Consider the following 57,671-nt stretch of genomic DNA (forward strand, 5'->3'; position numbering starts at 1 on the left):
ACGGCCTGAACATCGTCAATATCCGACGGAAAGGTGGTTTTGTAAAGCAGATTGGGTACCACCCGCAAAGCGGGTGGTTGTCTCGGCGCGGCTACGCGCGCGCCAGGCTGAAGCCATTAAACGAAAAGCCGCCGCCGACCCTTCGGTCGACGGCGGCTCGAAACGCCGTGGTTCGGCCCAGGGCGAAAGCGCCCGAAAGCCTACTCGTTCAAGAAGTCGATCGCGTACTGCGTGTACAGCATGGCGCCCTTCACCAACGTGCTTTCGTCGACGCGGTAGTAGCAGCTATGCTGCGCATGCACCGCATCGATATGCGGGTTGCGGCATCCCAGGAACACGAACGCGCCGGGAACGCGCGCCAGGTATTCGGAGAAATCCTCGCCCGCCAGGGTGCCTTCGTAATCGCACAAGGCATCATCGCCGAACAGCTTCTTCACGCTGGCCTGCGCCCTGTACGCGCTTTCCTCGTCGTTGGCAAGGCCCGCGTTGCCGGCCTCATAAGTCAGCTTGGCCGTGGCGCCGAACGCGCCGGCGGAGCGGTCGATCAAGTGCTTCAGGCGATCGGGCATGGCGGCGCGCGTCTTCTCGCTCCACGTCCTGACCGTGCCGGTCAGATAGGCCGAACCGGCCATGATGTTGCGCGCTTCGCCGCCGTGGACCTCGCCCACCGTGACGACCAGCGGCTCGAACGGAGAAATATCGCGGCTGACCAAAACCTGAAGGGCGACGACCAGCTCTGCGGCAACCACGACGGCATCGACGCCCTTGTGAGGCATGGAACCGTGGGCGCTCTGGCCGTCGATATCGACGCGGAACCAGTCGGTATGGGCCATGCGCTGGCCCGGCTCGGCCGAAATCTTGCCCGCCTCGATTTCGCTCCAGATATGCATGCCGAACACGCCGTCGACGCCGTCGAGGGCGCCGGCGCGGATCATCATGCGCGAGCCGATGGAAATTTCTTCGGCGGGCTGGAAGATGATACGCACCTCGCCGTGGATCTGGTCGCGCATCTGCATGAGAATGCGCGCCGATCCGAGCATCATCGCAATGTGGCAATCGTGACCGCACGCGTGCATGACGCCGCTGTTCTCGGATTCATACGGCAAGCCGGTTCGCTCGAGCACGGGCAGCGCGTCGATATCGGCGCGCAGGGCGATGCGGCGTTTGGGGTTGCCCTCGGCGTCGTACGCGTCGTCGGCCGTTCCCTTGATCGTAGCGATAACGCCCGTCTTCGCCACGCGCTCGTACGGAATGCCCATACGTGCAAGACGGGCACAGATGGTGCCCGCCGTGCTGACCTCTTTGCCTGACAGCTCAGGATGCGCGTGGAAATAACGTCGGTCGGCGACGATCGTGTCCTCCGTCGCGGCCGCTATCTCCTTGATGCGCTCGGTGACCTGCTCTTCGATTGCCATGATGCCCGCTCCTTAGCAGCACGAATCGTTTCGAAACAAGCAATCCGCGCCTTCGCTCGTAGTTTTTCGCCTCCACCCTATCACATACGTCTCGACGGAAAATCGATTCGGCGCGAATCACGGGCGAATAGCGCATATAAGCAGCGGAAATGCACCATACTTCGCATAAATGGGGCGCCTTGACGCATGGCCGCCCGTCGCAAGGCACCCGAAGGCGCCCGCGGCTAGGCCCTTCGGGCGCAGACTCGCCTCGCTCCATTTCAAAGCTAGAGAACAAGCGTGAGCTGGGCGCTTTCTTCAACGGGCTTTTCCTTATGCTCGCTGAGCAAAACAAGCCGATCTTCGTATTGCTTCTCGGTCATCTGGATAACCGTCACTTCGCCCGCTTCGGGCAAGTGCTCCCTGAGACGCGCAATGTGCATCGCGGAAGATTCGCGCGTTATCAGGAGCCTCGAGTACACCGAGAACTGCTCCATGTGGTAGCCGTCATGGATAAGAAACTTCCTGAACTCCGCATAAGACTTCCGCTCTTTCTTGTTCCCCGTAGGCAGATCGAACAACACCATCAAACGCATGACCCTCATTCCTCCTCCTGTCCTATTCGACCGTTACCATTTCAAGCCCCTCGAGTCGCGGCAGGAGAAGCTTGCTCGGATCCTTCTCCAAGACAGCCGTCCTCAGGGAAGACAAAACAACCTCGATGCATTGCTGGCATCCGCAATGCTTTCCGTCTATCAGCATCACATGCTCGAAAACACGGGCGAGCAACGCCTTATCGGATGATTCCAAGGGATCTTCGAGGCCGTAGCTCATAACGATAAGATCGACAAGCGGGCGAAACGGCTCTATCAGATCGTCCACTAAGTTGAATGCGTTATAGACGCTGTGGTGATGAATGCCCTGGGAAGCAAGCCACCCGCCGCCCACGACAGCGCGGCCTATTCCCGCGCGCAAAACGCCATACCCGTAATCGAGGGCGGCGCTCTGTGCGCTGGCCCTTCTGGTTCCATCCTTGATCAGGCGCTTGAAATACACCGCGGCAGCAGCGCCTTCCCTGTTGTTCTTATCGCCCGACTGAACCGAAGCGGCGTATTCATCAAGAGGGCTCGAATCGATGCCCATCTCTCTCAAAACAGCGGCCTGATTCTCTATTTTCGATTGAACGATTCTTTTCCAAAGCTGCTTTTTCATCGGCACGCTCATCATGAGCTGGTCTTCCACGATTTTTGCATGGCGCGAATGAGCGCCAAGCGGAAGAAGAAGGCCGTTCGGCATGTGATTGCGCCCGCAAATCATCACGCCGATTCCCGCCTCGTTCAGGCTCGACATGCACGATACCGTGAGGGTGCTGAGATGCGACTCCACGATGACGACCCAGATGTCTTCAAGAGGAATAGCCAGGCTTTTATCGTCCGTTTCGATCTGGAGCAATCCGTTCCGGACGCATAAATGCGCCTTACTCTGAATAAGGATAGTCCTCTGAGCCATTTTTCACGCACCTTCCCTGTGAATGCGCTACAATAAGGCAATGTCAAACGTCTCACCTTGGGGAAAAGTGCGAGACTCCAGACAAGGGGAACCTACAACGGTAGGTTCACCCGTAGGGTTACCCCCGCGTCATCTTCGGAAGGCGCGGGGCGAACTCTTTTCTGGGCAAAATAGCAGCCGTAAATTCTTACGCCATTCTTCCATGACTCCATAAAGCTAACACATTATGAGGGTATTTTTCACCCCTCATCTGGGTGTTTTTTGGCCCAATGACAGCTGGAATAGCAAAATAAAATCGAATAAAACACTCTCACATGCAGTCGTTTTCGGTTGGATTTTATTTGAGAGAAAATGCAAATCCCCTGATGACAGGGGATTTTTTCGATACATATTGTATCAGCTTGGGGAAAAGTGCGAGCTCAAGACGCTGTGGCAATGTTGAGTGATGCTGATATGATTGTATCAGCTTGGGGAAAAGTGCGAGCTCAAGACCCAAGATTTGTCGTCAAACTCGCGCGTTTCATTGTATCAGCTTGGGGAAAAGTGCGAGCTCAAGACTACTATCGTCGTCGAGAAGGCGTCGTGGTTATTGTATCAGCTTGGGGAAAAGTGCGAGCTCAAGACCGGCGTTCTGCGTGGTTTCGATGGCTTCGTATTGTATCAGCTTGGGGAAAAGTGCGAGCTCAAGACTAGTACGGATCGCGTCTATCTCGGTGCCGTGATTGTATCAGCTTGGGGAAAAGTGCGAGCTCAAGACACTATGACTTTACTTGTATACGTCGAGCGGATTGTATCAGCTTGGGGAAAAGTGCGAGCTCAAGACTTGCCCGAATCGTCAAAGATGGCCGAGATCAATTGTATCAGCTTGGGGAAAAGTGCGAGCTCAAGACTAGGCGGTTTGGGCAGAAAGATATGCACCGATTGTATCAGCTTGGGGAAAAGTGCGAGCTCAAGACCAAAGACGCATTGATGCCGCGCGAGGTGCAATTGTATCAGCTTGGGGAAAAGTGCGAGCTCAAGACCTACACGAAGCCGCGAGTGTTGCCGATAGGATTGTATCAGCTTGGGGAAAAGTACGAGCTCAAGACACGGCCTATTACGACTACGCCGTGGGCAACATTGTATCAGCTTGGGGAAAAGTGCGAGCTCAAGACTATCCAGTACGCGGGCTATATGTGTCTCTCATTGTATCAGCTTGGGGAAAAGTGCGAGCTCAAGACTGCGCAGCCTGAACTCTTTCAGCGTTTGCAATTGTATCAGCTTGGGGAAAAGTGCGAGCCCAAGACTCGAAGCCGACTGCCAGCAGGTGCGCGGCGATTGTATCAGCTTGGGGAAAAGTGCGAGCTCAAGACTTCCGATGCGTGCTGCTTCATCAGCGCAGCATTGTATCAGCTTGGGGAAAAGTGCGAGCTCAAGACGAAGACGAGTCTGTCGTCGGCGTCGCATGCATTGTATCAGCTTGGGGAAAAGTGCGAGCTCAAGACAAACGTGATGGGGATTACGCGGCGCCTAGCATTGTATCAGCTTGGGGAAAAGTGCGAGCTCAAGACCTGTGGGGATTCGTAGACGGGCGCGTCCTGATTGTATCAGCTTGGGGAAAAGTGCGAGCTCAAGACACGAAATAGCCTTCGGCGTCGCGCAACGGCATTGTATCAGCTTGGGGAAAAGTGCGAGCTCAAGACGTACTCGATGGCAACCAGTATCAAGAACCACACGGAAGCTTATTGGAATCAAAGCAATTCGGACCTCGTAAAACCAAGACGAGGCCCGAATCGATTAGGCTAACCGACAATGCCCCCACGAACCACCTTGGGAGCATCCTTGCCCGTAAGACTTCCAATGGTCGGCGCAGATATCGACTCACGCGTCATTGGGTCAACGAACTTCCATGCAACACCACCCATGTCAAAACCAGAAAGGCACCCAACCATCTCTTTCACCCTGACAACATCACCAAGATACAACTCAACCGGACGCTGGAGCAAAAGCCGTTCGGGAACAGGCGCCCACGCCGAACGGCCGCAGTGGGCCTTTGCGATTCGCGGCACATACGTGCCATCCTTAAGAGCGGGAATATCAGACTTGTACACCGGGTCGGCATACCAGCCGCCAACGACCTTCCCCTTCTTTTTAATCTCTGGATCGTGCCACAAACGCAGGCACAGCATCTCGCTCACCTTAATGACCGATTTTCCATCATCGGACACTACGGCATTGCCCATGACCTTATCTTTGTCGACGCCCTTCTTTCGGCCAAGGTCCTGCCCTTTTTCGTTCCGACCGACATACGAATACACTGTCTGCTCGAAAAGCTCACCGCTGCCTTTACGAGGCACATAGCGCGTGGGTACCACGAAATCGCGACGTGCGCGGACATCGTCGGCGAAGCTTTCCCAGGGCATGCTCTCACGCAACGCCTCCATACGGGCATCTCTGCGCTCCTCCGACGTCATATTACGCGTGATGCTCCAGTGCGTTCCCTTCATAACCTTTGCCGTCTTGATGACAAGGCCCCTGCTGCACGCGGCAATAACGCAGGCGTCCGTAGCATGATGACGGTCGTCCGAACGGTCCTTCTCCCCCGTTGCTCCGAAGTTCAGCCCCCATCGGCGACGCAACCATGCCGTAGCGCGACCCGTCGTGGGAACAACGTGAACCTTCATGCCGTCATCGGGGAACAACAGGCAATCGGACAGATAGGCGCAGACTTCGCGCGACATATAAGCCGTGTCGGTCACGTTTCGCTGGAGGAATTCGACTTCCTTCGATTCCAAATCCTGCTCGAGCAAGAATTCTTTCTTGCGGTGCTTAAGATGCTGGTTCGCCTGAACTCGAAGTTTGAACTCGTCCCACGACGGAGCACCAGGCTGGCCCGAATTCATCCATTCATACGGAGTCTGCTCGCGTTTCTGCTGATTGCTTTCCGAAAGCACGAGCACCTTGTTATTACGCGAATTCTCTCCCGTTCGCGAAAACGGAAGAATATGGTCGATCTGCGTATAGGTGTCATCGCTCAAAAGGCGTTGGACGTGGATACGCTCGCCCGTATACAAATCGGAGTTTTCCTGCTCCTCCCACAAGCGGTACTTCTCTATCTGCTTTCCGCTCACCTCATCGGGGCTGCAGGAAAGAATGTCCGCGGCCTGAACGGCTATGCGCTCGCGCTCTTTCTCGTTTTTCTTATTGGCCTTGGCAATTTCTTCTTTCGCACGCTTAGGCAACCGAAGCTCGCGGTCAAGTTCGACGTGGATTTCGTTCGGAACGCCCCATTTGCCGCATATGGCATTTACGACCTTGCGCATTTGCGACATAGCACGAATGACGACAGGATTGTTATTCGTACGACCCGCCGCGCTTACCCAGGCCTCATAGGGAATCAGCTTCTCGGAACGCTCGAGCTGTGGGCCGCCAAGACGCAACGCATCCAACCCACATGCCGCCTCGGCATCGGTCAGATTGAGCACTTCGGGTTCTTTGAGACAAGCAAGCAGCAAGTCGAGCGCCTTTTTCGAGCGGCTTCCATATCCATTCAGCACTTTAGACGAATACGGCAGCGCGCAAAGCGCCTGCTTTTCATCATCGCTAAGAGGAAGCTGGCTGAGGCAGTTCTCCAAGCTCGACGCAGATGATGCATACGCGGCGGCCTCCATAACGGCATCCGCCAAATCGATATCGTCCCTCAACCTTGCGAGAAGCTGCGGATTGGATTCCCGCAACGTCGAATACAAGGCGCGCCAACCGCTGGGTTTGAACACCTCACGGGTCTTTTCGTCATCGGCAGGAACGCCCTTGAAATAATCGCGCGAACTCAAGTCGAGCTTTTTGCGCAAGGCACCGAACTTCACAACGCGGGTCTTCGCATTCGGATCGGCCGTAAACAATATGCGAATGCATTCGTCTCGTTCGGCCGCCGTAAGACGGCGCACGCCGCCGTCGCCGAGCACGATGGTTATATTTCCCAAAGCGCCATACGCGGAAACAAGCTCGCTCGTAAGCGTGCAACGTGCCGCGCGCTTCTCTTGCGGAAAGTAAACGCATGACCCCACCAGGCCGTACGTACGCCTATCGAAATCGTCGCGCGGCCGTTCCCAATTGCATATGTCGATGTATTCGCGCTCGAAATCTTCAGAGGCAACCTTGGAACCGAACGAGCGCTGTGCTTCGAACAGAATACGGGTTTCTTCGATAAGCTGCTCGTGCTTGACGCACATCTCGTAATTGCCCCCGCGATTCCTGCTCGTGGGACGCGACGCGAGCCATTCGCCTGCGGTTCTGAATTTTCCTGCTGCGATTTCTTTTTCATTCGCGCTGATCGCAGCAAGCACCTTGCCGTCATCGCTCGATTTATCCTGAGCGCCTTCGCCGTGCGGAATGTAGCCACGACGCTTGCACAGAGAATAGAGGGCCATGGCCCACTCCCTGTTCGTGAGCATGCGATTCAGGCCATCGACACGAAGCTTGAGGGGCTGTTTATCCCCTTTGACCGTATGAAGATATTCTTTATCGGCATCATCTGGAACGACGCCGTATTTCTTAAAGCACTCGAAGCAATGCTTGAGTCGATCCTGCGTTCGGTCGATATTGCGCCGCGTCGAACGGAAGCCGCGACGAATAGCGGCCAAGCTCTGCTTCGTTTTAGGATGCAACGGGGCATCGAACAAGCGAACGCCCATTTCCAAGATCTCATGATTGTTGATATCGAGCAACGCGAAGCCGCAACTCGCAATGCCTGGGTCCATTCCCAAAACCAGATATCGAGGACGACCGAGCCGACCGACCGCCTCTGTTTTAACCTCGACCATAGTACGCTCCTTCCCATTTCATACAGAGTATCACCTCAGACGGAAAGACGTGGCGGCGTTGGGGGTTTCCCTGTTATGGGACAGGGAAAACGGGAGAAGCGGCGCCGGGAAACCGCCTGCGCAACGAAAAGAAGGCGGCCCGAAGGCCGCCTTCTTCATGAAAGCGATGTATGCGCTTTATTCCTCGTCTTCGCCTTCGGACTCGGACTCTTCCGAAGTCTCGCCGAAGCCGAGGTCGCCCAGGCCGCCGAGCAGAGCGTCGAGCTCGCTCAGATCGCGGTGATAGCTGCGGGGAGGCAGGGCCTCGCCGAGCATCTCCTCACCTTCGGTGTTGAAGGTGGCCGGAGCGTCGCCGCCGATGAGGATGGTGTCATCGGGGCTGAACACCATGTCGAGCAGCTGGCTCATGTCGTCGCTCGAAGCGGCCAGATCGTCCTCGAGCAGGTAGCCGAGCTCGTGCTCGTTGAGGCCGGCCTTGAGCTCCTCGAGCGCCTTGGCGCCGATGCCCTCGATGCGCAGCAGCTCGTCTTCGGTGTAACCGACCAGGTCGGAAACCGTCTCGATGCCCGCCTCGCTGAACTTGTTGGCCCAGCGCTGAGACACGCCCAGGTCGTCGTAGAGGTACAGACGTGCATCCTCGTCGGAGAGCTGCTGGGCGCGGCCGCCGCGGAAGCTGCTGCCGCCGAAGTAGCTGGAGTAGCCGTTCATGTAGTTCTCATCGAGCGACCAATCCTGCGGCTGAGGCAGCAGGTCCTCGATTTCGCGCAGCTCGGACGGAGCGTAATCGGGCAGCTGGTCCTCGATTTCGCCGCCGACGGACTGACCCTTGTAAGTCAGACCCACCTGGTGGTAGCGAGCGAGGCCCGTACCGGCAGGAATCGGCTTGCCGATGATGACGTTCTCCTTCAGGCCGGACAAAACGTCGGTCTTGCCCTCGATGGCTGCGTCCGTGAGAACCTTGGTGGTCTCCTGGAACGAAGCGGCCGACAGGAACGAGTCGGTGGCGAGAGACGCCTTGGTGATGCCCAGCAGCAGAGGCTGGCCCACCGGCGGCTGCTTGCCTTCGGCGATGAGCTCGTCGGCGATGCGCTCGAACTCGTGGCGGTTGACCTGGCGGCCGGGCAGAAGCTCGGAATCGCCGGCGTCCATGACCACTTCCTTGCGCAGCATCTGACGCGCGATGACCTCGATGTGCTTGTCGTTGATGTCGACGCCCTGGGACACGTACACGTCCTGGACCTCGGCCACGATGTAGCGCAGCGTGGTGTTGGGGTCGGTCAGGCGCAGCAGGTCGTGCGGGTTCACGGAACCCTTGGTGAGCTGCTGGCCGGGCTTGACCTGGCAACCGTCGAAGATGCCGGGCAGAAGCTGGGCGCGCGCGGAAACCACGTACTCGCGGAAGTTGCCTTCCTGGTCATGGACCGTGAGGGTCTTCGTGGTCTTGTCGGAAGACACCTGCAGCGTGCCGCCGATTTCGGCGAGGACGGCGAGGCCCTTAGGCTTGCGCGCCTCGAACAACTCGGTGACACGGGGCAGACCGTGCGTGATGTCGTCGCCCGCAACGCCGCCAGCGTGGAACGTACGCATCGTCAGCTGCGTGCCGGGCTCGCCGATCGACTGGGCGGCGATGACGCCGACAGCCGTGCCGATGTTGACCGGGCGGCCGGTGGCGAGGTCCCAACCGTAGCACTTCTGGCAGACGCCGTGCTCGGCGTGGCAGGTCATGACCGTGCGGATGACCACCTCGTCGATGCCCGCGGCCTCGAGAGCCTTGAGGTCGTCCATCGAGGACAGGTAGTCGCCCTCTTTGAAGTCGCCCGTGTCGGCAACCAGGCAGCGGCCGATCAGGTTCTCGTCGAGCTCGCCCTTCTCGTTGTGCAGCGGATAGGACACGCCCTCGGTGGTGCCGCAGTCGATTTCGCGGACGATGACGTCCTGCGCGACGTCGACCAGACGACGGGTCAGGTAACCCGAGTCGGCGGTACGAAGCGCGGTGTCGGTCATGCCCTTACGGGTGCCGTGCGTGGAGATGAAGTACTCCAGAACCGACAGGCCCTCGCGGAAGTTCGACTTAACGGGGCGGTCGATCGTGCCGCCCTTCGTATTGCCCATGAGGCCTCGCATGCCGGCGAGCTGACGAATCTGCTTGATGTTACCTCGTGCGCCGGAGAACGCCATCATGTAGATGGGGTTGAACTTGTCGAAGTTATCGGCCATGGCGTCGCCGACCTTGTCGGCCGTCTCGTTCCAGATGTCGATAACCTGCTTATGACGCTCCTCGGGGCTCATGAGGCCCATCTCGTAGTCTTCGTCGATCGCGGCGACCTTGTCGTCGGCGGCGGCGAGCAGCTCGGCCTTGTTCGGCGGAACCGTCGCGTCGAAGACGGACACGGTGATGCCTGCGCGCGTGGCATAGTGGAAGCCGGCGTCCTTCAGACCGTCCAGGATGCCGGGCATCTCGGACAGGCTGTAGCGGTTGCAGCAATCCTCGATCAGGCGGCCGATTTCCTTCTTGTTCATCTCGTAGTTGATGAACGGATGGTCCTCGGGCAGCACGGCATTGAACGTGATGCGGCCGACGCTGGTCTCGATACGCTCGCCTGCCTTGTGGTCCTCGAACACGCCGTAGGCCGTGGCCACCTGCATGTCGCGGTTCAGGCGGACGCTGATCCTGGCCTGCAGGTCAAGATCGGCGCGGGCGTCGTAGGCGTTCAGGGCGTCGTCGAAGTCGACGAAGACGCGGCCTTCGCCCGGGAAGCCGTCGCGCACGGCGGTCAGGTAGTACAGACCGATGATCATATCCTGGGTAGGAATGGTCAGCGGACGACCGTGAGCAGGGCTCTTGATGTTATTGGAGGACAGCATGAGCACGCGGGCCTCGGCCTGAGCCTCGTTGCCCAGCGGCACATGGACTGCCATCTGGTCGCCGTCGAAGTCGGCGTTGAACGCGGTGCAGACCAGCGGATGCAGCTTGATGGCCTTGCCCTCGACCAGCACCGGCTCGAACGCCTGGATGCCCAGACGATGCAGGGTAGGTGCGCGGTTGAGCAGCACGGGGTGGTCGACGATGACCTCTTCGAGGACATCCCACACGTAGCTGGCACCGCGGTCGACGGCGCGCTTGGCTGCCTTGATGTTGGCGGCGTACTCGAGCTCGACCAGGCGCTTCATGACGAAGGGCTTGAACAGCTCCAGAGCCATCTGCTGAGGCAGGCCGCACTGATGCAGCTTCAGGTTCGGGCCGACGACGATAACCGAACGGCCGGAGTAGTCGACGCGCTTGCCGAGCAGGTTCTGGCGGAAGCGGCCCTGCTTGCCCTTGAGCATGTCGGAGAGCGACTTCAGCGGACGGTTGCCGGGGCCCGTGACGGGACGGCCGCGACGGCCGTTGTCGAACAGGGAGTCCACGGCCTCCTGCAGCATGCGCTTCTCGTTGTTCACGATGATCTCGGGAGCACCGAGGTCGAGCAGGCGCTTCAGGCGGTTATTACGGTTGATGACGCGACGGTACAGGTCGTTGAGGTCGGACGTGGCGAAACGGCCGCCGTCGAGCTGGACCATAGGACGCAGGTCCGGCGGAATGACCGGAATGACGTCCAAGATCATGTCGCACGGGCTGTTGTCGGACTTCAGGAACGCGTCGACGACCTTCAGGCGCTTGATGGCCTTGGCACGCTTCTGGCCCTTGCCGGTCTCGATGGTCTCCTTCAGCTCTTCGGCCACCTTCTCCAGGTCCATGGCCTCGAGCAGGTCGCGGATAGCCTCGGCGCCCATGCCGCCCTGGAAGTAGTCGCTGTAGTTCAGACGCATCTCGCGATACAGGGCCTCGTCGGGCACGAGCTGCTTCGGCACGATCTTCAGGAACGTGTCGAATGCCTCGGTGCGCAGGGCCTTGCGCTCGCTGAACTCCTCGTAGATGTCGGCGATTTCCTCGTCGACCTCCTCGGGGCTCATGCGCTCGTCTTCGTCGATTTCGTCGATGAACTCGTCGTCCTCGGGCACGTATTCGGTGGAAAGGCGACGCGTGGCCTCGACGAGGCGGTCGCGCTCGGCGTCCAGCTCTTCGAGGTCGGCGGCCAGCTCGTCGCGCAGCTCTTCCACGTCTTCCTCGCGGGCCTCTTCATCGACCCAGGTCACGATGGAAGATGCGAAGTACAGCACCTTCTCGAGCTCCTTCGGCGCGATGTCGAGCAGATAGCCCAGACGCGACGGAGAGCCTTTGAAGTACCAGATGTGGCTGACGGGAGCGGCGAGCTCGATGTGGCCCATGCGCTCGCGGCGAACCTTGCTGCGGGTCACTTCGACGCCGCAGCGCTCGCAGACGATGCCCTTGAAGCGCACGCGCTTGTACTTGCCGCAGGCGCACTCCCAGTCTTTGGTGGGGCCGAAGATCTTCTCGCAGAACAAGCCGTCCTTTTCGGGCTTGAGCGTGCGGTAGTTGATGGTCTCGGCCTTTTTCACCTCGCCATGAGACCAACCGCGGATATCCTCGGCGCTGGCGAGGGAAATACGCAGGGCGTCGAAATTGTTAACGTCGAATTCGCTCATTTATCGCTCTTCTCCTTCGCCGGTTTCGGTAACGGTAGCGCTATCGGCGCCGATCAGGCTTTCAACATCGGCATTCGAGCCGCCCAGCAGGTCGTCGTCCATGAGGGAACGAAGGTCTGCGGCGATGTCTTTGAGGGCATCGCCTTCGGCGGGCTCGGACTTCTCGGCATCGCCGTCGAGCAGGGTGCGCGCACGGTTGGCGCTGTTCCTGGTCTCGGCGTCGGCGGCGTCGAAGTCGATGGTGTGCTGGTCCTGCGCCACCATTTCCACGTTCAGGCCGAGGGACTTCATTTCCTTCATGAGAACCTTGAAGGACTCGGGGACCTCGGCGTCGTCGATGTTGTCGCCCTTGACGATCGCCTCGTACGCCTTGACGCGGCCGGCGGTGTCGTCGGACTTGACGGTCAGAATCTCCTGCAGCACGTTGGAAGCGCCGTACGCGTACAGCGCCCAAACTTCCATCTCGCCGAAACGCTGGCCGCCGAACTGGGCCTTGCCGCCGAGAGGCTGCTGGGTGATCAGGCTGTAAGGACCGGTCGAACGGGCATGGATCTTGTCGTCGACCATGTGGCCCAGCTTCAGGATGTACGGGAAACCGACCGTGATCTGCTCGCGGAAGGGCTCGCCGGTGCGGCCGTCGTAGAGCGTGGTCTTGCCGGTGACGGACAGCTGCGGGACGAACTCGTCGCGCGCCATGTCGCCGTACTTCGCATGATTGAGGTTGATAAGGTTGGCGTTGGCCTTCTGGATGACGTCGACGATCTCAGGCTCGGTCGCGCCGTCGAAGACGGGGGTCGCGACGTAGGTCGGGCCTTCGACGGCCTCGGTCGTGCCTTCGACATCGGAGAAGCCCCACTTGGCAGCCCAGCCGAGATGGCACTCGAGCAGCTGGCCGACGTTCATACGGGAAGGAACGCCCAGGGGGTTCAGCATGACGTCGATCGGCGTGCCGTCAGCCAGGTACGGCATGTCCTCGACAGGCAGAACGCGGGAGATAACGCCCTTGTTGCCGTGACGACCGGACAGCTTGTCGCCCTGCTGGACCTTACGCTTCTGAGCGATGTAGACGCGAACGAGCTCGTTGACGCCCGGAGCCAGTTCGTCGCCGGCCTCGCGGCTGAAACGATAGATGCCCACGACGCGGCCGCCCGCACCATGGGGAACCTTCAGGGAGGTGTCGCGGACCTCGCGGGCCTTCTCGCCGAAGATGGCGCGCAGCAGGCGCTCCTCGGCGGTCAGCTCGGTCTCGCCCTTCGGCGTGACCTTGCCGACGAGAACGTCGCCGGGGAACACTTCGGCGCCCACGCGGATGATGCCGTCGGCGTCGAGGTCGGAGATCATGTCCTCGGAGATATTGGGGATCTCGCGGGTGATTTCCTCAGGACCGAGCTTGGTGTCGCGCGCGTCGATTTCGTATTCGGAGATGTGGATAGACGTGAGCAGGTCCTCGGCCACAACGCGCTCGGACACGATGATAGCGTCCTCGTAGTTGAAGCCTTCCCAGGTCATGTAGGCAACCATGAGGTTCTGGCCCAGAGCCAGCTCGGCATGGTCGCAGCTGGGGCCGTCGGCCAGGACGTCGCCTGCGGCCACCTCGTCGCCCTTGCGAACGATCGGCTTGTGGTTGATGCAGCCGGACTGGTTGGAGCGCTGGAACTTGGGAACCAGGTACTCGTCGAATTCGCCCTCGTCGTTGCGGATGATGACGGTGGAGCCGTCCACGTAGTCGACGACGCCCGGGTTCTGAGCCACGAGGACTTCGCCGGAGTCGACCGCGATGCGGTGCTCGATGCCGGTGCCGACCAGCGGGGCATGGGGCTGCAGCAGGGGCACTGCCTGACGCTGCATGTTGGAGCCCATGAGCGCGCGGTTAGCGTCGTCGTGCTCGAGGAACGGAATGAGCGACGTTGCGACAGAGGTCATCTGACGCGGGGAAACGTCCATGTAATTCACTTTTTCGGGGGCCACCACGTCGGGCTCGCCGAAGACGCCTGCGGCGTCGCGCGTACGGCACAGAACCCTTTCGGCGGGAACGAACTCGCCGTCGACGAAGCTGCCGAACACGCGCGTCTCGGGGTCGAAGGACTCGTTCGCCTGAGCGATCGCGAAGTTCTCTTCCTCATCGGCGGTCAGGTAGTCGACCTCGTCGGTCACCTTGCCGTCGACGACGCGACGGTACGGCGTCTCGATGAAGCCGTAGCTGTTGATGCGGGCGTAGGTTGCCAGCGAGCCGATCAGGCCGATGTTCGGGCCTTCAGGGGTCTCGATCGGGCACATGCGGCCGTAGTGGGAGTTATGGACGTCTCGGACTTCGAAGCCTGCGCGCTCGCGCGACAGACCGCCCGGGCCGAGGGCCGACAGACGACGCTTGTGCGTGATGCCTGCGGCGGGGTTGGCCTGGTCCATGAACTGGGACAGCTGCGAGGAGCCGAAGAACTCCTTGATGGCCGCCACGATCGGGCGGATGTTGACGAGCGACTGCGGCGTGATTTCGTCGGGCTCCTGCATGCTCATGCGCTCGCGGACGACGCGCTCCATGCGGGACAGGCCGATGCGGAACTGATTCTGAATCAGCTCGCCGACCGTGCGGATGCGACGGTTGCCGAAGTGGTCGATATCATCGACGGCGAAGCCCTCTTCGCCCTCGTGCAGCGCGACGATGTAGCGCATGGTCGCGATGATGTCTTCCTCGGTCAGCGTGGAGGAATCGAAATCGGAAGGGAAGCCCAGCTTCTTGTTGGCCTTGTAGCGACCCACCTTCGCCAGGTCGTAGCGCTGCGGGTTGAAGAACAGGCCGTCGAGCAGCGTGCGCGCAGAGTCGATCGTGGGCGGCTCGCCGGGGCGGAAGCGCTTGTAGAGCTCGATCAGGGCCTCGTCCTTGGTGGTGGCGGGGTCGCGGTCGAGGGTGCGCAGGACCATTTCGGAGCTGCCGAGCACGTCGACGATTTCCTCGCGGGTCTCGGCGATGCCGAGCGCGCGCAGAAGCAGCGTGGCCGGCTGCTTACGCTTGCGGTCGATTCGCACGGAAAGGATGTCGCGCTTGTCGGTCTCGAACTCGAGCCAGGCGCCGCGGGAAGGAATGACCTTCGCGCCGAAGATGGTTTTATCGGAGGTCTTGTCGCGCTCGGAGCTGAAGTACACGCCCGGGGAGCGGACCAGCTGGGAGACGACGACGCGCTCGGTGCCGTTGATGATGAACGTGCCGCGCGGGGTCATGAGCGGGAAATCGCCCATGAAGACTTCCTGCTCCTTGATTTCGCCGGTCTCGCGGTTGATGAAGCGAATGTTGGCGAACAAGGGAGCCTGGTAGGAAACGTCCTTCTCTTTGCACTCGTCGACGGTGTATTTCGGGTCGCCGAATTTATGCGCGCCGAGCTCGACGCACATGTCCTTCGTTGCGTTCTCGATGGGGCACACGTCGTTGAATGCTTCGGTGATTCCTTCATCCATGAACCACTTGAAGCTATCCGTCTGGATGGCGATCAGGTTGGGCACATCCATGACGTCGGGAATCTTCGCAAAGCTGCGACGTTCCCTATAAAGGCTGGTGGGAGCGCTGTTTTCTGCTTTGGCCACAGGTCTTCCTTCCGTTAGGGAAATAGACGATATGAGCGTAAATACGCAAACGAATAATTTAATCACGTTGAAAAATTAAGTCAAGACTTTTTTTCACGAAGTATGGATGTTTTGTGCTTTTAAGAAAAAGCATCACGCTGCTGAACAGGCAAAACGGCAAGTAGGTTTCTAAAAGAAAGTAACTTTCATTATATGGAGACACCGTGAGGGCGCGCCGTACGGAAGCATTTCGGCGGCGAGCGAAACGGCATGGAGCCGCAAACGCACGCGAAGCCGCGGCGCATGGGCGCGAAGCCGCGAAGACCGCTCCGGACGAACGTCAGGCATGAAAAGCCCCTTGCGCCGAAAGGCGGAAGGGGCCTCGAGAAAACGAGCGGGACAAGCAGAGAAGGCTTAAGGGAAGCAAGCCGAGAGAGGAAGGCCTGCCCCGCCTTATGGGGCGGGCGCGTCGAAAAGACGAAGCGCCCTCGAATATGGCAAGGTGCCGACAGTCGCACACAGCCGCGGCGCCGTATGAAACGGCCGCCGCGACGTGCACTTTGGGTGTCGGAACCGGAGGCATCTCCTTACGGGCGGTCGCCTTGCCCGCATAACCTCCGATACATGCATAGTAGTTTCTGCAGATATGAAAGTAAAATGAGTGTATCTTATATTTAATTAAAATTTTCTTATACCCTCGTGTGTTTTGTGTGTGTCGAAAATCAACAGCACGCAGCGATGCGCTGAATACCGTGCGGAAGGAGGCGCCGTGGCGAACCAGAAATACGAAGCATTCGTCACCGTCGCCAAGACGGGCAGCTTCAAAAAGACCGCCGAAATCCTCGGCTACACCCAGGCGGGCGTCAGCTACATGATGAGCTCGCTCGAGCAGGAAATGGGAACGGCCCTGTTCACGCGTGGCCATTCGGGAGCGCGCCTGACCGCCGACGGGCGCAACCTGCTGCCCTGGATCCAAGACGTCTGCGCAAGCGAGCACGCGCTTCAGATGCGCCTGGACGAGCTTCGGCACGTCGGCGGCGGCAGCCTGCGCGTGGCGGCGTTCGCCAGCATCGCCGTGCAGTGGCTGCCGGGCATCATGGACGTGTTCCTGCACGATCGCCCCAACATCGAATACGAGCTGGTGATCTATGAAAGCCAGGACGAAATGGAAGCCGCCACCTGGCGCGGCGAATTCGACTGCTGCTTCGTGATTTTGCCCGCCACGCTCGACTTCTTCACCATTCCCCTGGCGCGCGACCCGCTCTATGTGGTGCTGCCGCCCGAACACCCCCTGGCCGACGCCCCGTTCTTCCCGAAAGAGTCGCTGGCTTCCGAACCTTATATAAAGGTACGAAGCAGCGACGACTTGACCGAGTTCGACTCGGTGTTCGCCCAGCACGACGTCGAGCCGCACGTGCGCTACGTGATGGACAACGACTACGCCGTGATGGGCATGGTGAACAAGGGGTTCGGATTCAGCCTGTTCCCCCAGCTCGTTTTGGAAAGCGCGCCGTTCGAGCTGGCGCGCGTGAAGCCCGAGGTGCCCACCTATCGCGAACTGGCCATAGCCGTGCGCTCGTACAGCAGGGCGTCCATGGCCACCAAGGCGTTCATCGAATGCGTGCGCAAATGGGTGGCCGAAGAATGGACGCCCGCGCAATAAGGCGATCGGCGGCGCCCCGTCGATCAGCAGCGAGGCACCGAACCCGTTCCGCACGAAAAACAGCCGGGGCGAGCGACCTTACACGGGAATGCGCAGCGTGAAGACCGTGCGGCCCGCCACGCTCGTCGCAGTTAAGTCGCCTCCGTGCGCACGGGCGATTTCGCGCGCGATGGCCAGGCCAAGGCCCGCGCCGCCCCCTTCGGTCGAACGGGCGCCGTCTTCGCGATAGAACTTCTCGAAGATCGACTGCAAGTGCTCGGGGCCGATTTCGCGGCCCTGGTTCTCGACATCGACCACGAGGGCGCGGCACGTCGCATCCCGCTCCTCTTTTCCAACCGCACCGGGCGCATCTTCGCAGCGGGCGCGAACCGTCACGGTCGATTCCTTATCGGCATAGGCCACGGCGTTTTTAAGCAGGTTATTCAGCACGCGCGACACTTTCTCGGCGTCGGCGAAGCACTCGATCGGATCGTCGGCGCATACCTCGATATCGATCGAGCGGGCCTTAGCCGCCGGATAGAATTCGTCGGCGACCTGACGGCACAGAAGCGCCGCGTCGAAACGTTCGCGCTCGATGGGAATGGAACCCAGGTTGTAGCGCGTGATTTCGAAGAACTCCTCCATCATGGATTCCAGGCGATACGACCTATCGAGCGCCACCTGGGCATAGCGAGCGCGTTGGGCCTCGGGCATATCGGGCGCCTCGGCAAGCAAGGTGAGATAGCCCACGATCGAGGTGAGAGGCGTGCGGATATCGTGGGCAAGATACGCCACCAGCTCGTTCTTACGCTGCTCGGCCGCCAGCGCCGCACGTTCGGCGTCGTCGCGCCCGCGTCGCAAGTCGGCAAGCGCGCGGGCCGTGGGCTCCAACTCGCGCGGCAGGCCGGGTTCTTCGTCGCGCTTCGTGAACAGCGCCTCCATAGCATCGAACAGGCTGGCGAAACAGCGGGTCAGCCATGCGAGGGCGAACGCGAGCACGGCAATGACGCCCGCCAGATACAAGACGACCGACATAGAAAGGCGCAGGCTGCGCACGAAGTCATAGAAACCAAGATCGCGATATTCCATATGCCCGTCGGCGTAATACATTTCATTCCAAAGCTGCCGCGCCTGCTCGGTCGTCCAAGGGGATTCGACGCGCACCGCCGACGGATCGGTCCCGAGCGCGGCGCACGCCTCTTCGAACAGCGCCTGCTTGGACGCCTCGTCGCGATCGGCCAGAATGCCCGCGACCACCGCGTCTTCAGAGGGCATGGCCGAGCGATATTCGTGCATGGAGCCGTCCGCCGCGGCGTCGAGATTCTGCAAAGCTCCGTCGGAAACCCCGTCTTTGCCAGACGCATCAGATGCGTCGGAAGCGGACTCCTGCCCGGTTGCAGCGCCTTGGTCTGCCATGGCGCCATCGCCCGACGTCGCGGCATCCGACGAATCAACGCCGGAAGACTTCGCGCCGCCTGTCGCGGCACCGAGCGCATCGGAAACGCCGCGCGCGTCATCGGAAGCGCGGTCGTATGCGGTCTTGTCATCGGCCAGCAAGGCGGCATAGCAGGAAATCATCGTAACCCGCGTCTTTTCAAGCGACGCCTCGAACCATACCGTATCGTCCAGATCCGCCTCCTGGGCGCTCAGCGTACGCCACGGGCATGCCGACGAAATGGCATCGGCGAGGCGCGGTGCGACGAACGCATCCACGGCCACAGCCCATACGCCGAACAAAGCCGTCCACGCCAACAGCCCCGCAACCATCCTGCGAGCGAAGCCGCGTCGCAGCGCGCGAAGCTGCTCGCCGCGATATCCATGTTGCTTCTCCATGCGAGTACCCCCCCCCGATTCGGTCGAAACAGAAACGCGCGCGGGCGAAGCCGGCGGCGCACGCCTATTCGGCGTTCATGCGATAGCCGACGCCCCACACCGTTGCGATGAATTCGGTCGACGTATCGATCGCCGCAAGCTTCTTGCGAAGATGACGCACATGCACCATAACCGTGTTGGAAGCCGCCGCATCGGGACGTTCGTTCCAAACGCATTCGAACAGTTCGGCCGCCGAACGGGGCGAGCCGCCCGCTTCCATAAGCGCCCGAAGAAGGGCGAACTCTTTCGGCGTGAGCGAAAGCGGCTCGCCATGAAGCGAAGCCTCGTGCGTGCGGGGGTCGAGTTCCACGCCACGCATGCGCAGCGTGCCGTCGGCGGCCGCGGCGGGCATCGAGGCGCGGCGTAGACACGCCCTGACGCGCATGGCGAGCTCGCGCGGGCGAAACGGCTTGGTCACGTAATCATCGGCTCCCACGGCGAAGCCGAGCACCGAGTCCACCTCTTCGTCTTTCGCGGACAGGAATATCAGCGGCACGTTCGAAAACGTCCTGATGCGGCGGGCCAGTTCATATCCGTCCATCCCGGGCATCATGATGTCCAGAATGGCCAAGTCGGCCGCGTTGCGCCGCATGGCATCGAGGGCGGAAAGCGGGTCGTAGCACACCGTGCAGACGAACCCTTCGCGCCCCATCAAACTTACAACCATGTCCGCGATTTCGCGTTCGTCATCGCACACCAGGACGCGACGACGGGGCGCATCGCCCGACGCGGCGATGCCCTGCCTCGAATGCTCCATGCCATCGCTCCTTCCCCATGCAAAACCCGCGCAAAGCCGCGCTGCACCTGAACTGCCGCGGCCTTGGATGCACGGCATGCGAAACCCCCGCTTATAAGCGAAGCGGCGGACAGGCCCGCGCTTTTCGAAATCCTATCATCGCCGATCCGTGCAAAACGGGCGTTTCGGAGCGCTTTAAGGAAAGCTTAAGAAACGCATCCGTTCCGTAGCCGCGCCTTGCAAGACCGTTAAGACCCGCCGTCCATACCATGCAAGCACGACGAAAACAGCGCGACAGCCGCACCTGGTCGGCGCCGCCACGAAAGGAGCAGCCATGCATGACGATGCCTCGTTCGCATCACACGTACCGCACGCCGCCCGCGTGCGATGCAGCAAAAACCGCCAGTCCGCGGCGTACACCCCGCGCCCGCTTCGCATCAAACGACATCACCCGGGATGGACGGCCGTCGCCGTGTTCGCCGTGGTTGCGGCGATCGCCTCATGCGGCGTGTTCGCCGCGCTGCACACGGCATCGGAAGATGCGCGCCATGCGCTGAGCGCCGGCGCCGGCCAACCGACCATCAGCACGCCGAAAAGCGAATGGAAGCGCGACGAGATCCCCTACCTCTACCAAACCGACCCCGCATGGGCGGCGGCGCCCTATGCCGGCACCGACGTGCTCACGGCAGGATGCGGCCCCGCCTGCATGACCATGGTGTACGTAGGCCTGACGGGAAAGACCGACTACGACCCTGCTTCGATGGCCGCCTTCTCCGAAGCGAACGGCTTCGTCGACTCGGGCATGACCGCGTGGCTTTTCATGACGCAAGGCGCCGCCATGCTGGGACTGCACGGCGAAGAGCTGCCCGCCGACGAAAACGTGCTTACGGCAGCCCTGCGCGAAGGGCGGCCCGTCATTGCATCGGTACGCCCGGGGGATTTCACCACCGTGGGACACTTCATCGTAATCGCAGGGATCGACGACGCGGGCGACCTCATCATCCGCGATCCAAACAGCCCCGAGCACAGCGCGCAGACATGGAACGCGCAGCGCATCCTGAGCCAATGCGCGAACCTGTGGGCCTTCGGCGCGCGCTAGAAACCGGGCCGACAGAGCAACGGGCGCGAACACGCGGCGCATCGAAGCAACGAGAATCCGGAATAAGATGCGACGAGGCGCTTCGCCCACCTGCTTCGCATGCGCCGAAGACGGCGTGACGGCATTGCCGCGCAACCGCTGAAAGACGATCGGCCGATGCGGGTTCGAAGCATGCGCCGCGCAACGAAAACGCCCGCCCTAAACACAGAAAGGCCCCTCGCAAGAGGGGCCTTTCTGAAAAAGCGCTGCTTCGAAACGAAGGCTACTTCAAAGGCTCGAAGGAATCGCCGCCGGCGTCGATAGCCTCTTCGAAGTACTCCTTGACGGGCTGAGGGCCGACGTCCTTCAGGTCGTCGCTGCCGATGTGCCAGCATTCCGTCTTGGGCATGCCTTCGATGTTGTCGGCGACGAACACGGGGTCTTTTCCGGCCTTCTTCTGGGCCGTGTAGTCATCGAGGGCCTTGAACGCCCACTTGCCCAGAAGCAGGATGGCGATCAGGTTGACGATAGCCATGAAGCCCATGGTGATGTCGGCCAGGTTCCAAGCCAGGTCGAAGCTGTTCAGGCAGCCGAAGAAGATGGCGACCAGAACGGTGATGCGGAAGACCGTCAGAACAACCGGGCTGTTCTTGATGAAGCGCATGTTGCTTTCGGCATAGAAGTAGTTGCCGATCAAGCTGGAGAACGCGAACGCGAAGATCGCGAAGGTCACGAAGTGAATGCCCATCTCGCCCACGGCGGAGTTGACAGCCATCTGCACGAGAGGCATGCCGTTGAGCTCGCCGAAAGTGCCGCCGGACTGGACGTAGAAGATCAAGACCATGAACGCGGAGCAGGTGCAGACGACCAGCGTGTCGATGTAGACGGACAGCGTCTGGACCAGACCCTGCTTAACGGGGTGCGAAACGCTTGCGGTAGCAGCGGCGTTCGGAGCGGAACCCATGCCGGCCTCGTTGGAGAACAGGCCGCGCTTGATGCCCAGAACCACGACAGAGCCCGCGAAGCCGCCGAAGATCGACTGGAAGTCGAAGGCGGAAGCGGCGATGACGCCGAAGACCTCGGGGAGCTTGTCCAGGTTGGTCAGGGTGATGAAGATGCCCAGGCCGATGTAGGCAAGAGCCATGACGGGCACCACGATGGAGGTGATGATGCTGATGCGCTTGGAGCCGCCGAAGATGACGAACGCGGTCATCACGACGAGCACGATGCCCAGAGCCATGGCGGCGCCATTGGTGGCGTAATCAGGAATATAGTACTCCAGGGCGCTTGCCATATTGAATGCCTGCAAGCCGTTGAAGCCGTAGGCATAGCAGATGATCAGCAGGATAGCGAACAGAACGCCGAGCCAGCGCTTGCCGAGGGCCTGCTCGATGTAGTACGCAGGACCGCCGCGGAATTCGCCTTCCTTGCCGCGCACCTTCCAGATCTGCGCGAGCGTGGATTCGATGAACGCGGACGCGGCGCCGACCAGAGCCATAAGCCACATCCAGAACACGGCGCCCGGGCCGCCCGTGGCGACTGCGGTGGCGATGCCCGCGATGTTGCCCGTACCGACGCGAGAAGCGGTAGAAACCATCAACGCCTGGAACGACGAGATCGACCTCTTGCCTTCTACGTGCCTTTTCTCCGTGAGCTGGGTGAACATATCCTTGATGTAGCGGATTTGCACGCCCTTCGTGCGAACGGTGAAATAAATCGCGCAGAAGATAAGCAGGAACACCAGGATGTAGGTATACATGAACCCGCTGATCTCTCCGGTAACCGAGACGAGGGTATCCATCAGGTCTCCGTTCATGCAGAGCCCCCTTTCTTTTGTTTTCGTTGGTTTTCAGGTACCAGGTTGCAAATTTTATCAGATATCCACATTTGCTCCACCAGAATAAAGCACCCAATTCGTCTGACCGCCCGACGGCGCCTACGAGCGGTAAACGGAACCGATTGCGCAAAACCGTAGAAAAACGAAGCCCTCGTCCCTAACGAAAAGCGCCCCGCAAAGCGGGGCGCTTCGGCTCGGGCGCGTACACCCGAAGCTATTCGGTTGAAGAAAGCGGACGCATCGCGCAGACCGCATGGCGAAGAAGCTATTTCTCATCTTCCTCGGACGCATCGACGCTGACCCAGAACTCGACCTGGCCGATACGACGCGCATCCATCGAACGGACCACGAAGCGCACGCTGACGTTTTCTTCGGTATACACCGTCTCATCGCCCGCATCGGGAATACGGTCGAACGATTCGAGCAGCAGGCCGCCGAGGGTTTCGTACTCGGTGAAGCCGTCGGGATCAAGGCCTACGGTTTCGGCGAAATCGTCGATAGCACAGGCGCCGGTGGTGAGGTAGTGGCCCTCGGAGACCTTCGTCAGAGTCTCGTTGTTGCTGTGCACGTACTCGTCATCGTAATCGCCGATGATCTCTTCGAAGATATCGCCCATCGTGACCACGCCGGACGTGCCGCCGTGCTCATCGACCACGATCGCGATCTTGGTCTTTTCCTTCTTAAGCAGCTGGAGAAGCTTGACCACAGGCATGCTTTCGGGCGCGGCGACAATACGGCGGATGCGGATGTCGGCCATCGTGGCGTCGTCATCGAGGTTGTAGAGGTCCTTGATATGCACGAAGCCGACGATATCGTCCTTATCCTTGCGATACACAGGGAAGCGCGTGAACTTATGCTCTTCGACCACGCGCAGGTTTTCCTCGAGCGTATCTTCGAGGCCGAGGCAGACCATGTCGGGACGCGGGGTCATGATGGCCTCGACGTCTTTGTCGGCGATGTCGAAGATGTTGTCGACGAATTCGTTCTGCTCGGAATCGATCAGGCCGTTCTCGGTGCTTTCGTCGATCAGCAGGCGAATCTCCTCTTCGGTGTATACGTCGTGCTCGTCGGCGGGATCGTGGCCCATGAGCTTCACCACGCCGTTGGTGATGCTATTGAACAGCCACATGATCGGATACGTCAGACGATAGAACCACACGAGCGGGGTTGCCGTGAACAGCGCGTAGCGCTCGGTGCTGAAGATCGCGAGCGATTTGGGAATGAGCTCGCCCACCACGATATGCAGCGCAGTGACCAAGCAGAAGCCGATCGCCACCGACACGGCGAAGTTGACGCTTTCGGGCACGCCGAGCATTTCGAACAGCGGATGGAACAAGGCCGACACGGCGGGCTCGCCCAACCAGCCAAGCGCGAGCGAAGCAAGCGTGATGCCGAGCTGGCAGGCAGAAAGATAGGCGTTGACGTTGTTTGCGATCAACTGGGCGTATTTGGAGCCCGGGCGCCCCTCTTCGACGAGCATGTCGATCTGGGACTTTCGTACACGGACCAGCGAGAACTCGGCCACGACGAAAAACGCGTTCATCAGAAGGAAGAAAACGACAAGAAGCAGACTTAGCCCAACAGGCATAGGTGAGACTCTCTCCTTTCAGGACGGTTACAAGGGTCTCGTCGGAACCCGCCCCATGCGGGGTCCGGAACGGCTTGAGCAGCCGTTTTTCAATACCTGCAAATGATACCTGAACAGTAGCCCCTCTAGCATCGGGAATGCATGCTGGCGCAATCCGTCACCAATCGGATACATGTTGAAACATATTCGGATACATGTTGAAACATATGGGCGAAACGCGAGAGGCGCTCAGCGCATGTATTTCAGCGTGTCCGCGGAATCGAGCGCGCTGCGCCGCTTCTCGTCGGAATGACCGGTGGGCTTCTCTTCGTACAGGGCGCCGTCATCGCGCTCGACCCTCCTGCCGCGCATGCGGCGGCGGCGTTCTTTCTTGCCGCCGCCCAGAAACAGCGCGCGCACCACGCAGGCGAGCCACTTGAACGGGCGCGAGACGTATCGCGTCAAATCCACCGGATCGTCGCCCGTGCGCCAGTCGAAATACACGCTGGCATAACGAAGCACCAGCACGGTAAGCACACAAAGGGCCGCCGCTGCCGCAGGGTCGACGCCGAGTTCGACGAAGAACACGTACGCGAACGATCCGCCGAGCGCCGCGACCGCATAATAATTGCTCGATTTGAAAATACCGGGAACTTCGCCGACGAACGAATCGCGGATAGCGCCGCCGCCGACGCCGACGATGGCCCCCAAGACGACCGACATCACCACGCCGCTTCCGCAATCGAACGCCTTGCTCGCGCCCGCGACGGCATACAGCGCGACCGAAAGCGTGTCGCACAGAAAAATAAGCGAGGGCAGGTGACGGAAGATCCCCCGAAAATAGAACACGAAGAAGCAGAGTCCGACGCATAGCAAGAACAGGTACGGGTGCGACATGAAATACACGCCCTCGTCTTGCAAAAGGAAGTCGCGCAGAATGCCTCCGCCATAGGCGGTAAGCAGGCCGCACACCGTGGTTCCCACGATGTCGAGCTTGCGGTCGCAGGCGAACATCGCGCCTGTGACCACGCCCACCACGACGGCGAAGTAATCGATGAAGGCAGGCACCACGCCGCCCGAAGCGGTGATGCGCTCGGCGAACCATACGAAGATTTCGTCCAACTTTTCCGCCCTTCACGAGCACGAACGAACCAGTGGCCCGCATGGCCGGACCACAGCGGCATCTTAGCACGCGACGGGCCCCGCGAGCCCGGCGTCCGGCTCGCGGCCGATACGGCGAAAGCCCGAAGAAGGAAGAACAGGGGGAAAGCACGAGAAGTGCCCCGCAGGGTGCTCCTCGCAGGACACTCCTACGCGACGAGCGCGAACCGAACACCACGAACCTCACGCGACAAACGACCGCCCTCTTCCTGACGAGCGAAGCCGACCGCCTTATCACCGAAGCGAACCGCCCAGCACAAGCCCCGAATCGCAAAGCGACCCCGATTCCTTACCGACTCCCCGAATCACCGCGGCCGCAAGAAGAATCGACGGCCACGGCATCGTTCATGTGCCGCGTGCCCCAATCGCATAAAGACTGCAGCACGGGCATGAGGCTCAAACCCCTTTCAGAAAGCGAATACTCCACCTTCGGAGGCACCTGGGGGTACTCGCAGCGCACCACAAGCCCGTCGGCCTCGAGCTCTTTGAGCTGCTTGCTCAACATCTTGTGCGTGACCGAGCCCAGCAGCCGCTTAAGCTCCCCGTAACGAAGCACCTCCCGCTTCCAGAGCCAAAACAGGATATGCATCTTCCATTTGCCGTCGATCAGGGAAAAGGCATAGGCGAACGGTGCGATATCGACGATCTTGTCCAATGCGCTCTCCTTTTTGATAGTGCCTATCTTTTTTGTGCGTTCTTGCCTGGCGTGAGCACAAGGCAGAGTATAAGCCCCGCACAACAATCGAGAAACGAAAGGCCACTGTCATGAAACGAGAAATCGAACTTTGGGACCACGCAGGAACCATCTTGAAAGCGCTCGAAAAAGGCGCGCTTTTGACCACGCGCTCGAACGGCGAAACGAACACCATGACCATCTCATGGGGCGCCATCGGCATAGAATGGGGAGCGCCGATCTTCACCGCTTACATCAGGGAAAACCGCCACACGAAGAAGCTTCTCGACGAAAACCCCGCATTCACGGTCAATATCCCGCTCGACAGCGCCCACAGGAAAGCCCTCGGATTCTGCGGAACGAAATCAGGTCGAGACATCGATAAGATTTCCGCATGCGGCCTCACGCCGATCGAGCCGAGCGTCGTCGACGTTCCCGCAATTCAGGAATTCCCCCTCACGCTGGAATGCAAGGTCGTCTACAAACAGGCCCAAGACCCCCAAGCCGTTTCCGAAAAGAACGCGGAGAAATTCTATCCGCAGGACGTCGCAAGCAAATATCACGGTGCGAACCGCGACTATCACACGGCCTACTACGGCGAAATCGTGTCTGCCTACATCATCGAAGACGACGAAGAATCGCACTCGTAGGAAATCCAGCCTGCGCGCCATCGGTGCGCGCCGCACGAAAGCACGCCGAAACGGGCTGCGGATCGGTCGAGGTCGAAACGAGCTGCAGGCCGGCCGAAACCGGACCGACCCGCAACAACGCGACAGTTATTCGCCAGACGGTTCATCAAGCGCGCGCACGCTTTTCGGCAGATAGAGCGCGATTCCGATAATCGTGCAGACGATACCGTCGATCACGAAGAACGGCGCCACGCCGATGGCTTCGGCCGCAACGCCGCCGATGGCGATGCCGATCGGAGACGCCAGACCCATGGCGGCCGTGACGAAGCCGAGCGCGCGACCCATCTTCTCTTCGGGCACGTTGCGCTGGACGAGCGTGACCGTAGGTCCGTTGAACCAGGCGCACACCATGCCCATGAGCACGCACAACACCGCGAACACCCAAAACATCGAAGGCGCCAGCAGACCCGACGCGGCCGCCAGCACGCCGAACGCCACGCACGACACACCCAACAGCAGCGCCAGGCGCTTGCCGCCGCCCCACGCCATGATGATGAGCGACCCGACGAACAAGCCGCCCGCAAACGTCGCCTCGGCCACGGCCGCCATGAAGCCGTCGCCGCCGAAGTGGTCATAGGTCATGAGCGGATAGAGCGAGCCCATCGGCCCGAAGCTCACCATGCCGAGCGTGATCAGCACGATCAGCAGGAACAAACCGCGGTTCGCGCGCAGGGCATCCCAGCCCTCCTTCATCTCGACCAGGGGATGGCGCTTCTCGCAGGCGGCCGCCTCTTCATGAACGGAAGGAATGTGCGCCTTGACCAGCGCAAGGCAGGCCAGCGCAGCGCCGACGAAATCGAGGAACATGACCGCGTAAAAGCCGATACCTTCGTAGAGCATGATGCCAAGCGCGGGCGACACGATGCCCGCCACGCTCATGAGCATCATGTCGAGCGTGTTGATGCGCAAAAGGTGCTTCTCGGGCACGAGCATAGGCATGGCCGCCATCATGGCCGGCCCGTGGAACGCCTGACCGACGCTGCGCGCGACCACCATGAACATGATGGCCGCGATGCTCACATCGCCCAACAGAATGAACAGGCCGAGCGCAAGCGACACCAGCCCCACCGCCATGTCGGCCGCGATGATGACCGCCTTGCGGTTGTAGCGGTCGGCGACGACTCCTCCGTAAGGCGACAGAATGCCCTGGGGCAGATAAGCGCAGATGCTCATGGCCGACAGCAGAATGGCGCTACCCGTGGTCTCGGTGACGTACCACACGGCGGCGAAGCTCGCCGCGTAGCTCGTGAACATAGAGACAGCTTGGCCGGCCCAAATAAAAGCGATGATTGCAAGCCAGTTTTTGGAAAGAGGGCGGCCGGACGCGCTCAAGCGCGACTCGGCGGAATTATCCGGAAGCGGACGGGAGGAAAATCCCATAGAAGTTCTCCTTATGTCGAAAGAATGCAGGTATGCAGAAATCACGGCTGAAAAGCCGCGTGATGCAGAACGCGCGGAATAGACGACGATGTCGCAACGCACGCGATCCGTATAAGAGGTTATTTCCTACAGGAAATACGGCTGCACCTACATAAAAGTCCTTCCGACGTGGAGAAAATGACGGCCCGCTACGAAATAGCAGGCCGCAAAAGTCTATCACATACGCCGCCGCGCCTTCCAGTAGCGGACGGCTCGTTTCGCGGAATGAGAAGCCGATGAAGTTAATACGCCTCGTCAAGCGGAGCATGGGCCTTCACGTCAAGCGACCAATCGGCGAATTTGCCCTGTTTATAGCGGTCGTGCGCCACAAGCGCAATCATGGCCGCCTGGTCGCCGCAGGCCGAAAGGGGCGGCATCGAAAGGCGAACGCCGCGCTTCTTGCAAGCCTTCTCGTACGCCGCGCGCAGGCCGGGATTGGCGGACACGCCGCCGCCCACGCAGAATTCGCGCGCGCCCGTCTCGTCAAGCGCCGCCATGGCCTTTTTCACCTGCACGTCCACCACGGCTTGCTGGAAGCTCGCCGCGATGTTCGGCATGTCGAGTTCGCGGCCCGCCTGCTGCTCTTTCTGTATATAAGTAGTCACCGCGGTCTTGAGGCCTGACAGGCTGAAGCGCAAATCGCCCGAATGCATGAGCGCGCGCGGGAAATCGATCGCCTTCGGGTCGCCCTTAGCCGCCAGCTTGCTGATGATGGGACCGCCGGGATATCCAAGGCCGAGCGCCTTGGCCACCTTGTCGAAGGCCTCGCCCACCGCATCGTCGATCGTCGACCCCATGGTGACGTAGTCGCCCCAGTCGCGCACGTGCACGAGCATGGTGTGGCCGCCCGACACGAGCGACACGACCATGGGCGGCTGGATGTCGGGCGTGGCGATCTTGTTCGCATACAGATGGCCCTCGAGATGGTTCACCGCGATCAGCGGCAGATCGGCTCCCCATGCGGCTCCCTTGGCGAAAGCCACGCCCACCACGAGCGCGCCCACCAGGCCGGGCGCGTACGTCACCGCGACGGCATCGAGGTCGCGCCAACGCAGGCCGCGAACGCCGAGGCTGCGCGCGGCAGACTCGAGGCATTCGTCGCACACGCCGCAGATGGCTTCGATATGCTTGCGGCTGGCGATTTCAGGAACCACGCCTCCGAAACGCGAATGGAAATCGATCTGCGAAGCAACCACATCGGACAGAAGCGCGCCCGTGCCGTCGACTATCGAAGCGGCGGTCTCGTCGCACGAGCTTTCGATGGCAAGGATCAGCGGATGCGATGCGGTCTCGCACGCATCGGTGCCGCCCGCCACGTCGTCGACATGCAGGCGCATGCCCGCCACGTCGCGGCGCGCCTCGGGCAAAGGACCGCTCATGATCGTCGCGTCTTCGCGGTCGCTGTAGTAATGCGGACGCGTGCCGATGTTAGCCAGGCCCATACGCTCGTAGAACGTCTGGGCGCCGGCGTTGGACGCACGCACCTCGAGCGACATCTCCGTCGCCCCCAGATTGCGCGCATCGGATGCCACCAAAGCGATCAACTCGGCGGCGATGCCGCGGCGGCGATATGCAGGATCGGTCGCGATCTTGAGGATCTGCACCTGGCCGTCAACAACCCAACCGCCGCAATAGCCCACCAGCACAGGACCATCGAAGGCGGCCCACCAGGTGCGATCCTTGCGAGGAAGTTCGTCGGCCACAAGCGACGCCTTCCAGGCGTCGCTTCCCATGGTCATCTGCTCCAAACGTGCCACATCGGCTGCGTGGGCCGCATCAAGCGGACGGTAGTCGATCGGGGCGGCGTCCTGCGAGCCCTCGAACAGCTGCACGCCGGTGCGCAGGTTCTTGCCGCCGTCTTCTTTCGCCAGGCGGATACGCTCGTTTTCCTCGGCATCGGAAAGACGGGTGTACACGGGCAGCAGCGTTGCGGGGTCGGCGCCCAGGCGCTCGGCCAAAAGCAGGCCGCGTCCGCTGACGGCCCACAGGGATTCGTCGGCAACGGCACCCAAAGGCTCGAAGATATCGGCGTATTTCACCAGGCCATCGCCCAAAACAGCATCGAAGCGGCATGCATCGGCGCTCTCGCCGAGAGCCTGCAGAGCCCCGGCCGCCCACGCAGGGGCATCGACCGCTTTGACCACGGCATCGGCAGTCAGGCGCGAAACGCCCGCCTCTGCGATGTCGAACAGCACGGGATAGACCTCTTTGCGCATGGCGTCGGCGGCGACCAGCACGCGACCGCGCAGGCCCTGCGCCCATGCGTTCCATGCGACGGCATCGAGCGTGGACACGCCGAACAGCGGCACCTCCAACGCGGATGCGGCGCCCTTCGCGGTAGCCATGCAGATGCGCACGCCCGTGAAGCTTCCAGGACCGCGGCCGCACACCACGGCGGCAATCATGTCCTTCGAAACGCCCGCCTCGTCCAACACGTCATCGACCAAGGAAAGCAGCACGGTGTTGCTGGCACGATGGGCTTCGACCTCGCGCACGGCTGCGATGTCGGACAGGGCGCACGGCCGCCTCAATGTCGCCACGTCGTCGCGCGACGCCGCATCGATGCGGCCGAGACCGACGGCCACCACCTCGTTGGCCGTATCGAACGCCAGGATATATGCATGTTCAGCCATCGCCGAAACCCTCCGAATTCTTCGAACGCGCCGTCTATCGCGAAAGCGCAGCACACCGCGGCTTCGTGGCACCAGGGCCTGGATGCGGCGGCTGCGCGGCAAGACGGTAAACAAAAGACCGGCGGGCGCTGCGGCTTCGCTGCGCGCCGGGCCGGTCGAAACGATACGGATTTTACAACGCCCCTCGCGCGCGAACGCGTCAATCGACGTGATTGCGCACATAATCAAGAACTTCCAGCGCTGGTGCCGGGTTGTTCTTTCAAATGCCCCACCCTCGTCGAAAGCGGAGCCGAGGGGCCGGAATCCGTTCGGGACGAAGCGCAACGAGGGCATCCTTTACACGAACGGGCGCCGGCTGCGACACGCCGGCGCCCGTCCTCGCGTTTGCACGCATATATACAGTTAGTCCTTTCGGCCCTTACGCTTTGTGCTGCGCGGCGCGAAAGGCAGGCACGGCGCTTTCGACCGTCTGGGCCAGCGCCACGCCGACGAACAGCTTGATGGCGTCGAGCACGACGAAGGGCGCGATGCCAGCGGCGAACGCCGCCACCGGGCCCATGCCCGTCAGCGCCATGAGCTGGATCCAGCCGCACAGATACGACGCCAAAAGCAACACCAAGGCGCCCGCAGCGGCGCGCACAGCTCGCAACGCCCTGCTCTCGGAACGACGCCAGGCCTTGAACAGCAGCACCGCCAGGACGGCACCGATGCCGAAGCCCACCAAGAAACCGCCCGTCGGACCCACGATGGAGGCCAAACCGCCTTTCATGCCCGAAAACACCGGCACGCCCACGGCGCCCAAAGCAAGGTAGCCGAAAACGCTGATCAAAGCCTGGCGTGCAGGAAACAACGTCACGATGAACACCAAGACCATGGTCTGCAGCGTGAACGGCACCGGGCCGAACGGCACGGTGACCCAGGCGCTCACGGCCAGAAGCGCGATGGCCAAGCCGCAGAATGCGACCGTTTCGGTTCGCTTAAGCGTCGTATTCTTCATAAACCTTCCTCCTTACGTGGTCGGCAGCAAAACGTCAGGCATTGTAGCACTTTAGCGTACGATAGTAAAAGCCGAACCGTGTGGACCGTGAGGACCCAGCGGGCCGCGCCCCCGCTCTGGATGCGGTCGCGTATGATGAAGCCGACCCCGGCGAGAGGAGCCCCTCATGATCAACCGATTCTGCAAAACGCCGCTGTGGGAGTGCAGCAAGACCCTTGCCGACGTGGCGCTGGGCCGCGCCCCCGCCGAAACCGTGGTTCGCAACGCGCGCCTGGTCAACGTGAACACGCGCGAAGTCATCGAAGGCGTCGACGTAGCCGTTTCATGCGGACGCATCGCCTATATAGGAAACGCCGCGCACTGCATCGGCGATGGGACACGCGTCATCGAAGCGGCCGGGCGCTACCTTGCGCCCGGATTCCTGGACGGACATATCCACGTAGAGTCGTCCATGATGGGCGCAGCGCAGTACGCGCGAGCCGTTGTGGCCCATGGCACGGTGGGCATCTACTGGGATCCGCACGAGGTGGCGAACGTCGTCGGCCTCGCCGGCGTGAAGGCCATGGTAGAAGACGTGCGCCGTACGCCGCTCAAGGCCATGGTGACCACGCCCTCATGCGTACCGGCCGTTCCCGGGTTCGAAGACACCGGCAGCGCGATCGGTCCGGACGACATCGCCGAAAGCATGACGTGGGATTGCGTGGTAGGCCTCGGCGAAATGATGAATTTCCCCGGCGTGCTTTCAGGCGATGCCCGCCCGCTCGATGAAATAGCGGCCACGCTGAAAGCGGACGGCTGCGTGACGGGCCATTACTCCGTCCCCGAAACCGACCGCGGCCTGAACGCCTACATAAGCGCGGGCATCCGCTGCTGCCACGAATCCACACGCGCCGAGGACGCGCTGGCCAAAGCGCGCCTGGGCCAATACGCCCAACTGCGCGAAGGTTCGGCCTGGCGCGACCTTGCCCAGCTGGCACCCGCCATCGCCGACGGGGCCGTGGACACGCGCTTCTTCAACCTGATATCGGACGACACCCATCCCAACACGCTCGTCGAATACGGCCACCTCGATCATATTCTGCGCCGCGCCGTGCAGGAAGGCATCGACGCGCTCGTCGCGCTGCAGATGGTCACCATCAACACGGCCACGTGCTTCCATATGGAACACGAGCTGGGAAGCATCGCGCCCGGCAAGTGCGCCGACATGGTGCTTTTCTCCAGCCTGGCCGATTTCGACATCTCGCTCGTCATGATCGACGGCGAGGTGGCGGCCGAAAACGGCAAGGCGACGTTCGAGGTGGAGCCCTTCGACTACCCCGCCTGGATGACCGATACCATGCACGTGGGCGAAGACATCGCAGCGGACACCTTCCGCATCCCCGCAGTAGCAGCCGACGGACGCGCGATCGAAAGCGGCGCCGTGCGCGTGCGCGTCATGGAGGCGCTTTCGGGACGCGTCAACAACGTCGAGCGCATCGTCGAAATGCCCGTCGAAAACGGCGCCATCGAAGCCGATGTGGAACGCGACGTGCTGAAGGCTTTCGTCTTCGAGCGGCACAACGCCACGAAGACGCACGGATGCGGCCTGGTTTCAGGCTTCGGCATCAAGGGCGCGTTCGCACAGACCGTGGCCCACGACGCCCACAACCTGCTAGTGGTGGGAAGCAACGACGAAGACATGGCGCTTGCGGCCAACACGCTGATCGCCTGCGGCGGCGGGGCGACAGCCGTGCGCGACGGCGAAGTGCTGGGCTTGGTGGAGCTTCCCGTGGCGGGCCTGATGAGCACGCGTCCGCTCGAAGACGTGGCCGCCCAGGTGGCGGGACTCGAGCGCGCGTGGGAGCAAATGGGCTGCGCCATGCCGTCGCCGTTCATGACGATGGCCCTGCTCTCGCTCGCCTGCATTCCCGAACTGCGCCTGACCAACCGCGGGCTGGTGGACTGCCGCACGTTCGAATTCGTGCCCCTCGTGGTCGACGAAATTCGCTAAACGACGCGAAACGAAACGACGCCTCCGCTGCTCATGCGCGGAGGCGTCGTTGCTTCGATGGACTGTGGAAGGGACTTGAAACCGTCCGTTTCCGCAGACCATATACCCCTTATCCGTATCGAAGCGTCTTATGCGAGCGACGCCTCGTCGGCGGCGAGCGCCGCGGCCGCCTCGTCCAGCTGGACGCGCACGGCGTCGTGGCCGGTGCCGCCGTAGGTGGTGCGGGCCGCCACGATGGCGTCGATGTCGAGCTCGCCCGCGATGTCGTCCTCGAACAGATTGCTTGCGCTCTTGAGCTGCTCGAGCGTCAGATCTTCGAGGCCGCAGCCCTCGGTTTCGCACAGCAGGACCAAACGTCCCACCACCGCGTGGGCCTCGCGGAACGGCATGCCCTTCTTCGCCAGATAGTCGGCCACATCGGTGGCGGCCATGAAGCCCTGGCCCGACGCCTTGCGCATGGCGGCCTCGTTAAGCTCCATGGTCTCGATCATGCCGCCCATGCACAGCATGCAGTCGTGCAGGGTCTTCGCGGCGTCGATCGCGCCCTCCTTGCATTCCTGCAGGTCCTTGTTATAAGCCAGCGGCAGCGACTTCATGGTGACCAGCAGGCCCACCAGGTCGCCCACCACGCGGCCCATCTTGCCGCGCGTCAGCTCGGCGAAGTCGGGGTTCTTCTTCTGCGGCATGATCGAGCTGCCGGTCGAGAAGGCGTCGGAAAGCGTGATGAAGGAATACTCCGATGACGACCACAGGATGATTTCCTCGCACAGACGCGACAGATGCATCATCGACACGCTGCAGGCATACTCAAGATCGAGCAGGTAGTCGCGGTCGGACACGGCGTCGAGCGAATTGGGAATCGCGTGGTCGAAGCCCAGCAGCTCGCTCGTCATGGCGCGGTCGAGCGGATAGGTGGTTCCCGCCAGCGCCGCAGATCCGAGCGGATTCGCGTCAGCCGCATCGTATGCGGCGGCCAGGCGCGCGAAGTCGCGCGTGAACATCCAGAAGTACGCAAGCATATGATGGCTGAACAGCACTGGCTGGGCATGCTGCAGATGCGTGTAACCGGGCATGACCACGCCGAAGTGAGCCTGCGCCTTCTCGATCAGCACGCGACGAAGCGCGATATTGCCCTCCATCAGCGACATGAGCAAGTCTTTCGCATACAGGCGCAGATCGGTGGCCACCTGGTCGTTGCGCGAGCGGCCCGTGTGCAGGCGAGCGCCGGCCGAGCCGATGTCGGCGATGAGCGCCGCCTCGACCGCCATGTGAATGTCTTCGTCGTTCACGTCGAAGACGAACGAACCATCGTCCATGCGCGCCTTCACGGCCGCGAGGCCCGCATCGATCGACGCGGCATCCTCGGCGGAGATGACGCCCTGCGCGGCGAGCATCTTGGCATGGGCGCGCGATCCGGCGATATCGTGCGCGTACATATTCTTATCGACCTCGAGCGATGCGCCGAACTCCTGGGTGAAGGCGTCAACGCCCCCGACGAACCTTCCCGACCACAGTGCCATTGATAAAACCTTTCCCGCACCATGCGTCGCCTGCATGGTTTCTTTCAGATAGCTTCGAATTTGACGAGGTGTTTTACAGAACTTCTGTCTACGCGGCGTTGGCTGCGGCCGTCTCGTCGGCGGCCTGGTCGGCCTGCGGCGCGGCATCGGCCGCGGGGCCCTGCATAGCCGACCACGTGGTCACGGGCAGACCGTACAGGTCGATGAAGCCCTTGGCCGACTCGTGGTTGAATGCGTCGTCGGCGCCGTAGCTGGCCAGGTTGAAGTCGTAGAGCGAATAGGGGCTCTTGCGGCCCGTCACGGTGCAGCTTCCCTTGTACAGTTTCATCTTCACCGTGCCGGTGACGTATTGCTGCGTCGCGGCGCAGAACGAATCGAGCGCCATCTTCAGCGGGGAGAACCACATGCCCTGATACACCGCCGTGGCCCACTGCTGCTCGACGCCCAGTTTGTAGTGCTGCGTCGCGCCGTCGAGGCACAGGGTCTCAAGCGCCTTGTGGGCGTCGATCAGGACCTTCGCCGCGGGAACCTCGTAGCACTCGCGCGACTTCACGCCCACGAGACGGTTCTCCACCATGTCGAGACGTCCGATGCCGTGCGCGCCGGCCTTCACGTTGAGGGCCTTCACGATGTCGACGAAGGGCATGTCCTCGCCGTTAAGCGAGCAGGGAACGCCCTGCTCGAAGCCGATTTCGACGTACTCGGCATGGTCGGGGGCGTCGGCCGCATCAGCGGTCAGCGTCCAGATGTCCGCGGGAGGTTCGGCCCAGGGGTCCTCGAGCACGCCGCACTCGATGGCGCGTCCCCACAGGTTGTCATCGATCGAATACGGGGACTTCTTCGTGGCGGCAACCGGCACGCCGTGGGCCTTCGCCCATTCGATTTCCTCCTCGCGGCAGTGCAGGTCCCACTCGCGCACCGGCGCGACGATTTCGAGCGTGGGGTCGAGCGCCTTGATCGAAGTCTCGAAACGCACCTGGTCGTTGCCCTTACCCGTGCAGCCGTGGGCGATGTAGTGCGCGCCGAGCGCGTGGGCCGCTTCGACCATGTGCTTTGAAAGCAGCGGGCGCGAAAGCGCGGAAAGCAACGGATAGGAGTTCTCGTACAGGCCGTTGGCGGCGAGCGCCAAGGTGAGGAACTCGTTGGCGTATTCCTCGCGCATGTCCACGGCGAACGAGGCGATGGCGCCCATGTCCAGAGCCTTCTGTTTGATCGCGGCCAGATCGCTTTCGTCCTGGCCCACGTTGCCGCACACGGCGATGACGTCGAAGCCCTTCTCGACCTGCAGCCACTTCAGGCACACCGAAGTGTCCAGGCCGCCCGAATACGCCAGAACGACCTTTTCTTTGGCCTGGCCCTTGTTCGCGTTCATCGTGGTTTCCATGTTCAATCTCCTTTTCGTCAGCCGCGCCGTTGCTGCTTGCGCGGCCGGCGTCGCGTTCGATTCGCCGCCCCTGCGGCCCGTCGCATGCATGCCCGATGCATGCGCTGTCATGGTTTCTTGCGGTGGCTGCGGCGCTTCGCCGCCATTCGCCCGAAAACAAAAAAGCACCCGGCGATGCCGGGTGCTTCAGGGTCCTTATGATGGGATGCTACAAGGAAGCTACCTTGTATGGACCGCAAGAAACACACGCGTGCATCGCAGCGTGTTACGTCGGTCCTGGCGTCGGAAGGAAAACTGCTGTGCGGTTGCGAACATGTCAGTTACTCCTTTCCGTCGAATCGCCGTTCGGGCATACATGGTACTTCGCTTTATTGCATTAAAGCGTGAATCGAACTTTAACGAATATTCCGAAACAATGCAAGGAGAAATATAAATTTTCTCATTTCGGAATATCTATGCATATATAAGGAACGCGCGAGCGCGTTAGAGCACCGTTTTCGTGGCGATCGCGTCGATTCCGGTGTCGCAAATATCGGCCACGACCACATCTCCTTCACGGACGGGAGGCTGCACGCGCGCGGCCGCGAGAACGGCGGCGACTTGCATGATCTTGTTCTTCGGAACGGGCTGCGCGGTCTTCACGCTCACGGGGCTGAGCCTGCCCTCGACGGGCACGCTCGCCGTGACCATGCGCACCGGATGGGTGGCTTCCTGGCGTGCATAATCCTTGCCGCGCTTGCACTTGTAGCCCACCACGCCCAGCGTATCGAGGCCCTCGTCGCTTTGCGAAAGCATCACCGTGAGCCTGCAGCCCAACGGACAGCAGATGCACGTGTACGTTTCCTCGAACGTGCGCTCGGGACGCCCCGTCTTCAGCGGCCCGCCCGGACGCGACGACGCGACGCCGCCCCACCGCGGCGCGTCGGCCTGCACGTTCTTGACGTCCGAACGCAGAAACGCCCGTTCGGTCGATGCGCCGGGCTTCGCGCCGGCGGCGGTTTCGTTGATATCGCTCATCGCTGCTCCTGCACCTTCACCGTCACTTCGACCGCCTGCGACAACGCGTCACCCGCGATGTCGATGCCCTGCATCTCAGCGGGCACCGCCACCGGCACGCGGCGCCTTTTGACCGTATGCCACGCGCCCTCGGCATCGCGCGCCTCGACGAGCACCGTCGCCGCCTCGAACGCCTTCGACGTGCGGAAACGCAGTGTGATACGCTCGGATTCGTCGCTGGCGAACTGCGGCACCGTGTAGCGCACGCCTTCGCCCGCCGTCACGGGAACGCCGCGGCGGGTTTCGTATCCCGCGACGCCCGCGGCGTGACGCGCGGCCGCCATGCCGGCGCGCTCGCCCTCGCTCGACACGAAGTCGACCAGGTCGTGGATGTGCAGCGCGTTGCCGCACGCGAACACGCCGTCGACGCCGGTCTGGAAATCGTCGTCGACCACCGGGCCTCCCGTCACCGGGTCGAGCTGCACGCCCGCGGCCGACGCCATGGTGTTTTCGGGCACCAATCCCACCGACAGAAGCAGCGTGTCGCACGCGATGCGCTGCTGCGTACCCGCGATGGGCTTGAACGTCTGCGGGTCGACGCGACTCACCTCGACGGCCTCGAGGTGCCCCTCGCCCTCGATGCGCGTGACCGTGCGCCCCGTATACAGTGGAATGCCGAAGTCGTCCAGGCACTGCACGATATTGCGGCGAAGGCCGCTGGGCTCCTGATTGATTTCGAAGACGCCTACCACGCGCGCGCCCGCGAAGGCCAGACGGCGGGCCATGATGAGGCCGATATCGCCCGAACCCAGAATGACCGCCTCTTTGCCGGGAAGGCACCCTTGCAGGTTCATCAGGTTCTGCGCCGAACCCGCCGAATACACGCCTGCGGGGCGCTCGCCCGCCACGTCCAGGGCGCCGACGCCGCGCTCGCGCGAACCCGTGGCCAGCACGACCGCGCCTGCGCGCACCTCATGCGACCCGAGCGGATCGACGTAAGACACCCGCAGCGCCTCGTCGTCGGCACGGCCGAATCCGAGCACGCTCGCCTCGGCCGCCACGTCGACGGAAAGGCCGCTCAGGCCGGCCAGCTCGCGCGAAGCGTATTCGGGGCCCGTCAGCTCCTCGCCGAAACGATGCAGGCCGAATCCGTTGTGGATGCACTGCTTGAGGATGCCGCCTTGGTCGGGCTCGCGGTCGATCACGAGCACCGACGCCCCTTCGCGAGCCGCCGACGCAGCGGCCGCGATGCCCGCCGCGCCGCCGCCGATCACCGCCACGTCGTAGGCTGTGCGCGCAGGATCCTGCGAGGCCTCAGCCTGTTCGCGCGCGGCATGGTCGAGGCGCGCGGTTGCGCAATACTGCTCGGGGGCCGCCGCCGCCAACATGCCGCCCGCCAGGCGCTTCGGCAGCTCATCGGGAGAAACTCCCAGCTCGCACGCCACGATCTTCGCTATTTCGGGAACGCAGAAGCCGCCGTTGCAGCCGCCCATCATGGCCTCGGTGCGCCACTTCACGGCATCGAGGCACAGCACGGGAATGCGGGTATGCAGCACGGCCGCCACGTCCGCTTCGCTGATTTTCTTGCAGCGGCACACAAGCCGTCCGGCGCGCGGGTCGGCGGCGATGGCGGCGGCGCGGCCCCGCTCGTCGAGCGCCGAGAACAGCGGCGGCATCTTCACCACGGGGTCGAACGATTCCTTGCGCGACGCGCCCACATACGCCGCGATGCGCGGCGCCATGTCGACGGCCACGGCGGGCGCCGACGTCAAACCGGGCGAATCGAAGCATGCCACGTTGAAGAATCCGGGCGCATCCGGCGCTTCGCCGATAACGAAATCGCCCGTGTCGCCCGTTGCGCGCACGCCCGCGAAATTCGCGATCTGGGTGCGCGGGTCGAGCCCTGGAAACGTCTTGCGCGCGGCATCGAAGATGAAGTCAAGCCCCTCGCGCTGCGTCGCAACGGCGTCTTTGCCTTCCTGCTCGACGGCGTTCGGGCCCACCAGGAGGTTTCCGTGCACCGTCGGCGACACGAGGACGCCTTTGCCCGCCTTGGTCGGCGCCTGGAACATCGTGTGCGCGAACTTCGCGCCCGCCGCCGTGTTCATGAGGCGGTAGTCGCCGCGACGCGGCGTGATGGAGAAGCCGGCGTCCGAAACGCAGGCGGCAAGCTCGTCTGCATGAACGCCCGCCGCATTCACCACGGCGCGCGCATGCACACGGCGGCCGTCGGCAAGCGCCAGCACGTATCCGTCGCCTTCGGCGGCACGCTCGATGCGCTCGACGCGCGACGAAAAACGAAACTCCACGTCGTTCGCAGCGGCGTTTTCGGCGGCACGCCACGCCACCTTGTACGGGTCGCAGATGCCGCCCGTCGGCGCCAGCAGGGCGCCGATTGCTTCAGGGGAGACGTTCGACTCCAGATCGCGCAGCTCGGCGGAGTCGATCACGCGCAGCCCCTCGACGCCGTTGCGCTCGCCGCGCTGCGCCAGCGCGCGCACGGCCTCCAATTCGTCATTCGTGAACGCCAAGACGATCGATCCGTTTTGCTTATAGGGAAATCCCAGTTCGGATGCCCATTGGGGGTATAAACGCGACCCTTCGACGTTATAATGCGCCTTCGCGCTGCCGGGTGCGGGATCGAACCCTGCGTGCACGATGCCGCTGTTCGCCCGCGTCGCCCCGCCGGCCACGTCGAGACCGGCCTCGAGCACCACGACGTCCGCCTTGAAACGCGCGCATTCTCGCGCCACGCAGGCGCCCGCGACGCCTGCGCCTACGATGGCGATATCGAACCTTTCCATACGCTCTCTTTCTTTTTTCGGATATCCGTTGCGCAGGATACGCCGGGCATGCCTTACGCATCGGGTCGCTCCGTCGAACCGCTTGTCCGCCTGTGCGAACGGCGCGCGAACGCAAAACGGGCGCCCCGCATACGGAACGCCCGCGAAAACCCTACAGTTCGATACGTTCGAAAAGCTCCTTGCCCACGCCGCAGATCGGGCAGCGGAAATCGTCGGGAAGCTCGTCGACGTATTCGATATGGCCGCAGATCGTGCAACGCCACGCCACTTTGCGCTCGGCGGCCTCCTGCGGCGCGGCGACCTCGACCTGCGCGTCAGGCGCTTCGTAGCTCGACGCCTTCGGGGGCGTCTTGCCGCCCTTGACCTGGTGATAGTATGCATACGTCATAGGCTCGTCGGAAGAAAGCGCCTCGGCCTGCACCACTTCGCCGACGATGAGCATGTGGGTTCCCAAATCGAGCGTGCCCTTCACCTTCGCCAGAAAATGGGCCACCGTCTGCTCGGCCACGTAGGGAATGCCCGCCTCGTCGAATTCGACCGCGGTGTCGGAGAATTTATCGGTGTCGGCGCTCGTATGGAAGCCGAAACGGCCGATCAGCTCCATCGTTGCGTTCTGCGACAAAACGGACGCCTCGAACATTCCCGACTCCAGGATGACCGCCGTGGTGGCGTTTTCCTTGTTGATGGCGATGCTCACCTGTGCGGGAGTCGAAGTGACCTGGGCGAACGTGTTCACAACGCATCCTGCCCTGCCCGATTCGCCCTGAGCCGTCACGATATGGAGTCCGTACGAAAGGCTCCTGAATGCTTTTTTGTCGATTGCCATAGCTGCCCCTTTCGATGCGCACAATGCCCTCACATCCGTCTCCAAACCTGAAAAAGCTCTGGAAACGGACTCTGTTCGCTGCGCAATTTCCATTGTTTCATTTTAGCCAAACCTGCTCGGTGCTACAGTTGCGAAGAAATATCGCTCATACCCAACCGAGGAGCATCGTTTATGACCGACGGAAATCATCGTCGTCCAGGCACCCGTGACAACAATGGGCTCGACGACGAAGCGCGCGAAAGAGCGCGCGAGCATCTGCGTCAACGCCAACAGGCCGAAGGCCGGCAAAGCGGCCCCGCACACGCGGCGGGTCGCGAGAAGCATGCCGACGCGCGTCCGCAAGCCCGTAGCGCGACCGACATGGCGGCTCGCGCCGCGGCAGGCGCGCGATACACAGCCGACATGGCATCCACCCTTCCCAAAAGCGCGCTGGCGATCGCGGCGGCGGTCGTGATCGCGATCGCAGGATTCGCCGTCTTCCAATGCACCCGTCCCGCAAATGAACCGGCAGCCGAACCCGAGCCCATCGCAACGCAAGTCGAAACGGCCGATTCCACGGAAGCCTCTGCGGAATCCGAGCCCGTGCGCTTCGAGCCGACCCCCGAAGCGCTCGATGGCGTCCCCGAAGGCAGCGGCCTGCAGACCTTCGCGCTTGCAGGCGAAGACGCACCCGGCCTCTCCGATACGCAACGTTCCGCCATCGAGGACGCCATCGACAACGCCGAAGAACACGGCGACGTCAGCCTGGTGTTCTACAACCTGGAAACCGGCAAGGGCATCAGCTACGATGCCGACACGACCGTCTACGGCGCCAGTTCGTTCAAGGCCCCATACGCGCTGTACGTATGCCAGACGCAGGTCGACACCGGCAAGATCGACCTCGAAGACTCCTGTCAGGGCACGAGCGCCTATGATCCCAATAGCTACTACAACGGCGGCTCCTATCCGTTGTCCGACCTGATCGCAGATGCGATCGTCTACTCGGACAACAACGCCTTCGGCTCGCTGCGCGACGCATTCGACTCCGAGGGCTATGACGAATGGGTCGACGGACTCGGTCTGGACGACGTGCACTATCGCGCCGATTCATGGTATCCGTGGTACTGCGCCCGCACGTCCGCCAAGCTGTGGACCGAAATGTATTCCTACCTGCAGACGCCGAGCGAGGCGGCACAGCTGCTCAACGAGCTCACGAGCCAGACGGAAGTCTCCTTCATCCGCGAAGCGTTGCGCACGACCGGCGCATCCGTGCAGGACAAAGCCGGCTGGTGCGCCGACTCCGACCCGCTTTGGAATGGCGTATGCGACGCGGGCATCGTGACGCTCGACGGCAAAACCTACATCCTCTCCATCATGACGGGCATGCCCGACGGAGATACGAGCTATGCGCTCTACGAAGACATCGCCGCGGCCGTCTTCGATGTACGCGACACGCTCGCGTAAGGCGCGTTCGCGCAACACGAATGACCGACGGGCGCTTACGGCAATGCGCCCGCAGGCCGTATAATGATCGGGCCGCGCGAATCGACCGCGCGGCCCGTATTGTTCGCATAGCTTGAAAAGAAGCGTTTCTATGGCATTTTCCATCGAAAACTGGCTCGTCAAACCCCAGCCGAGTCTCGGCGCAGGAGGACTGCTCATTCTGCTTGTTGCGGCCTCGCTCATTACGCCGCTTTCACTCGACATGTACACGCCCGCCGTACCCGGAATGGCGCGCTACTTCGACACCGACGTCTCGCTCGTGAACATGACGCTCGTGGGCTATTACGCCTTCTTCGCACTGGGCATGCTCGTGTTCGGACCGATGAGCGATAAGCACGGACGCCGCCCCGTGTTGCTGGCAGGCGTCGGCCTGTACAGCGCCTCATCGGCAGCATGCGCCCTGTCCCCCACGATCGAATTCCTCATCGGAGCACGTATCGCGCAAGCCCTCGGCGCCGGCGCCATCAGCGCCGTCTGCACGGCTGCAGTGAAGGATTCGTTCCAGACGTATTACCGCGAGAAGATTCTCTCGGTCATTCAGGTGCTGTTCGTCGTAGGGCCCGCCACCGCACCCGTAATCGGCGCGGGCGTCGTGGCCGTGGCCGATTGGCGCATGACGTTTTGGATTCTGGCGGCGATCGGCGTAGGATGCCTCGCCCTGACCGTGCTTTTCGAAGAAACGCTGGACGAAAAGGAGCGGTCGAGGGGAAACTTCTTCCATACCATGGCGCAACTCGTCGTTGTCGGCAAGAATCCCGGATTCATGACGTTTCTACTGCTGACCAGCCTTTTCGAAATTCCTTTCATGGGATATATCGCCGTCGGCTCGTATATCTACGTCGACTTCTTCGGCACGGGCGAAGTGGGATACAGCCTATTTTTCGCAGTAGCCGCGATCGTCATGGCGGCAGGACCGTTCATCTGGCTCGTGGCGTCGAAACGCGTCTCCGTTATTCGCTTCACCACGTTCATGCTGGCATTTTCCATCGCCATGGGAATCGTCATGCTGCTCGTCGGCCAAAGCAGCCCATATGCGTTCTGCGCCTGTTTCATCGCCTTCGCCATGGCCGAATCGTGCACGCGGCCTTACAGCATGAACATCCTGCTCGAACAGCAGGCGCGCGATGCGGGATCCGCATCGGCGCTGATGAACTGCATCCGCACGGCGATCGGCAGCCTGGGCATGGTCTTGGCGGCGCTTCCCTGGCCGAATTACGTCGTAGGCATCGGTGCATTGATCGTGGCGTTCATGACCGTATCGTTCGGCATGTGGGCGATGCTTCTGCGCTCGGGCATTCCGCTTGTCTGCGTGAAGGAGGATAGACCCGTCAAAATATGGTGACCCGCTTCGTCGCGGCAACGTAAAATCAAGAACCCCTGATGGAATACCCTTCAGGGGTTCTTTTTTCAGTAGCATCGTCAGCGCTGTCAGGCAGCATGCGTCGAAGACGGAACGGATAGGGCGCGCCTAGACCGTCTCGTTCCGCTCGAAGAAAGAACACGCGTTCTCGAAGCAGATCGCCTCGGCCACTTCCACGCCGAACTCCGCAGCGAACAGATCGTACAGCGTACCGACCTTTTCTGCGGGTTCGAGCCACTCGGGCACGTCGCACCCGTCGTAATCGCTTCCCAGCGCGACGACGCGTTCGCCGCCCAACTCGAGCATATGGTCGACATGGCGCAGCACGTCATCGCGCGTCACGGGGCCTGCGTCCGAAAGGAAGCGCTGGCAGAAATTCAGGCCCACGATGCCGCCGCGTTCCGCGAGCGCGCGGAACTGGTCGTCGGTCAAGTTGCGCGGATGGCCGCACACTGCGCGAGCGTTGGAGTGCGATGCGGCGAACGGACGCTGCGCCGCCTCCAGCACATCCCAGAAGCTGCGATCGTTAAGATGCGACACGTCGACGACCACGCGGCGCTGTTCGAGCGTGCGCACGGCATCGCGGCCGAAGAAGCTCAGGCCGTCGACGGTTTTGTTTCCGGAAGCGATGGCGTTTTTATCGTTCCAGGTCAACGTCAGCATTTTCACGCCCGCGTCGGCCGCTTCGTGAATGCGGTCGAGGTCCTCGCCGATAAACGATCCGCCTTCTACCGTGAACATTGCAGCGCAGCGGCCCGCGTCGACGATGCCGCGGATATCGCGCGCATCGCGCACCTGCTCGACCAATGCGGCGTGCTGTTCGAGCTGCCCCGCGAAGTAGCGGCGCACTGTGTCGAACACGCGGTAGCCGCCCTCGACGCCGATGTCATCGGGAATGAACGCAGCGAAGCACTGGCACCATGCGCAACCTGCACGCGCCATACGCGTCAGGTCGATATGGGCGTCGTTATCGGCCAGCGAGCTCATGCGGTGGGCGGGAATGGCGGCGTCTTCGGCCATGAAGCCGGCCTCGGGAATAACGCTATGCAGCGCCAGGCGGTCGAGCGTATCGCAATGCAAATCGAAGATACGCGTCGGCTGCGTGATGATAGACATGATGGATCCTTTCAAATACAAGAAGGGCTCCGGAATCGGAGCCCTTACAGAATACCGTCGAAATAGAAGGAAGGGGAATCCCCCGATCGGCCCGACCGGCGCAGGGAGCGTGCTTCGCACGTGACCGGAGCACGGAGGGACGAGACAGGGTGCCCGGCGGCTTTGCAGCGTCGACCCGTTTCGTCGGCCGAAAGGCCGACGAAACTACTCAACCTCGTACAGCCAGTCGCTGTATTCCTCAAGCTCGCCGGCGGTCATGGCGAAGAAGCGCTCCTGGATGGCCTTGGTAATCGGGCCGCGGCCGCCGATCGGGCGGTCGTCGATCGCCGCGACGGGCGTCACCTCGGCCGCAGAGCCCGTGAAGAACACTTCGTCGGCGGCGTACAGGTCGGCACGCACCAGGCGCTCTTCGACAACAGGAATATCCAGGTCCATAGCAAGGTTGAGCACGGTGTCGCGCGTGATGCCCTCGAGCAGTCCTTCGGCCACAGGCGGCGTGGAAAGCACGCCGTCGCGCACGATGAACAGATTCTCGCCCGTGCCCTCGCACACGTAGCCGGCCTCATTGAGCATGACGGCCTCGGAATAGCCGTGGGCCTTCGCTTCGAGCTTGGCCAGGATGGAGTTCATGTACGACGCAGAAGACTTCATCTGCGGCGGAATGGCGTTATTGGAACGCTGGCGCCACGAAGAAACGCCGGCGGTGATGCCCTTTTCGAGAGCCTCTTCGCCCAGGTAGGCGCCCCAGGGCCAACACGCGATGATCACATCGACGGGAGCACCCGTGGGATCGACGCCCATCTGGCCGTAGCCGTGATACACCAGAGGACGGACATAGCAGGAAGGAAGTTCGCAAGCCTTGATGGTCTCGAGCGTAGCGGCGACAAGTTCGTCGGCGGTGTACGGAACGTCGATCATGCACATCTTCGCGGAACGGACCATACGTTCCATATGGTCTTTCAGACGGAAGACGAAACTCTTTCCGGTCTCTTCGTTGTAATAGCAACGCATGCCCTCGAACACGGCCGAGCCGTAATGCAGGGAATGCGTGAGCACATGCGTGGTACACTCGGCCCACGGAACCAGCTCGCCGTTCTTCCAGATATACTTCGCTTCCTCCATCGCCATGGCCGATGCTCCTTCCCTGCGTACGCGACGCATTGCTCGAAACGATGCGCTTTAATTCGGTATCGAAGGATTATACTCCATCACAGTAGAGTGCGAAGTAAATTCAGTGTTACAGGACGCTTTCGCGAAAAACGCGGCGAACGGGAAGGACGCGAAGCTATTTCAAGCGGGCTCCGCATTCTTCGACGGCACGAACGGCAAGCACTTCGAGCGCGTCGACCACCAGCATCCCCTGAGCCTCGGAGGGCGCATCGATGACGGAAAGCTCGGTGCAGCCCAAAAGCACGCTGTCGCAACCGCGCTCGCGCAGATGGGCGCATACATCGTCGAAAGCCCGCATATCGGCAGGACGGCCCGCCTTCACGTCATCGTAGATGATGCTCATGACCTTGGCCTGATGCTCTTCGTCGGGAAACACGGCGACGAGGCCTTCGGCCTCGAGCGCCTGCTGCAGCACTCCCGCGCGGCCCGTTCCGTCCGTCGCCATGACGCCGACGACGGCCTTTCCTTCACGCGCAAGATAGCGCGCGGCCTCGAGCGGCATATGGAGGACATGCGCCGTGGTCAGGCACCCGAACGTCTCGTCGCTTTTGTAATGGCCTGTCACGCACGGCATGCACAGCACGTCGCAACCCATGGCTTCGAGCTCAAGCGCCGCCTCGCGCACGGCGGGAACGTAAGATTCGTCGCTTTTGCCCAGAATATAGGCGGTGCGGTCGGGAATCTGGGGGCGATTGAGAATCGTGATGTCTATATGGTCTTGGTCGGTGGCAGCATCGGTATGGTCGATGATGCGCATAAACAAGCTCGCCGTAGCGGCGGGGCCGAGCCCGCCGATGATGCCGAGCTTTTTCAACGCAGCGCTTTGGCCCATGAATTCCTCCATTCCGCCGATTCCTACGGCATGTATCCTTCGAGAATAAACCGCGCGGGCGGAGAGGAAGCGCCCGTGTCGCAAACCTCCATATTATAATCCTTTGCGTTTTGCCCGTTTTTCCCCTATTTTCGTCAGGACGAGGTTTATGGACCCCATCACATTGCTTATCGTTTGCCCGCTTGTCTTCCTTGCCGGATTGGTCGACTCCATCGCCGGCGGCGGCGGGTTGATTTCTCTGACCGCCTACTTGCTGGCGGGGCTGCCGGCGCATGCGGCGCTCGGAACGAACAAGCTTTCGTCCTCGATCGGAACGGCAGTGGCCACGGCCCGCCTTGCTCGCGGCGGCTACATCGATTTCAAGCTGGCCGTTCCCGCCGCCGTAGGCGCCGTGGCGGGTTCGGCGATCGGCGCGAAGCTCGCCCTGCTCACGCCCGACGGCATATTCCAGATCCTGCTGGTCGTGGCGCTTCCGTTCGTCGCCTTCGCCGTGCTGCGCAAACGCACGCTCGAAGCTCCCGAAGACGCCGAAATCTCGCCGCGCAGGCAATACGTCATCGTGGCCGTCGCTTCGGTGCTGCTCGGAGCCTATGACGGATTTTACGGACCCGGTACAGGCACGTTCATGCTCATCGCCTTCACTGCCGCAGCCAAGCTGCCCGTCAAGCATGCGTCCGGCGAAGTGAAGGTGGCCAACCTGGCATCCAACGTGGCGGCACTTGTCACCTTCTTCATGCACGGAGCGGTCTGGCTGGGTCTGGGGCTTGCGGCAGCCGTGTTCAGCATCGCCGGCAACTACCTGGGCGCAGGCATGGTCATGAAGGACGGCACGAAAATAGTGCGCCCCATCATCATCGCGGTACTCGCCCTGCTCTTCGTGAAAGTCATCTTCGACCTGGTGCTTCAATAGGTCGAACCGCCGCACCGCAATAACCCCTTATCCAGAAACGAATTGCCGGGAAGGAGCCGAAAATGGACGATACCGAAAACGTGCAGAATTACTATGGAAGTCTGTGCACGGAGATGTATGAGAAGCTGCACGGGAAAGCCCCCGAAGACGAACTGGAGTTCTACCTTTCCTATGCTGCGCCTGGAATGCGCATACTCGAACCCCTTTGCGGCAGCGGCCGTTTTCTGGTTCCCTTCGAGCAGCGAGGATTCGACATAACGGGCATCGACCTTTCGAAAGAGATGCTCGACAAGCTCGAAGAGAAATCGCCCGGCGCCAAGACGCTTCTTGCCGATGTGACCAGGTGCCCCGATATCGGGCCGTTCGACTACATCTTCATCCCATCAGGGTCTCTGTCCCTGTTCACCGACGACGAGGCGTGTCGCCGAGTGCTGGCTGCATTGCGGGCGATGATCGCTCCCGGCGGTGTATTCGTCTTTTCCGTCGACACCGTCAACAGCATCAGATACAGCGAAGAACCCGTTATCGATGCCCGCGTCGACATGGGGCACGGCAGAACGCTCACGCTGAAAAGCACCTACAATTTCGACGAGAAGGCGAAGGTCCTGCTCGCACCCGGCCTTTACGAGCTGAAGGAAGGCGGTTCCCTTCTTCGCAGCGAGACGATGGACTTCCGCATCCGTCTTTACGAAGTCGGCGAGATGGAGCGCATCCTCGACGAAATAGGATTTTCGTCCGTGCGCGCGTATTCGTCATTCGACAAGACGGGGAATCCGAGCAACGATTGCGACTGCTTCATCTACGAATGCCGTCCCTAGGCGTCCATGGCGACACGGCGGCGCAACGGGCCGCTGCGGCGTAAGCCTTCGAGGTCGAAAAAAGCGTCGGCACGAAGCCGACGCTTATGCATTCTCGATATAAACCACGCGAAACGGAGCGAAAAGCCTACACGAACTTCGCGATCAGGAAGCCCGCGATCACGCCGACCATGGCCACCAGCACGGTGAAGACGCTGACCATCCAATCGTGGCGGCGATCCTCCTTGCGATGACGCTCGACGCGCAGCACCTCGGCACGTTCCTCGTCGACGATGCCCAGGTATGAATACCCCTTCGCAAGCACCTCGACCACATAGGGATTGCCGTCTTTGTACATGGCGCCGATCATGCCCAGCTGGTCGAGCCTACGCATGGCCGAACCCGCCTCGGTATCGCGCTTCACGAACGCGAGCGGACCTTGCTTGCGCTCCTGGCGGCGAGCGGTTTCCAGCTGCACCAGTCGGCGAAGGACTTTTTCATCATATGCGCTCAGCCTGTCCTGCATGGCCAAACCTCTCTCATCGTTCGCGTATTCGTTTCGCATCAAAGCCGTAGTATACCGCTCTTGCGTGCTTATGCCGCGCATTGTCACCTCCTCCAGCCTAATCGCGGGGCTCGATGCCCGCAGCCTCGAGCGACCCCGCCTCCAGCAGACGCAGAAGGTCGGCTTCGTCAAGCACAGGGACGCCCAGCGAAACCGCTTTGTCGTACTTGCTGCCCGCAGCCTCGCCCGCGATCACGTAGCCGGTCTTCTTCGACACGCTGCCCGACACCTTCGCACCCATAGCCTTCAAGCGGGCGCCGGCCTCGTCGCGCGTCATGCCGCTTTCCGTAAGCGAGCCCGTCAGCACGAACGTGATGCCCGCCAGCGTCTGGGGCGTTTCGTCGTGAACGGCCGCGTCTTCCAGCGACACGCCCATGCGGCCCAGACGATGGATGACCTCGCGGTTGTCCTCGTTGCCGAAGAACGCGCGAATGCTCTGCGCGATCACGCCGCCGACGCCTTCCACCTCGGCCAGCTGTTCTTCGGTCGCTTCCATCAGACGCTCCATCGACGGGAACGCCGCGGCCAGCTGCTCGCCCGTGGTCTTGCCCACGTGCCTGATGCCCAGGCCGAACAGCACGCGCGCGAGCGGGCGCGCCTTGGACGCCTCGATCGCGGCGATCAGCTTGGCGGCGATGGTCGAGCCCAAGCGGATCGGCTCGCCTTCCTTGTTCGTGCGGCCCGTCTCAAGCGTGGCCAGCTCGTACTCGGTCAGGCTGTAGTAATCGGCTACGTCGCGCACGCGCTCGCTTTCGACCAGGCGCGCGACGATTTCCTCGCCCATGCCGTCGATGTCCATGGCGCCGCGGCTCGCCCAATGCAACAGCCTTTCGAGCGCCTGCGCCGGACAATCCATGGAAACGCACCTGAACGCCGCCTCGCCCTCTTCGCGCACGATCGGGCTGCCACAGCTCGGACACGTCGCGGGCATCTCCCATGCGCGGGCGCCTTCGGGCCTCAGGCTCAGCACGGGACCGAGCACCTCGGGAATGACGTCGCCCGCCTTGCGCACGATCACCGTGTCGCCCACGCGCACGTCCTTACGACGCACCTCGTCGAGATTATGCAGCGTGGCGCGCGCGACCGTGGATCCTGCGACGCGCACGGGGTCCAGTTCGGCAACCGGCGTGATCGCGCCCGTGCGGCCCACCTGCACGGTGATGTCGCGCAGCACGGTGGTCTTTTCCTCGGGCGGGAACTTGTAGGCGATGGCCCAACGCGGCGCCTTCGCCGTGAAGCCCAGTTCGCGCTGCATGGCGAAGGAATTCACCTTCACCACCACGCCGTCGATATCGTAAGGAAGCACCGAGCGCTTTTCGGCCACCGATTCGCAGAACGCGCGCACTTCGCCAGGCGTTGCGCACAAGGCCACGTCGGGGTTCACATGGAAACCGCTCGCGCGCAGCCACTGCAGCAGCTCCCACTGGTTTTCGGCTTTCACGGCGCGCTCGTCGGCGATCGCGTAGATGAACGTGGAAAGGTCGCGGCCCTTGGTGATCTTAGGGTCTTTCTGGCGCAGCGAGCCGGCGGCGGCGTTGCGCGGATTGGCGAAGGGGGCCTTGCCGTTCGCTTCGGCGGCGGCGTTGAGCGCATCGAAGCTCGCCTTGGGCATGTACACCTCGCCGCGCACTTCCACCGATCCGTCAGCGTCGGCCAGCCCCGCTGCGCCTTCGTCGCGCAGGCGTAGCGGCACGTCGCGCACGGTGCGCATGTTCACCGTGACGTCCTCGCCCGTCACGCCGTCGCCGCGCGTGGCCGCCTTGGCGAGCACGCCCGCATCGTAGGTCAGCGCGATCGAAGAGCCGTCGATCTTCAACTCGCAGACGAATTCCACCGGACGCCCCGCAGCCTCCACCGTGCGCTGCGTCCACGTGTCCAGCTCTTCGAGGTCCATCGCGTTATCGAGCGAATACATGCGCTGAGCATGACGCACGGCGGAGAACTGCTCGCCGACGTAGCCGCCGACGCGCTGTGTGGGCGACGAGGCGTCGATCAACTCGGGATGGGCCGCTTCGAGCTCGCGCAGCTCGGCCATCAACGAATCGAACGCGGCGTCGGATATCTCGGGCGCGTCCTGCGCGTAATACAGGTAGCTGTGATGCTCGATTTCACGGCGAAGGGCCTCGACGCGAGCGGCAGGGTCGCTCGTCAAGGCCGCGGACGCCTGGGCGTCGAACATGCTCTCTTGTTCCATCATGGTGCGGGTCTCCGAATTCCTCGATGCGTCATACGTTGTTCCGGCCGTCTATGATACATGCGCCCGCGCGCTGCGGCGGCCCAACACGGCATCGTCACAAGGGAACCCCACGGCACGAAACCCCGCGAAGCGGATCCGAACGCAACGCGGCCCCCTTCCCCGCGCGGCGCATGGCCGAGCCGCAAGAAAGAGGGCCGTCCAAAAAAAACCGAGCGGACGCCGCACGCTACCAAAGCGTGTTGGTGCGGTCGCGACCGATCGGCAGGCTGAATACGATCATGTCGACGGCATGCACGAACGCGAACAGGCCGATGAAAATGCCAAGATTGGAGGGCCAGATGCACAGCAGCACGCCTAGCACCACCTCGGCGATGCCGGAAATTCCCACGAGCAGGCCGATACCCGCGCCGACCGCATAGAACCTGCGGGCAGCCACCAGCTGGACCACGCCGAACAGAAGCGCGCCCAGACCGAGCGCCCATCCCATGAACGCCACGCCCACCATGGGAAACATGATCAGCATGACGCCTATCAAAATGAGCATGACCGCGAAAAACAAGCTCCAACCGCTCTGTTCGAACAAGGTGTTGCGAGCCCTGACATAGGCGGCCGCATTGATGCCGCCCGCGATTATCACCAAAACAGCCGCCACGACGTTGAACCCAACAAGCACTTCAAGAGGGCAGAACACGCACAAGGCGCCGAATGCAAGCAGCAAGATGCCCGAAAGAAGCTGCATCCAGTTCACCGAGCCGCCGCTGCGGCCCGGCCTGAACTCATCGCGCGAGTCCATCAGCTCGATTCGAATATTGCTCATGTCAGTTTCCCTCTTTCCGAATCTTGCGTTCCAGCGCGGCCGTGGCCGCGGACACGTGGTCGAGAACATCTTCCGCCGTCACGCACAGCTCGCTGCGGTCAACCGCCGCCAGCATGCCGGCGCGCGCATGCAGAAACGTGCCGGCGGCACAGGCGTCGAAGGGGTCGGCGCCTTGGCAAAGCAACGCCCCGATCATGCCGGCAAGGATGTCGCCCGTTCCCGCCTTGGCAAGCGCCGGGGTTCCCTGCAGCATGGCGGCCACATCGCCCGCCGATTCTTCGTCACCCGTGGCGATGAAGGTATCGGGGCCTTTCAGCACGCAGACCACGCCGAACGCGCGAGCCAGCGCAAGGGCCAGCTCCTGGGGCTTCAGGCGGCCCGGGTCGGGCACGTCCTGCGCGCTTTCCTCGAGAAAGCGCATCAGACGCAGCGCCTCGCCGCCGTGCGGGGTGATCACCGTGGGAATGCCTTCGACGAAGCGCTTGCGCGCCGCGGCCGCTCCCTCTTCGCAGGCCAGGGCGCGCAGGCCGCCGCCGTCGAGCAGCACGGGAGCCTTGCAAAGGACCAGCAGGTCGATCACGCGACGCACATCGTCATCGGTGCCGGCCATGCCGCAGCCCGCCACCACGGCGCGAGGACGGCATTCGGTGGACGCGTGCTCTTCCTCGAAGAATTCCTCCGTAGAAAGCACGACCGCCGACGGCTGCACGATATGCAGCACGCCGGCGGCTTTTTCTCCCGTATATGCCTTCACGTAGCCCGCGCCCATGCGGTTGGCCGCCGAGACCGCCAAAACGGCGGCGCCGACGAAGCGGTCGCTTCCCACCACGAGCTCGCAGACTCCGCGCGTGTATTTGTTGACGTCGGCCCGAAGCGTAGGCAGCGCGCGAGCCGCTTTCTTGGATGTGATCGATTTCATGTCAGTACCCGCCTTTCCGAGAAACGGGGGTGTCGGACGAAGCGCCCGAAGCGCCGATCGCCTCCACCTGCCGGGTTGTCTGCGACCCCAGGTCGTCCAGCACGGCGCGCGCGTCTTTGAATTGTTTGGCCAGTTCGGCCTTCATATCGCGGCGCTTTTCGCCCTCGACCCTGGAATCTTGCGTGATGACGACCGCGTTGGCCACCGCCACGCTGTGCGTGTAAGACAGCGAAAGGGGGACTTCGATCACGCCCTGTTCGCGAGCCGCTTCGGCTGCGCGGCCGTGCAGCGCCACCGCGGGCTTGCCGCGGCCATCGCGCACCACTTCCACATCGGTCATACGCACGCCGTGGGCGAGAATGCCCGTGCCGAGGGCCTTGCAGACGGCCTCTTTGGCGGCGAAGCGGGCGGCGTAATGGGCGGCGGGGTTGGGTTTGGCATCGCAGTAGGCCCGTTCTTCGGGCGTGAACGCCCGGCGCGCGAACGCAGGCGTGCGGGAAAGCACGGTTTTCATGCGTTCTATTTCGACGATATCGACTCCGAGGCCGACGGTCATGGGCGTTCCTTTCGTCTGTTTCCGCCATTGTACTCCCAGCGAAACGCAGCGCACATGAAAAGCGCACCGGGCAAGAGAAAACGCACCATGCGCACCGAAGCGCAAACGGCGGGCAGGCGGCCATGACGAAGCGGAAGCGCCGCGCCAAGGGCTCGCGAGCGAAGGGCCGAAGGCATGCGGCGATCGCGGCGCCCGCCGCCGACGTGCGCTAAAACCGGCACCGCGCACGACACACGGAAGCATCGCGGGCGATGGAGACGCAGCGGCGGGCGTAGGCGGCGCAAACGGTGCGATCGTCGCGACGGATGCAGACGCGCGGCGGGCGGGCGGGCATACCGAAAGGGCCGGCCCCGGAAAGATTCGGAGCCGGCCCTTGGCAGCACGGGTTTTCATACGGCCCGCCCGCACGTTCGGCCGCGCGCCACGTCGCGCGCATCCGAACGGCAGCCCGCCCCGCAGACGCAGGTCCGCGCAGCGATGCGCCCCTTTCGCCTGCTTACGCGTTGGCGAGCGGCGAGGGCGTGACGTAGACGCGAGAGGCGTACTCGCGGTCCAGGTCATAAAGCGCCTTGGCGTCGGAACCGAACAGGCGCATCTTGGTGATCATGTCGTCGGCGTGGGTTTCCTCTTCCATCTGCTCGTCGATGAACCAGTCGAGGAACTTCATGCAACGATAATCCTTCACCTCGGCCGCAGCGGCGTAGATCGCGTTGATACGGGCGGTGATGTAGCGCTCGTGCTCGCCTGCGGCCTCCAGCGGACCCATGAAATCGGTGAACTCCTTATCAGGCTGACCGATGGCGCCGAGCTTGATTTTCTCGCCGTTGTCATGCAGGTAGTTGCGGAAGATCAGAGCATGGTCGCGCTCTTCGGCGGCCTGGATCATGTAGTAGTTCGCGTAGCCCTGCAGGCCCTCTTCCTCATAGTAGTCGGCAAAAGACATGTACAGATATGCGCTGTAGAGTTCGGCGTTGATCTGGTCATTGATCAGCTCGTACACCTTCTTGTCCATTGAAACGCTCCTTTCCGAAATGCCGCGCGAGGCGGCTCGCCCATTCCGATGCGGCCATTGTACGACGCAAGAAAACGCATGCAGGCAAAACGGGCCGAATCATAACAAGAAAAACGACCCGCCGAACGGCGGGCCGTTGCAAGTGCATGAAAGATGGTCTTCACCGCGGTTCGCGAACGAATCCGTACAGACGCTTAGTCCAGAATCTGAACGCCGATGCCGATAAGACCGGGGCCGGTATGAACCACAAGCGCGGGCGAAATCTGCTCGAAGACGAATTCCTCGGCGTCGGACATGGCTTCGCAGCCCTGTTCGAACAACTCGCGGGCCTCTTCGTATGCGCCGCCATGCACCACCGCGAAACGATAGCGCTTCGCGCCGGCCGCCTTCTTCTTCACGATAGAAAGAGCCTTCTTCAGCGAGGCCTTGCGTCCGTGAGCCTTCGCCACGGGAACATAGACGCCTTCGTCGTTGCAGGCAATGATGGGGCGCACATCGAGCGCCGAGCCGATCGAGTACACGGCCTTGCTGATGCGGCCGCCCTTGTACAGGTATTCAAGGGTGTCCACGCAAAAATACGCATAGGTGGACTGTGCGGAGCGATAGGCCCTCTCGATGATTTCCTCGAACGGAACGCCCTGCTTCGCCAAGCGAGCGGCCTCGACCGCGGTGAGGCCCGAGCCCAAGCCGATCCTCTTGGTATCGACGATTTCGACCGTCAGGTCGCGATAGCCGGTAGCGACGCTTTTGAACAGGTTATACGTGCCGGAAAGGCCCGAGGAAATGGTGACGCCGATGACATGGGTCACGCCTTCCGCCACCATGGTGTCGAAGGCTTCGGCCACGTCGGACGGAGAAGGCGTGGATGTACGCGGGATTTCTTCGGAGAAACGCGCGTACACTTCGTCGGGCTGGATATCCACACGGTCTCGATACGACGCATCGTGGTAGTTGATATGCAATGCAACTACATAAATACCCAGTTCGGCGGCAAGCTCGACAGGAACGTCTGAGCACGAATCGGTGATCACGGCGATTTTTTGGGCCTTTTCCATGCGATCCCTTTTCCTCGACTGCATCTAGTATTCATTACCAGATTATGTAATGCTTCATATCATATCAAGCAATGTGAAGTTTACAAGAAAGCATCGTGGTGTCCTTCTCGGCCATCGCGAAAACCGCCCGAACGACGATAAGCTACGCATATGGAACCTTTGAACAACACCGAAGAAACCCCGACCGCCTCCGAACGCGCCATGCGCGACTTCGAAGCGCTCGTGCAAACGCTGCATTTTCCCCGGTACCGCGAGCTACCGGCCATCGAGCTATACATGGACCAAGTGCTCACGTATGTAGACGACCAGCTGCGCCCCTTGCTTCCCGAGGGCGAGAAACTGCTCACGTCGTCGATGGTGAACAACTACGTCAAGCAGAAGCTCATCCCCGTGCCCACGCAGAAACGCTACGGGCGCGAACACGTGGCGCTGCTCATCTTCATCTGCCTGATGAAGCGCTCCGTCTCGATCGCCGATATCCAGAGGCTGTTCGCCATGCAGGCGGCGGCTTCATCCACCGAGCGCGCGTACGACTTCTTCTGCACGGCCGCCGAAGAAAGCCTGCGCTCGCTGTTCTGCGGCACGACAAGCGCTCGCAATCTGAGCGAATGGGCGATCGAAGACCCTAGCGGATTCGCGTTTTCTCTACGCATCGCGCAGGCCGACGAGCTGTCGTTGGAACGCAAAATGGTGATCGCGGCCGCAACGGCGATCGCCAACAAGGTCTACCTGGAAAAATGCCTGGAGTTCGCAAGCCTTTAGCGACCCCCGATACGAAACGGACGAACATGAACGCTGAAGAAGCCATCGATCGAGCCTACGAACGCCTGGGCGAACGCATCCACGAGAAGTTTCGCCGCAAGGACATCGCGCGCGACATCGTCACGCTGGCAGGCATGGCGGAAATCTATTGCGCCGACCACCACGACGACGCGCAGCGCGTGCCGTTTCGCAGCGAAGCCACCGAAGCCGGCGCGTATCCCGCGCGCAAGATACCTCGCCTCTGCCCTGATTGCGCGCGCCATGTCCGCTACGGAGAAGTACGACGAGCCCTGTGCACGCGCGACCCCAGGCCATCGTGCAAAACCTGCTCGAATCACTGCTACGCGCCCGACGAGGCCGCGTGGCAACGCACGTGCATGGCCTATGCAGGCCCCCGGGCCATGTTTCGCGGGCACGCGATCGACGCGATCAGACACTTGATCCAAACCCGCAGAAGCTAGCCCGCGGCGCAAGAGAGAGGGGCGGCGA

General features: G+C 61.9%; 41 protein-coding genes and 1 CRISPR repeat array. Of the genes, 11 read left to right on the forward strand and 30 right to left on the reverse strand.

Features of this window, described 5'->3' with window-relative positions:
• Positions 1-200: 200 nt before the first annotated feature.
• The 6 genes from DMP07_RS07250 to rpoB form a co-directional block, all read right to left on the reverse strand.
• Positions 201-1,415 (reverse strand): amidohydrolase, encoded by a 1,215-nt coding sequence (locus tag DMP07_RS07250; protein ID WP_123198488.1) that lies wholly within the window; start codon positions 1,413-1,415, stop codon positions 201-203.
• A 266-nt stretch (positions 1,416-1,681) separates the two neighbouring features.
• On the reverse strand, positions 1,682-1,990 hold the full coding sequence (gene cas2 / locus DMP07_RS07255) for a CRISPR-associated endonuclease Cas2 (RefSeq protein ID WP_211324540.1): 309 nt from the start codon (positions 1,988-1,990) through the stop codon (positions 1,682-1,684).
• Positions 1,991-2,012: 22 nt separating this feature from the next.
• A complete protein-coding gene (gene cas1 / locus DMP07_RS07260) occupies positions 2,013-2,903 on the reverse strand; it encodes a type II CRISPR-associated endonuclease Cas1 (RefSeq protein ID WP_123198490.1) in 891 nt (296 codons plus the stop codon).
• A gap of 390 nt (positions 2,904-3,293) precedes the next feature.
• Positions 3,294-4,585: a CRISPR direct-repeat array (repeat unit 36 nt; unit sequence ATTGTATCAGCTTGGGGAAAAGTGCGAGCTCAAGAC).
• A gap of 99 nt (positions 4,586-4,684) precedes the next feature.
• A complete protein-coding gene (gene cas9 / locus DMP07_RS07265; RefSeq protein WP_123198491.1) occupies positions 4,685-7,705 on the reverse strand; it encodes a type II CRISPR RNA-guided endonuclease Cas9 in 3,021 nt (1,006 codons plus the stop codon).
• Positions 7,706-7,882: 177 nt separating this feature from the next.
• Positions 7,883-12,253: a DNA-directed RNA polymerase subunit beta' gene (locus tag DMP07_RS07270; protein ID WP_123198492.1), complete on the reverse strand. Its 4,371-nt coding sequence runs from the start codon at positions 12,251-12,253 to the stop codon at positions 7,883-7,885.
• A complete protein-coding gene (rpoB, locus tag DMP07_RS07275; RefSeq protein ID WP_123198493.1) occupies positions 12,254-15,829 on the reverse strand; it encodes a DNA-directed RNA polymerase subunit beta in 3,576 nt (1,191 codons plus the stop codon).
• Positions 15,830-16,577: 748 nt separating this feature from the next.
• On the opposite strand from rpoB, the gene DMP07_RS07280 reads away from it, so the two are divergent.
• Positions 16,578-17,471, forward strand: a complete 894-nt coding sequence (locus tag DMP07_RS07280) for a LysR family transcriptional regulator (protein WP_123198494.1) — start codon at positions 16,578-16,580, stop codon at positions 17,469-17,471.
• A 78-nt stretch (positions 17,472-17,549) separates the two neighbouring features.
• Here DMP07_RS07280 and DMP07_RS07285 read toward each other — a convergent pair whose 3' ends face one another.
• Positions 17,550-19,283, reverse strand: a complete 1,734-nt coding sequence (locus tag DMP07_RS07285) for a sensor histidine kinase (RefSeq protein ID WP_123198495.1) — start codon at positions 19,281-19,283, stop codon at positions 17,550-17,552.
• Positions 19,284-19,347: 64 nt separating this feature from the next.
• Positions 19,348-20,079, reverse strand: a complete 732-nt coding sequence (locus tag DMP07_RS07290) for a response regulator transcription factor (protein WP_123198496.1) — start codon at positions 20,077-20,079, stop codon at positions 19,348-19,350.
• A 313-nt stretch (positions 20,080-20,392) separates the two neighbouring features.
• Here DMP07_RS07290 and DMP07_RS09000 point away from each other — a divergent pair, with 313 nt between their 5' ends.
• Positions 20,393-21,157 (forward strand): C39 family peptidase, encoded by a 765-nt coding sequence (locus DMP07_RS09000; protein ID WP_244594927.1) that lies wholly within the window; start codon positions 20,393-20,395, stop codon positions 21,155-21,157.
• A gap of 262 nt (positions 21,158-21,419) precedes the next feature.
• Here DMP07_RS09000 and DMP07_RS07300 read toward each other — a convergent pair whose 3' ends face one another.
• The 4 genes from DMP07_RS07300 to DMP07_RS07315 form a co-directional block, all read right to left on the reverse strand.
• Positions 21,420-22,952 carry an alanine/glycine:cation symporter family protein gene (locus DMP07_RS07300; protein ID WP_123198497.1) on the reverse strand — a complete coding sequence of 511 codons (1,533 nt, stop codon included), beginning with the start codon at positions 22,950-22,952 and terminating at the stop codon, positions 21,420-21,422.
• A 286-nt stretch (positions 22,953-23,238) separates the two neighbouring features.
• Complete coding sequence (locus tag DMP07_RS07305; RefSeq protein WP_123198498.1) at positions 23,239-24,561, reverse strand: hemolysin family protein; 1,323 nt, start codon at positions 24,559-24,561, stop codon at positions 23,239-23,241.
• A 228-nt stretch (positions 24,562-24,789) separates the two neighbouring features.
• Positions 24,790-25,662 carry a trimeric intracellular cation channel family protein gene (locus tag DMP07_RS07310; protein ID WP_244594929.1) on the reverse strand — a complete coding sequence of 291 codons (873 nt, stop codon included), beginning with the start codon at positions 25,660-25,662 and terminating at the stop codon, positions 24,790-24,792.
• A gap of 328 nt (positions 25,663-25,990) precedes the next feature.
• Entirely contained in the window at positions 25,991-26,356 is a 366-nt protein-coding gene (locus DMP07_RS07315; RefSeq protein ID WP_123198499.1) for a winged helix-turn-helix transcriptional regulator, read from the reverse strand.
• Between the two features lie 110 nt (positions 26,357-26,466).
• Here DMP07_RS07315 and DMP07_RS07320 point away from each other — a divergent pair, with 110 nt between their 5' ends.
• Positions 26,467-27,024 (forward strand): flavin reductase family protein, encoded by a 558-nt coding sequence (locus DMP07_RS07320; RefSeq protein ID WP_123198500.1) that lies wholly within the window; start codon positions 26,467-26,469, stop codon positions 27,022-27,024.
• A 126-nt stretch (positions 27,025-27,150) separates the two neighbouring features.
• Here DMP07_RS07320 and DMP07_RS07325 read toward each other — a convergent pair whose 3' ends face one another.
• Positions 27,151-28,317 (reverse strand): MFS transporter, encoded by a 1,167-nt coding sequence (locus tag DMP07_RS07325; protein ID WP_244594930.1) that lies wholly within the window; start codon positions 28,315-28,317, stop codon positions 27,151-27,153.
• Between DMP07_RS07325 and DMP07_RS09005 the strand changes: the two genes are divergently transcribed.
• Positions 28,310-28,525 carry a hypothetical protein gene (locus tag DMP07_RS09005; protein WP_244594931.1) on the forward strand — a complete coding sequence of 72 codons (216 nt, stop codon included), beginning with the start codon at positions 28,310-28,312 and terminating at the stop codon, positions 28,523-28,525. The genes DMP07_RS07325 and DMP07_RS09005 overlap by 8 nt on opposite strands.
• A gap of 199 nt (positions 28,526-28,724) precedes the next feature.
• Here the strand turns inward: DMP07_RS09005 and tsaD are convergent, their stop codons facing one another.
• Both tsaD and DMP07_RS07335 read right to left on the reverse strand, forming a co-directional pair.
• Positions 28,725-31,115 carry a tRNA (adenosine(37)-N6)-threonylcarbamoyltransferase complex transferase subunit TsaD gene (gene tsaD / locus DMP07_RS07330; protein WP_123198502.1) on the reverse strand — a complete coding sequence of 797 codons (2,391 nt, stop codon included), beginning with the start codon at positions 31,113-31,115 and terminating at the stop codon, positions 28,725-28,727.
• 418 nt (positions 31,116-31,533) lie between these two features.
• Complete coding sequence (locus tag DMP07_RS07335; protein ID WP_123198503.1) at positions 31,534-32,112, reverse strand: biotin transporter BioY; 579 nt, start codon at positions 32,110-32,112, stop codon at positions 31,534-31,536.
• 166 nt (positions 32,113-32,278) lie between these two features.
• Here DMP07_RS07335 and ade point away from each other — a divergent pair, with 166 nt between their 5' ends.
• Entirely contained in the window at positions 32,279-34,102 is a 1,824-nt protein-coding gene (gene ade, locus DMP07_RS07340) for an adenine deaminase (RefSeq protein WP_123198504.1), read from the forward strand.
• 128 nt (positions 34,103-34,230) lie between these two features.
• Here ade and argH read toward each other — a convergent pair whose 3' ends face one another.
• From argH to DMP07_RS07365, 5 genes are all read right to left on the reverse strand, one after another.
• Complete coding sequence (gene argH / locus DMP07_RS07345; RefSeq protein WP_123198505.1) at positions 34,231-35,622, reverse strand: argininosuccinate lyase; 1,392 nt, start codon at positions 35,620-35,622, stop codon at positions 34,231-34,233.
• Positions 35,623-35,710: 88 nt separating this feature from the next.
• Positions 35,711-37,006: an argininosuccinate synthase gene (locus DMP07_RS07350; RefSeq protein ID WP_244594932.1), complete on the reverse strand. Its 1,296-nt coding sequence runs from the start codon at positions 37,004-37,006 to the stop codon at positions 35,711-35,713.
• A 483-nt stretch (positions 37,007-37,489) separates the two neighbouring features.
• Complete coding sequence (locus DMP07_RS09010; RefSeq protein WP_244594934.1) at positions 37,490-38,023, reverse strand: DUF1667 domain-containing protein; 534 nt, start codon at positions 38,021-38,023, stop codon at positions 37,490-37,492.
• A complete protein-coding gene (locus tag DMP07_RS07360; protein WP_123198506.1) occupies positions 38,020-40,806 on the reverse strand; it encodes an FAD-dependent oxidoreductase in 2,787 nt (928 codons plus the stop codon). Before DMP07_RS07360 ends, DMP07_RS09010 begins: the two co-directional genes overlap by 4 nt.
• Positions 40,807-40,957: 151 nt before the next feature.
• On the reverse strand, positions 40,958-41,632 hold the full coding sequence (locus DMP07_RS07365) for a flavin reductase (RefSeq protein ID WP_123198507.1): 675 nt from the start codon (positions 41,630-41,632) through the stop codon (positions 40,958-40,960).
• A 402-nt stretch (positions 41,633-42,034) separates the two neighbouring features.
• On the opposite strand from DMP07_RS07365, the gene DMP07_RS07370 reads away from it, so the two are divergent.
• Both DMP07_RS07370 and DMP07_RS07375 read left to right on the forward strand, forming a co-directional pair.
• Entirely contained in the window at positions 42,035-43,075 is a 1,041-nt protein-coding gene (locus DMP07_RS07370) for a serine hydrolase (protein WP_161957051.1), read from the forward strand.
• Between the two features lie 130 nt (positions 43,076-43,205).
• Positions 43,206-44,456, forward strand: coding sequence for an MFS transporter (locus tag DMP07_RS07375; protein WP_123198509.1), 1,251 nt, complete (start codon positions 43,206-43,208; stop codon positions 44,454-44,456).
• A gap of 126 nt (positions 44,457-44,582) precedes the next feature.
• On the opposite strand, the gene DMP07_RS07380 is transcribed toward DMP07_RS07375, so the two are convergent.
• The 3 genes from DMP07_RS07380 to DMP07_RS07390 all read right to left on the reverse strand — a co-directional run bounded on the left by DMP07_RS07380 (position 44,583) and on the right by DMP07_RS07390 (position 47,604).
• Positions 44,583-45,590 (reverse strand): dipeptidase, encoded by a 1,008-nt coding sequence (locus tag DMP07_RS07380; protein WP_123198510.1) that lies wholly within the window; start codon positions 45,588-45,590, stop codon positions 44,583-44,585.
• 204 nt (positions 45,591-45,794) lie between these two features.
• The gene (locus tag DMP07_RS07385) at positions 45,795-46,718 is read right to left on the reverse strand and encodes a branched-chain amino acid transaminase (protein WP_123198511.1); all 924 of its coding nucleotides are present in this window, start codon (positions 46,716-46,718) and stop codon (positions 45,795-45,797) included.
• Between the two features lie 157 nt (positions 46,719-46,875).
• Complete coding sequence (locus tag DMP07_RS07390) at positions 46,876-47,604, reverse strand: aspartate/glutamate racemase family protein (protein WP_123198512.1); 729 nt, start codon at positions 47,602-47,604, stop codon at positions 46,876-46,878.
• Positions 47,605-47,740: 136 nt separating this feature from the next.
• Between DMP07_RS07390 and DMP07_RS07395 the strand changes: the two genes are divergently transcribed.
• Together DMP07_RS07395 and DMP07_RS07400 are read left to right on the forward strand one after the other, a co-directional pair.
• Positions 47,741-48,502 (forward strand): sulfite exporter TauE/SafE family protein, encoded by a 762-nt coding sequence (locus tag DMP07_RS07395; protein ID WP_123198513.1) that lies wholly within the window; start codon positions 47,741-47,743, stop codon positions 48,500-48,502.
• Positions 48,503-48,564: 62 nt separating this feature from the next.
• On the forward strand, positions 48,565-49,320 hold the full coding sequence (locus tag DMP07_RS07400) for a class I SAM-dependent methyltransferase (protein ID WP_123198514.1): 756 nt from the start codon (positions 48,565-48,567) through the stop codon (positions 49,318-49,320).
• Between the two features lie 127 nt (positions 49,321-49,447).
• Here DMP07_RS07400 and DMP07_RS07405 read toward each other — a convergent pair whose 3' ends face one another.
• The 7 genes from DMP07_RS07405 to DMP07_RS07435 form a co-directional block, all read right to left on the reverse strand.
• Positions 49,448-49,777 carry a histidine kinase gene (locus DMP07_RS07405; protein WP_244594935.1) on the reverse strand — a complete coding sequence of 110 codons (330 nt, stop codon included), beginning with the start codon at positions 49,775-49,777 and terminating at the stop codon, positions 49,448-49,450.
• 145 nt (positions 49,778-49,922) lie between these two features.
• Positions 49,923-52,058: an NAD-dependent DNA ligase LigA gene (ligA, locus tag DMP07_RS07410; RefSeq protein ID WP_123198558.1), complete on the reverse strand. Its 2,136-nt coding sequence runs from the start codon at positions 52,056-52,058 to the stop codon at positions 49,923-49,925.
• Positions 52,059-52,287: 229 nt separating this feature from the next.
• A complete protein-coding gene (locus DMP07_RS07415; RefSeq protein WP_161957052.1) occupies positions 52,288-52,878 on the reverse strand; it encodes an HdeD family acid-resistance protein in 591 nt (196 codons plus the stop codon).
• Position 52,879: 1 nt separating this feature from the next.
• A complete protein-coding gene (locus DMP07_RS07420; RefSeq protein ID WP_123198516.1) occupies positions 52,880-53,797 on the reverse strand; it encodes an NAD(P)H-hydrate dehydratase in 918 nt (305 codons plus the stop codon).
• Position 53,798: 1 nt separating this feature from the next.
• Positions 53,799-54,353 (reverse strand): holo-ACP synthase, encoded by a 555-nt coding sequence (acpS, locus tag DMP07_RS07425; protein WP_123198517.1) that lies wholly within the window; start codon positions 54,351-54,353, stop codon positions 53,799-53,801.
• A 496-nt stretch (positions 54,354-54,849) separates the two neighbouring features.
• A complete protein-coding gene (locus tag DMP07_RS07430; protein WP_123198518.1) occupies positions 54,850-55,365 on the reverse strand; it encodes a ferritin in 516 nt (171 codons plus the stop codon).
• 194 nt (positions 55,366-55,559) lie between these two features.
• On the reverse strand, positions 55,560-56,420 hold the full coding sequence (locus DMP07_RS07435; protein ID WP_161957053.1) for a DegV family protein: 861 nt from the start codon (positions 56,418-56,420) through the stop codon (positions 55,560-55,562).
• A 159-nt stretch (positions 56,421-56,579) separates the two neighbouring features.
• Here DMP07_RS07435 and DMP07_RS07440 point away from each other — a divergent pair, with 159 nt between their 5' ends.
• Positions 56,580-57,182, forward strand: a complete 603-nt coding sequence (locus DMP07_RS07440; RefSeq protein ID WP_211324541.1) for a DUF1836 domain-containing protein — start codon at positions 56,580-56,582, stop codon at positions 57,180-57,182.
• A gap of 26 nt (positions 57,183-57,208) precedes the next feature.
• Positions 57,209-57,643 carry a nitrous oxide-stimulated promoter family protein gene (locus tag DMP07_RS07445; protein WP_123198521.1) on the forward strand — a complete coding sequence of 145 codons (435 nt, stop codon included), beginning with the start codon at positions 57,209-57,211 and terminating at the stop codon, positions 57,641-57,643.
• The last annotated feature ends 28 nt before the right edge of the window (positions 57,644-57,671 follow it).

The sequence above is a fragment of the Slackia faecicanis genome, from assembly GCF_003725295.1.
Lineage (GTDB): Bacteria > Actinomycetota > Coriobacteriia > Coriobacteriales > Eggerthellaceae > Slackia > Slackia faecicanis.

Bases quoted from the DNA above. Each gene is read 5' to 3' on its own strand.
- DMP07_RS09010 (WP_244594934.1), bottom strand. From the start codon at position 38,023: ATGAGCGATATCAACGAAACCGCCGCCGGCGCGAAGCCCGGCGCATCG.
- DMP07_RS07305 (WP_123198498.1), bottom strand. From the start codon at position 24,561: ATGCCTGTTGGGCTAAGTCTGCTTCTTGTCGTTTTCTTCCTTCTGATG.
- DMP07_RS07445 (WP_123198521.1), top strand. From the start codon at position 57,209: ATGAACGCTGAAGAAGCCATCGATCGAGCCTACGAACGCCTGGGCGAA.
- DMP07_RS07320 (WP_123198500.1), top strand. From the start codon at position 26,467: ATGAAACGAGAAATCGAACTTTGGGACCACGCAGGAACCATCTTGAAA.
- DMP07_RS07370 (WP_161957051.1), top strand. From the start codon at position 42,035: ATGGCATCCACCCTTCCCAAAAGCGCGCTGGCGATCGCGGCGGCGGTC.
- DMP07_RS07350 (WP_244594932.1), bottom strand. From the start codon at position 37,006: ATGGAAACCACGATGAACGCGAACAAGGGCCAGGCCAAAGAAAAGGTC.
- DMP07_RS07390 (WP_123198512.1), bottom strand. From the start codon at position 47,604: ATGGAGGAATTCATGGGCCAAAGCGCTGCGTTGAAAAAGCTCGGCATC.
- DMP07_RS07300 (WP_123198497.1), bottom strand. From the start codon at position 22,952: ATGAACGGAGACCTGATGGATACCCTCGTCTCGGTTACCGGAGAGATC.
- DMP07_RS07385 (WP_123198511.1), bottom strand. From the start codon at position 46,718: ATGGCGATGGAGGAAGCGAAGTATATCTGGAAGAACGGCGAGCTGGTT.
- cas9 (WP_123198491.1), bottom strand. From the start codon at position 7,705: ATGGTCGAGGTTAAAACAGAGGCGGTCGGTCGGCTCGGTCGTCCTCGA.
- DMP07_RS07375 (WP_123198509.1), top strand. From the start codon at position 43,206: ATGGCATTTTCCATCGAAAACTGGCTCGTCAAACCCCAGCCGAGTCTC.
- cas1 (WP_123198490.1), bottom strand. From the start codon at position 2,903: ATGGCTCAGAGGACTATCCTTATTCAGAGTAAGGCGCATTTATGCGTC.
- ade (WP_123198504.1), top strand. From the start codon at position 32,279: ATGATCAACCGATTCTGCAAAACGCCGCTGTGGGAGTGCAGCAAGACC.
- DMP07_RS07400 (WP_123198514.1), top strand. From the start codon at position 48,565: ATGGACGATACCGAAAACGTGCAGAATTACTATGGAAGTCTGTGCACG.
- DMP07_RS07430 (WP_123198518.1), bottom strand. From the start codon at position 55,365: ATGGACAAGAAGGTGTACGAGCTGATCAATGACCAGATCAACGCCGAA.
- DMP07_RS07335 (WP_123198503.1), bottom strand. From the start codon at position 32,112: ATGAAGAATACGACGCTTAAGCGAACCGAAACGGTCGCATTCTGCGGC.
- DMP07_RS09000 (WP_244594927.1), top strand. From the start codon at position 20,393: ATGCATGACGATGCCTCGTTCGCATCACACGTACCGCACGCCGCCCGC.
- ligA (WP_123198558.1), bottom strand. From the start codon at position 52,058: ATGGAACAAGAGAGCATGTTCGACGCCCAGGCGTCCGCGGCCTTGACG.
- DMP07_RS07285 (WP_123198495.1), bottom strand. From the start codon at position 19,283: ATGGAGAAGCAACATGGATATCGCGGCGAGCAGCTTCGCGCGCTGCGA.
- DMP07_RS07365 (WP_123198507.1), bottom strand. From the start codon at position 41,632: ATGGCAATCGACAAAAAAGCATTCAGGAGCCTTTCGTACGGACTCCAT.
- DMP07_RS07380 (WP_123198510.1), bottom strand. From the start codon at position 45,590: ATGTCTATCATCACGCAGCCGACGCGTATCTTCGATTTGCATTGCGAT.
- DMP07_RS07250 (WP_123198488.1), bottom strand. From the start codon at position 1,415: ATGGCAATCGAAGAGCAGGTCACCGAGCGCATCAAGGAGATAGCGGCC.
- DMP07_RS07420 (WP_123198516.1), bottom strand. From the start codon at position 53,797: ATGAAATCGATCACATCCAAGAAAGCGGCTCGCGCGCTGCCTACGCTT.
- DMP07_RS07395 (WP_123198513.1), top strand. From the start codon at position 47,741: ATGGACCCCATCACATTGCTTATCGTTTGCCCGCTTGTCTTCCTTGCC.
- DMP07_RS07415 (WP_161957052.1), bottom strand. From the start codon at position 52,878: ATGAGCAATATTCGAATCGAGCTGATGGACTCGCGCGATGAGTTCAGG.
- DMP07_RS07290 (WP_123198496.1), bottom strand. From the start codon at position 20,079: ATGGAGCATTCGAGGCAGGGCATCGCCGCGTCGGGCGATGCGCCCCGT.
- tsaD (WP_123198502.1), bottom strand. From the start codon at position 31,115: ATGGCTGAACATGCATATATCCTGGCGTTCGATACGGCCAACGAGGTG.
- DMP07_RS07435 (WP_161957053.1), bottom strand. From the start codon at position 56,420: ATGGAAAAGGCCCAAAAAATCGCCGTGATCACCGATTCGTGCTCAGAC.
- DMP07_RS07270 (WP_123198492.1), bottom strand. From the start codon at position 12,253: ATGAGCGAATTCGACGTTAACAATTTCGACGCCCTGCGTATTTCCCTC.
- DMP07_RS07360 (WP_123198506.1), bottom strand. From the start codon at position 40,806: ATGGAAAGGTTCGATATCGCCATCGTAGGCGCAGGCGTCGCGGGCGCC.
- DMP07_RS07325 (WP_244594930.1), bottom strand. From the start codon at position 28,317: ATGTTCACGAGCTACGCGGCGAGCTTCGCCGCCGTGTGGTACGTCACC.
- argH (WP_123198505.1), bottom strand. From the start codon at position 35,622: ATGGCACTGTGGTCGGGAAGGTTCGTCGGGGGCGTTGACGCCTTCACC.
- cas2 (WP_211324540.1), bottom strand. From the start codon at position 1,990: ATGCGTTTGATGGTGTTGTTCGATCTGCCTACGGGGAACAAGAAAGAG.
- acpS (WP_123198517.1), bottom strand. From the start codon at position 54,353: ATGACCGTCGGCCTCGGAGTCGATATCGTCGAAATAGAACGCATGAAA.